General features: G+C 62.1%; 46 protein-coding genes and 1 riboswitch (1 of these 47 running past the window's edge). Of the genes, 14 read left to right on the top strand and 32 right to left on the bottom strand.

The features are described from left to right. Nucleotides 1-392: 392 nt before the first annotated feature. The 9 genes from AO268_RS05455 to AO268_RS05415 all read right to left on the bottom strand — a co-directional run bounded on the left by AO268_RS05455 (nt 393) and on the right by AO268_RS05415 (nt 11,904). Nucleotides 393-1,322, bottom strand: coding sequence for a ketoacyl-ACP synthase III (locus AO268_RS05455; protein WP_099168102.1), 930 nt, complete (start codon nt 1,320-1,322; stop codon nt 393-395). Between the two features lie 268 nt (nt 1,323-1,590). After that, nucleotides 1,591-3,210, bottom strand: coding sequence for a flagellar hook-associated protein 3 (locus AO268_RS05450; RefSeq protein ID WP_099168101.1), 1,620 nt, complete (start codon nt 3,208-3,210; stop codon nt 1,591-1,593). Nucleotides 3,211-3,224: 14 nt separating this feature from the next. Then, entirely contained in the window at nt 3,225-5,249 is a 2,025-nt protein-coding gene (gene flgK, locus AO268_RS05445; protein WP_099168100.1) for a flagellar hook-associated protein FlgK, read from the bottom strand. Nucleotides 5,250-5,259: 10 nt separating this feature from the next. Beyond that, a complete protein-coding gene (gene flgJ, locus AO268_RS05440) occupies nt 5,260-6,522 on the bottom strand; it encodes a flagellar assembly peptidoglycan hydrolase FlgJ (protein WP_099168099.1) in 1,263 nt (420 codons plus the stop codon). 4 nt (nt 6,523-6,526) lie between these two features. After that, nucleotides 6,527-7,615: a flagellar basal body P-ring protein FlgI gene (locus AO268_RS05435; RefSeq protein WP_176561341.1), complete on the bottom strand. Its 1,089-nt coding sequence runs from the start codon at nt 7,613-7,615 to the stop codon at nt 6,527-6,529. 27 nt (nt 7,616-7,642) lie between these two features. Then, the gene (gene flgH / locus AO268_RS05430; protein WP_032859002.1) at nt 7,643-8,338 is read right to left on the bottom strand and encodes a flagellar basal body L-ring protein FlgH; all 696 of its coding nucleotides are present in this window, start codon (nt 8,336-8,338) and stop codon (nt 7,643-7,645) included. A gap of 52 nt (nt 8,339-8,390) precedes the next feature. Further along, nucleotides 8,391-9,176, bottom strand: a complete 786-nt coding sequence (gene flgG, locus AO268_RS05425; protein ID WP_099168097.1) for a flagellar basal-body rod protein FlgG — start codon at nt 9,174-9,176, stop codon at nt 8,391-8,393. 67 nt (nt 9,177-9,243) lie between these two features. After that, complete coding sequence (locus AO268_RS05420) at nt 9,244-9,984, bottom strand: flagellar basal body rod protein FlgF (RefSeq protein ID WP_099168105.1); 741 nt, start codon at nt 9,982-9,984, stop codon at nt 9,244-9,246. Nucleotides 9,985-10,341: 357 nt separating this feature from the next. Further along, complete coding sequence (locus AO268_RS05415; RefSeq protein ID WP_099168096.1) at nt 10,342-11,904, bottom strand: sigma-54-dependent transcriptional regulator; 1,563 nt, start codon at nt 11,902-11,904, stop codon at nt 10,342-10,344. Nucleotides 11,905-12,181: 277 nt separating this feature from the next. Between AO268_RS05415 and phhA the strand changes: the two genes are divergently transcribed. The 3 genes from phhA to AO268_RS05400 all read left to right on the top strand — a co-directional run bounded on the left by phhA (nt 12,182) and on the right by AO268_RS05400 (nt 14,631). Then, nucleotides 12,182-12,973, top strand: coding sequence for a phenylalanine 4-monooxygenase (gene phhA / locus AO268_RS05410; RefSeq protein ID WP_099168095.1), 792 nt, complete (start codon nt 12,182-12,184; stop codon nt 12,971-12,973). A 105-nt stretch (nt 12,974-13,078) separates the two neighbouring features. Next, a complete protein-coding gene (locus AO268_RS05405) occupies nt 13,079-13,435 on the top strand; it encodes a 4a-hydroxytetrahydrobiopterin dehydratase (protein WP_099168094.1) in 357 nt (118 codons plus the stop codon). Next, nucleotides 13,432-14,631 (top strand): amino acid aminotransferase, encoded by a 1,200-nt coding sequence (locus AO268_RS05400; protein WP_169901370.1) that lies wholly within the window; start codon nt 13,432-13,434, stop codon nt 14,629-14,631. Before AO268_RS05405 ends, AO268_RS05400 begins: the two co-directional genes overlap by 4 nt. 65 nt (nt 14,632-14,696) lie before the next feature. On the opposite strand, the gene AO268_RS05395 is transcribed toward AO268_RS05400, so the two are convergent. Next, on the bottom strand, nt 14,697-15,506 hold the full coding sequence (locus tag AO268_RS05395) for a UDP-2,3-diacylglucosamine diphosphatase (RefSeq protein ID WP_099168092.1): 810 nt from the start codon (nt 15,504-15,506) through the stop codon (nt 14,697-14,699). A gap of 133 nt (nt 15,507-15,639) precedes the next feature. Here AO268_RS05395 and AO268_RS05390 point away from each other — a divergent pair, with 133 nt between their 5' ends. The 3 genes from AO268_RS05390 (at nt 15,640) to AO268_RS05380 (ending at nt 17,783) form a co-directional block, all read left to right on the top strand. Next, nucleotides 15,640-16,398, top strand: coding sequence for a helix-turn-helix transcriptional regulator (locus tag AO268_RS05390; RefSeq protein ID WP_099168091.1), 759 nt, complete (start codon nt 15,640-15,642; stop codon nt 16,396-16,398). A gap of 93 nt (nt 16,399-16,491) precedes the next feature. Next, a complete protein-coding gene (locus AO268_RS05385) occupies nt 16,492-17,373 on the top strand; it encodes a DMT family transporter (RefSeq protein ID WP_099168090.1) in 882 nt (293 codons plus the stop codon). Between the two features lie 128 nt (nt 17,374-17,501). After that, nucleotides 17,502-17,783 (top strand): hypothetical protein, encoded by a 282-nt coding sequence (locus AO268_RS05380; protein ID WP_099168089.1) that lies wholly within the window; start codon nt 17,502-17,504, stop codon nt 17,781-17,783. Between the two features lie 38 nt (nt 17,784-17,821). Here the strand turns inward: AO268_RS05380 and AO268_RS05375 are convergent, their stop codons facing one another. After that, nucleotides 17,822-18,109 (bottom strand): SelT/SelW/SelH family protein, encoded by a 288-nt coding sequence (locus tag AO268_RS05375; RefSeq protein ID WP_099168088.1) that lies wholly within the window; start codon nt 18,107-18,109, stop codon nt 17,822-17,824. An 83-nt stretch (nt 18,110-18,192) separates the two neighbouring features. Between AO268_RS05375 and AO268_RS05370 the strand changes: the two genes are divergently transcribed. After that, a complete protein-coding gene (locus AO268_RS05370; RefSeq protein ID WP_099168087.1) occupies nt 18,193-20,382 on the top strand; it encodes a patatin-like phospholipase family protein in 2,190 nt (729 codons plus the stop codon). 145 nt (nt 20,383-20,527) lie between these two features. Here AO268_RS05370 and AO268_RS05365 read toward each other — a convergent pair whose 3' ends face one another. Both AO268_RS05365 and recQ read right to left on the bottom strand, forming a co-directional pair. Further along, the gene (locus AO268_RS05365; RefSeq protein WP_099168086.1) at nt 20,528-20,962 is read right to left on the bottom strand and encodes a MarR family transcriptional regulator; all 435 of its coding nucleotides are present in this window, start codon (nt 20,960-20,962) and stop codon (nt 20,528-20,530) included. A 121-nt stretch (nt 20,963-21,083) separates the two neighbouring features. Next, the gene (recQ, locus tag AO268_RS05360; protein WP_099168085.1) at nt 21,084-23,213 is read right to left on the bottom strand and encodes a DNA helicase RecQ; all 2,130 of its coding nucleotides are present in this window, start codon (nt 23,211-23,213) and stop codon (nt 21,084-21,086) included. A gap of 274 nt (nt 23,214-23,487) precedes the next feature. Between recQ and AO268_RS05355 the strand changes: the two genes are divergently transcribed. From AO268_RS05355 to AO268_RS05345, 3 genes are all read left to right on the top strand, one after another. Further along, entirely contained in the window at nt 23,488-24,075 is a 588-nt protein-coding gene (locus tag AO268_RS05355; RefSeq protein ID WP_076963034.1) for a UPF0149 family protein, read from the top strand. Nucleotides 24,076-24,095: 20 nt separating this feature from the next. After that, on the top strand, nt 24,096-24,482 hold the full coding sequence (locus tag AO268_RS05350) for a YbaN family protein (protein ID WP_099168084.1): 387 nt from the start codon (nt 24,096-24,098) through the stop codon (nt 24,480-24,482). Between the two features lie 106 nt (nt 24,483-24,588). Then, the gene (locus AO268_RS05345) at nt 24,589-28,059 is read left to right on the top strand and encodes a hybrid sensor histidine kinase/response regulator (RefSeq protein WP_099168083.1); all 3,471 of its coding nucleotides are present in this window, start codon (nt 24,589-24,591) and stop codon (nt 28,057-28,059) included. A gap of 344 nt (nt 28,060-28,403) precedes the next feature. Here the strand turns inward: AO268_RS05345 and rmuC are convergent, their stop codons facing one another. Beyond that, nucleotides 28,404-29,768 carry a DNA recombination protein RmuC gene (rmuC, locus tag AO268_RS05335; RefSeq protein WP_176561340.1) on the bottom strand — a complete coding sequence of 455 codons (1,365 nt, stop codon included), beginning with the start codon at nt 29,766-29,768 and terminating at the stop codon, nt 28,404-28,406. A gap of 175 nt (nt 29,769-29,943) precedes the next feature. Further along, the gene (locus tag AO268_RS05330; RefSeq protein WP_076963030.1) at nt 29,944-30,267 is read right to left on the bottom strand and encodes a sel1 repeat family protein; all 324 of its coding nucleotides are present in this window, start codon (nt 30,265-30,267) and stop codon (nt 29,944-29,946) included. Between the two features lie 878 nt (nt 30,268-31,145). Here AO268_RS05330 and AO268_RS05320 point away from each other — a divergent pair. From AO268_RS05320 to AO268_RS05310, 3 genes are all read left to right on the top strand, one after another. Beyond that, nucleotides 31,146-31,370 (top strand): hypothetical protein, encoded by a 225-nt coding sequence (locus AO268_RS05320; RefSeq protein WP_007898912.1) that lies wholly within the window; start codon nt 31,146-31,148, stop codon nt 31,368-31,370. A 279-nt stretch (nt 31,371-31,649) separates the two neighbouring features. Beyond that, a complete protein-coding gene (locus AO268_RS05315) occupies nt 31,650-32,132 on the top strand; it encodes a hypothetical protein (protein ID WP_076963029.1) in 483 nt (160 codons plus the stop codon). Between the two features lie 146 nt (nt 32,133-32,278). After that, nucleotides 32,279-33,553 (top strand): OmpP1/FadL family transporter, encoded by a 1,275-nt coding sequence (locus AO268_RS05310; RefSeq protein WP_099168081.1) that lies wholly within the window; start codon nt 32,279-32,281, stop codon nt 33,551-33,553. A 65-nt stretch (nt 33,554-33,618) separates the two neighbouring features. Here AO268_RS05310 and AO268_RS05305 read toward each other — a convergent pair whose 3' ends face one another. The 13 genes from AO268_RS05305 to cobO all read right to left on the bottom strand — a co-directional run bounded on the left by AO268_RS05305 (nt 33,619) and on the right by cobO (nt 44,869). Then, nucleotides 33,619-34,170, bottom strand: coding sequence for a glutathione peroxidase (locus tag AO268_RS05305; protein ID WP_076963027.1), 552 nt, complete (start codon nt 34,168-34,170; stop codon nt 33,619-33,621). Between the two features lie 150 nt (nt 34,171-34,320). Beyond that, nucleotides 34,321-35,520, bottom strand: coding sequence for an MFS transporter (locus AO268_RS05300; protein WP_176561339.1), 1,200 nt, complete (start codon nt 35,518-35,520; stop codon nt 34,321-34,323). A 62-nt stretch (nt 35,521-35,582) separates the two neighbouring features. Beyond that, nucleotides 35,583-35,987, bottom strand: coding sequence for a MarR family winged helix-turn-helix transcriptional regulator (locus AO268_RS05295; RefSeq protein WP_099168079.1), 405 nt, complete (start codon nt 35,985-35,987; stop codon nt 35,583-35,585). Nucleotides 35,988-36,029: 42 nt separating this feature from the next. Further along, nucleotides 36,030-36,758: an adenosylcobinamide-GDP ribazoletransferase gene (locus AO268_RS05290; protein WP_099168078.1), complete on the bottom strand. Its 729-nt coding sequence runs from the start codon at nt 36,756-36,758 to the stop codon at nt 36,030-36,032. Beyond that, complete coding sequence (cobC, locus tag AO268_RS05285) at nt 36,759-37,334, bottom strand: alpha-ribazole phosphatase family protein (protein ID WP_076963023.1); 576 nt, start codon at nt 37,332-37,334, stop codon at nt 36,759-36,761. Next, nucleotides 37,331-38,386 carry a nicotinate-nucleotide--dimethylbenzimidazole phosphoribosyltransferase gene (gene cobT / locus AO268_RS05280; protein WP_099168077.1) on the bottom strand — a complete coding sequence of 352 codons (1,056 nt, stop codon included), beginning with the start codon at nt 38,384-38,386 and terminating at the stop codon, nt 37,331-37,333. The genes cobC and cobT overlap by 4 nt, the downstream gene beginning before the upstream one ends. Continuing rightward, nucleotides 38,383-38,904, bottom strand: coding sequence for a bifunctional adenosylcobinamide kinase/adenosylcobinamide-phosphate guanylyltransferase (cobU, locus tag AO268_RS05275; protein ID WP_099168076.1), 522 nt, complete (start codon nt 38,902-38,904; stop codon nt 38,383-38,385). The genes cobT and cobU overlap by 4 nt, the downstream gene beginning before the upstream one ends. A gap of 10 nt (nt 38,905-38,914) precedes the next feature. Continuing rightward, on the bottom strand, nt 38,915-40,366 hold the full coding sequence (locus AO268_RS05270; protein WP_099168075.1) for a cobyric acid synthase: 1,452 nt from the start codon (nt 40,364-40,366) through the stop codon (nt 38,915-38,917). Further along, on the bottom strand, nt 40,363-41,352 hold the full coding sequence (gene cobD, locus AO268_RS05265; protein ID WP_099168074.1) for a threonine-phosphate decarboxylase CobD: 990 nt from the start codon (nt 41,350-41,352) through the stop codon (nt 40,363-40,365). The genes AO268_RS05270 and cobD overlap by 4 nt, the downstream gene beginning before the upstream one ends. Continuing rightward, entirely contained in the window at nt 41,345-42,253 is a 909-nt protein-coding gene (gene cbiB, locus AO268_RS05260; RefSeq protein WP_099168073.1) for an adenosylcobinamide-phosphate synthase CbiB, read from the bottom strand. The genes cobD and cbiB overlap by 8 nt, the downstream gene beginning before the upstream one ends. Continuing rightward, nucleotides 42,250-42,900, bottom strand: a complete 651-nt coding sequence (bluB, locus tag AO268_RS05255; protein ID WP_099168072.1) for a 5,6-dimethylbenzimidazole synthase — start codon at nt 42,898-42,900, stop codon at nt 42,250-42,252. The genes cbiB and bluB overlap by 4 nt, the downstream gene beginning before the upstream one ends. After that, the gene (locus AO268_RS05250; protein ID WP_099168071.1) at nt 42,897-44,261 is read right to left on the bottom strand and encodes a cobyrinate a,c-diamide synthase; all 1,365 of its coding nucleotides are present in this window, start codon (nt 44,259-44,261) and stop codon (nt 42,897-42,899) included. Before AO268_RS05250 ends, bluB begins: the two co-directional genes overlap by 4 nt. Next, nucleotides 44,258-44,869, bottom strand: coding sequence for a cob(I)yrinic acid a,c-diamide adenosyltransferase (gene cobO / locus AO268_RS05245; protein WP_076963015.1), 612 nt, complete (start codon nt 44,867-44,869; stop codon nt 44,258-44,260). Before cobO ends, AO268_RS05250 begins: the two co-directional genes overlap by 4 nt. Nucleotides 44,870-44,948: 79 nt before the next feature. After that, a riboswitch (cobalamin riboswitch) is annotated at nt 44,949-45,196 on the bottom strand. Nucleotides 45,197-45,295: 99 nt separating this feature from the next. Between cobO and AO268_RS05240 the strand changes: the two genes are divergently transcribed. Beyond that, the gene (locus tag AO268_RS05240; RefSeq protein ID WP_099168070.1) at nt 45,296-46,609 is read left to right on the top strand and encodes a PQQ-dependent sugar dehydrogenase; all 1,314 of its coding nucleotides are present in this window, start codon (nt 45,296-45,298) and stop codon (nt 46,607-46,609) included. Nucleotides 46,610-46,745: 136 nt separating this feature from the next. On the opposite strand, the gene AO268_RS05235 is transcribed toward AO268_RS05240, so the two are convergent. The 4 genes from AO268_RS05235 to AO268_RS05220 form a co-directional block, all read right to left on the bottom strand. Continuing rightward, the gene (locus AO268_RS05235) at nt 46,746-47,285 is read right to left on the bottom strand and encodes a C40 family peptidase (protein WP_099168069.1); all 540 of its coding nucleotides are present in this window, start codon (nt 47,283-47,285) and stop codon (nt 46,746-46,748) included. A gap of 144 nt (nt 47,286-47,429) precedes the next feature. After that, nucleotides 47,430-48,059, bottom strand: a complete 630-nt coding sequence (locus AO268_RS05230) for a C40 family peptidase (RefSeq protein ID WP_099168068.1) — start codon at nt 48,057-48,059, stop codon at nt 47,430-47,432. Between the two features lie 213 nt (nt 48,060-48,272). Then, entirely contained in the window at nt 48,273-48,977 is a 705-nt protein-coding gene (hda, locus tag AO268_RS05225; protein ID WP_029292403.1) for a DnaA regulatory inactivator Hda, read from the bottom strand. 215 nt (nt 48,978-49,192) lie between these two features. Further along, nucleotides 49,193-49,944: the 3' portion of an AI-2E family transporter gene (locus AO268_RS05220; protein ID WP_076963012.1), read on the bottom strand. Its footprint extends 322 nt past the window's final position; 752 of the gene's 1,074 nt are visible here — the last part of the coding sequence; its start codon lies off the right edge, out of view — the gene reads right to left on this strand; the stop codon is at nt 49,193-49,195.

The raw sequence follows: 49,944 nt of genomic DNA, 5'->3' as shown, positions 1-49,944 counted from the left end.
CTCGTCGAATTGATTGTTTTTTGATCATTTGGCGAGTTTAAAAGTTGCGCTAGGTGGTATGCCGGGGAAATACATGGCTACTTCAGACCATCCCTAAGAATATTATAAAATACAAAAAACACCATTTAATCCAAATACAAATAATTAGAAATATTGTCGTGCAATACTAACCATCAAATATCGCACGACATTTACGCTAAACATTACTCTACGGTTCAAGGGCAAAGTATGTCGATGACGCCCGGAAAATCGTCGTAGCACATTAGGCAATCAACATCATCGTTCACGACTACGCTGATAAGCCGACTCCTACAAATATATGTAAGTGCCCATAAACAAAAACGCCCGGGATCTTTCGATCCCGGGTGTTTTTTATGCAACCTATCAGCACATCACGGCCGATAGATAATCGCCGAACCCCACGACAGACCAACCCCGAAGCCACTAATGGCCACGCGCTTCCACTCGGCATCCATCACGTGCTTTTCCAGCAGCAGCGGAATGCTCGACGACACGGTGTTGCCGGTCTCGACCATGTCCTTGATGAACTTCTCCACCGGCGCATCTTCAAAGCGCCGCGCCACGGCATCGACAATCGCCGCGCTGCCCTGGTGGATGCAGAACGCATCGATATCGTCGGCCACAAGGTCCGACTCTTTGAGCAGCTCATGCAAATGCGCCGGCACCTTGAGCAATGCAAAGTTGAAGACCTGGCGGCCGTTCATAAAGAACACGCCATCGCTGACCTTCAAGTGCGGCGCGCCGGAGCCGTCGGTGCCGAACTTGGCCTTGCCCAGCTGCCAGGGGGCGTCTTCGCCCATCCAGGTGGCGGTGGCGGCGTCGCCGAACAGCATGGTGGTGTTGCGATCTTCCGGGTCGACGATCTTCGAGTACGGATCGGCGGTCACCAGCAGGCCGTTTTTCAGGCCGGCGGCTTCCATAAAGCCCTTCATGGCGTAGATGCCGTAGACATAGCCGGAGCAGCCCAGGGAAATATCGAAGGCCGCGACGTGGGTCGGCAGGCCTAGCTTGTCCTGGACGATGGCGGCGGTGTGCGGCAGCCCTTCTTCGTCGCCGTTCTGGGTCACGACGATCAGCGCGTCAATCGACTCGCGCTTGAGCCCAGGGTTATTGGCAAACAAGGCGTTGACCGCCTCGACGCACAGATCAGAGGTTTCCTGGCCAGCCTCCTTGCGTGGCAGGAATGCCGAACCGATCTTGCCAATGATGAACTCTTCATCCTTGGCGAATTTGGCACCCTGGGCGTAGTTGTCCAGCCCTTCTGCCGGCACGTAGCTGGCGATGCTTTTTATGCCAATCATTGTGGCTTCCCAATACAAAATAGCTGGAGAACACCCCTGAAAACCCTTCAGGAGCGCTGACAATAAAGGGGATAACCCCGCAAAAAACCACCGAAGTCGCCTTGACCCGGGCCCAAAAGACGGCCTGGCCTTTTCACACGATACAGTGAAGATGCGCTTTATGACTCATAGGTCACTCATTTTTGTGCGCTTTGTTTAAAAGCCTGCGCCAGAAACGACAACGGCCCACCCTGTTTCCAGGGTGAGCCGCCGGGTCTTGCCGGGCCGATTACATCCGGCTGAACAGGCTCAACTGGGAGATTTTCACAAAAGCCAGCTGCGAGGCCTCCAGCATTGCCTTCTGGAACGCCAGGTCAATCGAGGCCGTGGCCACATCGGTATCGCCAATGGCGGCGGTGGTCGACTTGTTGGCCAGCACCATGCTGGTGTTCTCGGTTTCCTGGATCGACAGTGTGTTCAACCGCGCCCCGATGGAGCCCCGTACGCCGTCAACCTGGGCCTGGGAGGCCTTGAGGTTGGTAATCGCCGAGTTGACCACGTCGGTCAGCTTGGCCTGGGCAATCGGGTCGCCGTCGGACGGGGTTTCCAGGGCCTGGCGCAACTGGCTGAGGGTATCCAGCGCATTTTGCGTCTTGTGGGTATTGGAACCTACCGCAAACTGATCGCCACTGCCGGGGGCGCCGGTAATGTTGAACGTCACGCCCGCCGCCGTGATGGTATCCGGCGTGGCCGGCACAGGTGGCGGCCCTGGCTGGGCGGGCGTACCCGGGACCACATTGCCGTTGGACACCGGCGTGCTGTCGGCGGTGATCGGCTGGGCATACACCTCGTACGCCGTGGCCGAGGTGAACTTGATCACCGCGCCCTTGTTCGGGAAGGTGCTGCTGTAATCCGCCTGGCTGGTGACAGCCCCGGCCGACAGTTGCGCCGAGGAGGCGTTGCTGGGCGTGCGCGAGACACTGAAGCTGTCCGGCTTGCCTTCCAGGGTGAACACCCGGTCCTTGTACACCGCATCCGCCTCTGCGCCGGGCTTGGCGTCGCCAAGGTTCTGGTCGATATCAAAGGTCACGCCGCGCACGGTGACCGAAGCGCTGCCCTCCTTGGTCGCATCGAACTTGCCGTTGCCGGGGGTTTGCGCGGTGATGTCATTGCCCGTCGCATCCGTCACGGTGTATTCGGTGCTGCTGAGGAAGGTCAGCTTGTACGGCTGGCCGTCGGTGAAGCTGCTGTCATAGGTCGACGGCGACGTAACGATCCCGCCCGAAACCAGGACCTTGCCATCGTTGACCGAACCGGTCGCCTGGGTACGCCCCGCGTTGACCGTGCCTTCCAGGATCGATTTGCCAGTGTCGTTGACCACCATCGACAAGGTGTCGGAAACCTTCAGGCTCAGGGGGGTTTCATCCCCCTGATAGCTGTAGGTGCCGTCGCTGTTGCGGGCGTACGGCGGGGTGTCGCTCTTGCCGCCGGCAAACAGGTAATGGCCGGACGAATCCTTGCTGTTGAGCAGGCTCAACACCTGCTTCTCGATCTCACCGATCTCGGCCGCTACGGCCTTGCGGTCGTCGTCACTGATGCCGCCGCCGCCCTTGCCGGCGACCTTGAGGGACAGTTCACCGGCCCGTTGCAGGGCGGTGTTGATGCCGTCGAGCACGCTTTCCTCGCTGTTGAGCGAGTTTTTCATGCTGCTGATATTGCCCGCGTACTGCCCCAACATATCCTGCTGCTGTTGCAGCAACAGCAAACGCGCCGCGCCCACCGGATCATCTGCCGCCGTCTGGATGCGTACGCCGGAATCGATCTGCTGCTGGGTCTTGGTGACGTTGGAGAAGTTATTGGTATAACGCGCAGTCGTGGTGTTGAAATACTGTTCGGTCGAGATACGCATCGTCTCAAACTCCCTTAAAGGCTGTTGATCAGCGTGCTGAAGGTTTCTTGCGCAGCTTTAATGATCTGCGACGACGCGGTGTAGTACTGCTGGAAACGGATCATATCGCCGGCTTCCTCATCCAGGTTGACCTGGGACACCGAGCTGCGATTGGACGTGGCCGCCGCGAGCATGGCGCCGGTGGCGTTGTTATCGACGTTGGCCTGGCTGGCCTTGCCGCCCACGGACGACACCAACTGGCTGTACGCGGTGCTCATGCTCACGCCGGCATTGCCATCGGTGGCGCCCACAGTCTTGCGGGTTTGCAGGTCGAGCAATTGCAGGGCATTGCGGTTGTCCAGTTTGCCGCCACTGTTGAACGATACGGTGAAGCTGTCGTCCGCCTTCGGTTCGCCGCGGATCACCGTGTCGACCCCGAACGTCTGCGGGTCGCCATTGGCATCGACGTACGGCACCTTGATCGTCAGTTTGTTGTCCTGGCCCGGCACGATGGTGCCGGTGCCAATGGGCTGGCCCTGGGCGTTATTGATCACATAGCTCTGGGTGCCATCGGCGGCAGGCTTGCCAAAGGTCATCTTGACCGGCATCGAGCCCTTGATCGCCGCTTCCAGCTGCGCGGTGCCGGCGCCGCCATGGATATCCAGGGGCAAACTCAGGGTCGGCGCACCGAACACGCCGGTGCCACTGTTGTTCTTATTGCCCTCGGCCAGCAGCGGCGCAGAAAACGCCAACTTGTTGGGGTCAGTCATCACCACCTTGAGGTCCATCGCGCCACCGGCGGTCGGGCTGACCTTGAACGTATCGCCTGCGGCCACCGGCCCCTTGCCATCTAGGGCCAGGGTGAAACCGTCGATTTGCGGTGGTGTCTGGGTAATGTCGTAGGTGCCCATGGACTTACCGTCCGAACGCAGCACGGTGTACATCTTGTCGTCGCTGAACGTCACCTTGTAGTCAAAGGTGCTCAGTTTGCTGGTGTCGGTGATCGTGACATTGAGGTTGCCGGAGCCCGCACTGTTGTTCGGGCCGCCGACACTGCGCTGGCCGATGGCAAACGCACTGTTGATATCATTGAACAGCGCGCCGCCAAACTGCCCGTTGGCATCCAGGCCCTGGCCCAGCTGGGTATTGATCGCTTCGCCGACGACCATGGCGGTACGCCCCAGGTCGTTGATGGCCGGCATCAGCACATCCTGGCGATAACGCAGCAAGCCACCGATGGAGCCACCGCTGATCACCGAACTGACGTCCATCTGCTGCCCGGCACTGGCCAACATGATCGAGTACTGGCTCTTGTCATCGCGGCTCGGCACGGCCGACAGCTTGTTGGAGACACCGTCCGCCACCAGGGTCTGGCCGGTGCCCAGGGACACATTGAAGTGACCTTCCGACTCGGTGACCTTGACCCCCACCAACTCATTGAGCGAGCGCACGGCTTCGTTGCGCGCATCCAGCAGGTTCGCCGGCTCGCCATTGCCCTGGCCCTTGGCCTGGGAGATCTGCTGGTTGAGGGAGGCAATCGACGACGTCAGTTGATTGACCTGGCCGGTGATGGTCTCCAACTGGCTGTTGATGCCTTCTTTCTGTTTGTTCAGTTCGCTGGCAATCGAGTTGAAGCGGTTGCCCAGGGTTTGGGCAATGGTCAGGACCAACTGGCGCGCGGAGTTGTCGCTGGGGTTTGCCGAAGACGTCTGCAACGCGGCGAAAAAACTGTTCAAGGCCGCACCGACCCCGGTGGACTTGTCGGACAGCAGCTTGTCCACCGAACCGATCTGGTCCAGGTAAGCCTTGGCGTCGAAATTCAACGATGTGGTGGTCTGCAACTGGGTATCGAGGAACTGGTTATACACCCGGCGCACATCCGACAGCGTCGTGCCGGTGCCCACGAACACACCGCCGCTCCCGGTCAAGCCGTTGGCCGTCTGCGTGGTCTGTTGACGTGAGTAGCCAGGGGTCTTGGCGTTGGCAATGTTGTTACTCAAGGTCGCAAGCGATCCCTGAGCCGCATTGAGTCCTGACATCCCGATATTGAGCAAACCCATGGTTCAAACCTTATAAATGAGTGGATGCGCCAGCGGCAGCGTAGTTCTGGTAACTGTTCATGGTTTTGGCGATCTGCGAAATCTTGCTGGCGTAGTCTGGATCCGTTGCATAACCGGCCTTTTGCAACTCGCGTACAAACTGTTCGGGGTTATCGGCCGACTTCAGCACTTCTTTATATCTTTCATTGCTTTGCAGCAGGGTCACGAGGTCGTGGAAGCTGTCCTGGTAAGAGTCGTAGGAACGGAATTGCGCCGTCTCCTTGACCATCTCGCCATTGCGAAACTCGCTGGTAATCGCCCGCGCCTGGGCACCCTGCCAGCTTTGGCCGGCCTTGATACCAAACAGGTTGTGGCTGCTGCTGCCGTCTTGCTGGCGCATCACCGATTTGCCCCAGCCGGTTTCCAGGGCGGCCTGGGCCACCAGGTAGCGCGGGTCGATGCCAATGCGCTCGGCCGCCTGCTTGGCCATGGGCAGCATGGTGGCGACAAACTCGTCTTGGGAGCTGAAGGCTTTTTTCGCCGGGGCCAGCGGTGGCTGGGCCATGGCGCGGCCGTAGATCTGCATGCGCGAATCGCGGGCGGCAAAGGTGCGCGCCGCGCCGTTGATCACGCCATCTTCGGCGGCGCTGTTGCGCAGTGGCGCAGCCTTGGCGGTGCCCGGCGCTTCGACGCCCGGCACAATCCCGGCCAGCAGGCGATCGGTGAGCTTGCTCGGCAAGGCGATGCGCCGCTGGTTCATCAGCGCCATATCATTGTGCACGGTGCCGTCATCGGCCCGCGGCGCCACCTCGACCCGCGCCGCCCACAGCGCCCGCTGACCATTGGCGCGGCCCAGCGGACCATCGGCCAGGGTGCCGGCGGCAATCGGCGTCGGTACGTCGACTTTCTTCTCGACCGCCTCTGGGCCCTGCAAGGTCGAGGCCTGCCCTGCCACTGGCTGGTTCTTTTGCATCTGGCGCAACAGCACGTCCGCCAGGCCGATACCACCGCCCTCGCGGGACAGCGAGACGGCCAGTTGCTGGTCGTACATTTCCTGATACTGCTTGGCCGCCGGCGTGTTCAGCGGGTTGTCCTTGCCCAGGGCATCGGTGGCCGAGCGCATGGACTTGAGCATCTCGTTGAGAAACAGCGACTCGAATTCCTGCGCCACCTTGCGCATGTTGCCGTCGCTGTTCTTGTCGCCGAACTTGAGCTGGTTAAGCCGGTTCAGGTCGGAGTAGGAACCCGAGTCTGCCGTGCTGGCGATACCGCTCTTGCGCATGTCCATGGCCATGGCCTCAAATCACGATCAGGTCGGCTTGCAAGGCGCCGGCCTGTTTCAGGGCTTCAAGGATCGCCATCAAGTCGCCGGGCGCCGCGCCCACCTGGTTCACCGCACGCACGATTTCATCCAGGGTGGTGCCGGGGCCGAACTTGAACATCGGCTTGGCTTCTTGCTGGGCATTGACCCGCGAACGCGGGACCACGGCAGTCTGGCCACCGGACAACGGCCCGGGCTGGCTGACAATCGGGTCTTCGGTAATGGTCACGGTCAGGCTGCCGTGGGTCACGGCCGCCGGCGACACCTTGACGTTCTGCCCGATCACGATGGTGCCGGTACGCGAGTTGATGATGACTTTGGCCACCGCCTGGCCCGGGTCGACCTCAAGGTTTTCCAGGATCGACAGGTAGTCCACACGCTGGCTGGGGTCCAGCGGCGCGGTCACGCGGATCGAGCCGCCATCGATGGCCTGGGCCACGCCCGGGCCGAGCATGTCGTTGATCTTGTCCACCACGCGCTTGGCGGTGGTGAAGTCCGAACGGTTGAGGTTCAGGGTCAGGCTGTTGCCCTGGTTGAACCCGCTGGGCACGGTGCGCTCCACGGTGGCGCCACCCGGGATCCGCCCGGCCGATGGCACGTTGACGGTGATCTTCGAGCCGTCGCGCCCTTCGGCATCAAACCCGCCCACCACCAGGTTGCCCTGGGCGATGGCGTAGACATTGCCGTCGATACCTTTAAGGGGGGTCATCAGCAAAGTGCCGCCGCGCAGGCTTTTCGAGTTACCGATGGACGAGACGGTGATGTCCACCACCTGCCCCGGCTTGGAGAACGCCGGCAGGTCGGCACTGATCGACACCGCCGCGACGTTTTTCAGCTGTACGTTGCCCGAGCCTGGCGGCACCTTGATCCCGAACTGTGAAAGCATGTTGTTGAAGGTCTGCAGGGTGAATGGGGTCTGGGTGGTCTGGTCGCCCGTGCCGTTGAGGCCCACCACCAGGCCGTAGCCGATCAACTGGTTGGTGCGCACCCCGGAAATACTGGCGATGTCCTTCAGGCGTTCGGCCTGGGCAGCGGCACTCAGGGAGAGCAACAACACCGCCGCCATCAGCTGTTTAAGGTTCAAAGTGATCACCTAGAAAGGGAACAGCGGGCTAAGGAAGAAACGGTCGAACCAACCCGGCTGACTGGCGTCGGCAAACGAACCCGTACCCGAATAGGTAATGCGTGCATCGGCAATCCGTGTGGACGGCACCGTGTTGTCGGTGGCGATATCGTCCGCGCGCACCATGCCGGCAATGCGCACCAGTTCGTCACCGGTGTTGAGGGTCATCCACTTCTCGCCGCGCACGGCAATGATGCCGTTGGGCAGCACATCGGCGACGGTCACGGTGATCGAACCCACCAGGCTGTTGCCCTGCCCGGCCTTGCTGCTGCCGTTGGTGGCGCGGTCGCCGCTGTAGCCCACGTCCAGGCTCAGGTCACCGCTGCCCAGGGGGTTGTTGGTGTTCAAGCCACCGCCAAACAGCGAGGTCAGGCCGATGCCGGTCTTGCTGTTCTTCGCCACCTGGGAGTTGGCATTCTTGCTCGCCGTGGTGCGCTCGTTGAGGGTGATGGTGATGATATCCCCGACCCGGAACGCCTTGCGGTCGCTGTACAGGTTCTGTTCAAAACCGGCCTGGTAGATCGAGCCATTGTTGGCCGCCGCTGGCAGCGGCGTGCGCGGCAACACCGGCGCGTAGTACGGGTCATTGGGTTTTGGCGTCGGCGCGACACAGCCCGCGAGCACGGCAATCCCACTCAATGCCAGAACAGAAACAAAGCGACTCATGACCTTTACCTCACGGTGTTGCAGGCGCCTTATGGGCGCCCCTTAGACTGGATTACAGATTCTGCGTAACGAACGAAAGCATCTGGTCGGCGGTGGAGATCACCTTGGAGTTCATCTCGTAGGCACGCTGGGTGGTGATCATGTTGACCATCTCTTCCACGGTGCTGACGTTGGAGGTTTCCAGGGTGCTTTGCAGGGTGGTGCCGAACCCATTGAGGCCCGGGGTGCCGACTTGCGGCGCGCCGCTGGAGGCGGTTTCCAGGAACAGGTTGTTACCGGTGGCTTGCAGGCCGGCCGGGTTGATAAAGTCGGCGGTCTGCAGGTTGCCGATCACTTGCGAGGCCGGGTTGCCGGCGATGGTGACCGACACGGTGCCATCGGTGCCGACGGTGAAGGTCTGGGCATCGTTGGGCACGACAATCGCCGGCTCCAGGGCAAAACCGTTGGCGGTTACCACCTGGCCATTGGAATCCAGGTGGAAAGTACCGTCACGGGTGTAGGAAGTAGTGCCGTCCGGCTGCAGGATCTGGAAGAAACCACGACCGTTGATGGCCATGTCCAGCGGCTGGTTGGTCTGTTGCAGGTTGCCGGCGGTGAAGTTCTTCTGGGTGCCGACAATGGACACACCGGTCCCCACTTGCAGGCCCGACGGCAGTTCGCTGTCCTGGGTCGACTGGGCACCCGGCTGGCGCTTGATCTGATAGAGCAGGTCCTGGAACTCGGCGCGATCACGTTTGAAGCCCGTGGTCGAAACGTTCGCCAGGTTGTTGGAAATAACGGTCAGGTTGGTGTCCTGGGCGGACAGACCGGTTTTGGCAACCCATAGAGCCGGAAGCATGCTGTTCTCCTTCGTGCGCCTGTTTGTTGGCGCCGCGTTACGAAATTAGTAATCAGTGACGCTGCAATCAGCTCATCTGCATGACACGGGTCATGGCCTGGTCGTCTTCTTTGGCGCTGTTCATCATTTTCACGTGCAATTCAAACTGCTTGGACAGGGCCAGCACCGCCGTCATTTCTTCGACGGCATTGACGTTGCTCGACTGCAAAAAGCCCGAATTCACCTTGACGCTGGCATCGGCCACCGCCGGCTGGCCGTCCTTGGTGTGGATCGCGCCGTCCAGGCCCTTGGTCATGTTGGCCAGGTCCGGCTTGACCAGCTTGATGCGGTCCACTTCCGCCATCACCCGCGGGCCTTCACCCATGGCGCGGATGCTGATGGTGCCGTCTTCGCCGATTTCGACCTTCTGCTCGGGCGGCACCGAAATCGGCCCGCCATTGCCCATGATCGGCATCCCGTTGCCGGCCCGCAGCACGCCCAGCGCATCGATATTCATGCTCGCGGTGCGCACGTAGGCCTCACCGCCATTGGGGGTTTGCACGGCGATCCAGCCATCGCCGCCGACGGCAACGTCCAGGTCCCGGCCGGTCTCGACCATTGAGCCGGGGGAAAAGTCAGTGCCAGGGCGCTCGGTCAGGGCAAACGCCCGCGCCGGAAAGCTGTCACCAAACACCGGCATCGAGCGGGCCTGTTCCAGGTCACGCTGAAAACCGTTGGTGGAAATGTTCGCCAGGTTGTTGGCATGGGCCTTTTGCGCCAGTGCATTCTGGCTGGCGCCGGTCATTGCCACATAAAGGTACTTGTCCACGCTCATTCCTCTTACTGACGGACGTTTGCCGCCCACCGATGTACTGAGGAGTCTTTAGCAATTTGCGCACCAACTTTTTAAAAGTCGGGGAAAGGCAGGTGGGGCAAGGGGTTGGGGCGTATCAAGGATTATTGGAGGGGCAGGACGAGTCGGAAAAACGGCGGAGTTCTGCCGGTTGCGGCAAACACCGGTCTTGGCATTGACACAGGTCCAATGTGTGCTGGCTTGTGTGGGAGCGGGCTTGCCCGCGATAGCGGTGGGTCAGCCAACAAATCTGGCACTGATACACCGCAATCGCGGCGATGCGGCGACCCGACAAGCCCGCTCCCACATTTTTAATCCCGTTGTGTCAGGGGTTTATTTGTCGGCCTTGAGCACTGCGTAATCACGCAACTTATTGGCGATGGTGGTATGGGACACCCCCAAGCGCTTACCCAACAACCGACTGCTGGGGTGTTCGGCATACAAACTCTCCAGCACCGCCTTTTCAAACCGCCCGACAATCTCTTCCAGGCCACCCTCCAGGGAGAAATCGCCAAGCGGTTGGCGCACGCCGTAATCCGGCAGCCGGATATGCTCGGCCTTGACCAGGCCACCGTCACACAGGGAGACCGCCTGGAACAGCACGTTTTCCAACTGGCGCACATTACCCGGCCAATGATAGTGGCTGAGCCGCTCCATGGCCGCCGGCGCCAGCTTGGGCAGCGGGCAGCCAATCAAGCGGCTGGCCTGATCGATAAAGTGCTCGACCAGCGGCGGTAACCCGTCGAGGCATTCGCGCAACGGCGGGATATGCAGCGACAGCACATTGAGCCGGTGGTAGAGATCCTGGCGAAACTCCCCGCGGGCACACAGCTCCGACAAATCCACCTGGGTCGCACAGATCACCCGCACATCCAGGTAGACCTCTTCATCACTGCCTACACGCCGGAAGCAACCGTCCTGCAGAAAGCGCAGCAACTTCACCTGCAACCGCGCGCTCATTTCGCCCACGCCATCGAGAAACAGCGTACCGCCCGCCGTCAGTTCCAACAGCCCCAACTTGCCCTCCGCCCGCGCCCCTTCAAAGGCGCCAGGGCCATAGCCAAACAGCTCGGTCTCGGCCATCGACTCCGGCAGGCCGGCGCAATTGAGCGCCATCAACGGCGACTGCCCACGCGGGCTGGCCAGGTGACAGGCACGCGCCAGCAACTCCTTGCCGGTGCCGGTTTCGCCTTCTATTAGTAGGGGCGCGTCGAGGGGCGCCATGCGTCGGGCCTCACGTACCACGGCGGCCATGACTCTGGAGCTTTGGAAAATACTGTCGAAGCCGCGCAGCTCCTGCTTGCGCACATTGTAGATACGCTCGCCGACGCGGTCGGCGCGGTGCAAGGTCAGCACGGCGCCGGCCATGGCTTCGCTGTCGTCATGTTCAGAGGACTGCAGCGGCGCGATGTCAGCGAGGAACACATCACCCTTGACCTTGACCCGCAGGCCATTGATCCGCGACTTGCTGGCACGCACCAGTTCCGGCAGGTCGAAGTCCTCGGCGTAGCGCGACAAGGGAATGCCCGGCACCTCATCCACGCGCACCCCGAGCAACTGCGCCGCTGCGCGGTTGGCCGCGACAATCGAACCGCCCATGTCGATGGACAACACCGGGAATTCCAATGCCCCCAGCAATGCATTGAGTTCCATATGCCGACGCTCGCTGGGCATCAGCCCTACCCGCTTGACGCCAAACACCCCGGCAATCGCCTCGAACTGCGGGCGCAGGGCCTGGAACTGCATGTTCACCAGGTTCGGGCAGTACAGGTAGATGGCATTGCCATGTTCGCCGCCGACCTCGCCCTTGGCCACGTTGACCCCGTACTCCACCAACAGGTTGAGGATGTCCCGCAGGATGCCGATGCGGTTCTGGCAATGCACTTTGATACGCATGTAAAGGCCCGGTTTGTTGTAGGAGGGCTGATCGGGTTGCGTCTTTTTGTCGCCGGACGCAGATAGTCGTCAAGATTATGTGACAGCTAGCGGCCTTTTCAAACCAGCAAAGCGCAATGCAGGGTGCACCACAGCGAAATCGTAACGAATACTTTACGATAGCTATCGAATTTTCCTACAGCCTTCCCTTAGAGGCGGGTGGAATCCACGGCCAGGCGGAGTATCAATAAGCCCATAGCAGGACATAACAAGAACGAATGCCTAGCAGGAGAGCCGTATGAAGCAGACGCACTACGTGGCCCGCGAGCCCGATGCGCAAGGTTTTATCCACTACCCGCCCGAAGAACACGCGGTGTGGAACACCCTGATCACCCGTCAACTGAAAGTGATCGAGGGTCGCGCCTGCCAGGAATACCTGGACGGCATCGACAAGCTCGGCCTGCCCCATGACCGTATTCCGCAACTCGCCGAAATCAACAAAGTGCTGGCCGAAACCACCGGCTGGCAAGTGGCGCGGGTGCCGGCGCTGATCCCCTTCCAGACCTTCTTTGAATTGCTCGCCAACAAGCAATTTCCGGTGGCGACCTTTATTCGTACCCGCGAAGAGCTGGATTACCTGCAAGAGCCGGATATTTTCCACGAGATTTTCGGCCACTGCCCACTGCTGACCAACCCCTGGTTCGCCGAATTCACCCACACCTATGGCAAGCTCGGCCTGGCGGCCACCAAAGAGCAACGCGTGTACCTGGCGCGCCTGTACTGGATGACCATCGAGTTCGGCCTGGTGGACACGCCCGAAGGCCGGCGCATCTACGGTGGCGGCATTCTGTCGTCGCCCAAGGAGACGGTGTACTGCCTCTCGGATGAGCCCAAGCACCAAGCCTTCGACCCGCTGGAAGCCATGCGCACCCCATATCGCATCGACATCCTGCAGCCGCTGTATTTCGCCCTGCCCAACCTCAAGCGCCTGTTTGAAGTGGCGCAGGAAGACATCATGGGCATGGTCGAGCGCGGCATGCAGTTGGGGCTGCACGCACCGCTGTTCCCCCCCAAGCCCAAGGCGGCTTGAACTGATGCTTTAAAGGCCAGGTGAGTCTGTTCCCTGGCCGCGTGTTGCTTTAGGGTGACGCGACTGGCAACCGAATTCCACATACTCGATTTCAGGAACACCGTTATGACCCCTTTGACCCAAACCCATTGCGAAGCCTGCCGCGCCGATGCCCCACAAGTCAGCGACGAAGAACTGCCGGTGCTGATCAAGCAGATCCCCGACTGGAACATCGAAGTGCGCGACGGCGTGATGCAGTTGGAAAAAGTATTCCTGTTCAAGAACTTCAAATTTGCCCTGGCCTTTACCAACGCCATGGGCGAAATCTCCGAGGCTGAAGGCCATCACCCTGGCCTGCTGACCGAATGGGGCAAAGTCACCGTGACCTGGTGGAGCCACTCGATCAAGGGCCTGCACCGCAACGACTTCATCATGGCCGCGCGCACCGACGCAGTGGCCAAGGATGCCGAGGGCCGCAAGTGATGCATTTTGCCGCGATTGGCCGGGTGCCCGGGGATCCGATCCTGGGGCTGATGGAGTCCTATGCCAAGGATGCCAACCCGCAAAAATTCGACCTGGGCGTGGGCGTGTATAAGGATGCCCAGGGCCTGACCCCGATCCTGCAAGCGGTAAAACGCGCCGAACAGCGCCTGGTCGAGCAGCAAACCACCAAGACCTACATTGGCGGGCATGGCGACCCGGCTTTCGGCCGCCTGGTCACTGAACTGGTGCTGGGCGCCGGGTCTGCACTGCTCAAGGCACAACGCGCTGGCGCCACACAAACCCCGGGTGGCACCGGCGCTCTGCGCCTGAGCGCCGACTTTATCGCCCACAGCCTGCCAGGCCGTGGCGTGTGGTTGAGCAACCCGACGTGGCCGATCCACGAAACCATCTTCGCCAAGGCCGGGCTCAAGGTCAGCCACTACCCCTATGTGGGCAGTGACAACCGCCTGGACGTGCCGGCCATGCTCGCCACCCTGGCTACCGTGCCCGAGGGCGACGTGGTGCTGCTGCACGCCTGCTGCCACAACCCCACCGGTTTCGACCTGTCCCAGGACGACTGGCGCCAGGTGCTGCAAATCGTGCGCGAGCGCCAACTGCTGCCACTGATCGACTTCGCCTACCAGGGTTTTGGCGATGGCCTGGAGCAGGACGCTTGGGCCGTGCGCCTGTTTGCCGATGAGCTGCCTGAGGTGCTGGTCACCAGTTCCTGCTCGAAGAATTTTGGCTTGTACAGCGACCGCGTCGGCGCGCTGATCGTGTGCGCCAACGATGCCGAGAAGCTGTTGGATGTGCGCAGCCAGCTGGCATTTATTGCGCGCAACCTGTGGTCGACACCGCCGGATCATGGCGCGGCGGTGGTCGCGACCATCCTCGGCGACACTGAGCTCAAACAGCTGTGGAGCAGCGAAGTCGAAGGCATGCGCTCGCGCATCGCGCAATTGCGTTCGGGCCTGGTCGAAGCGCTGGTGCCCCACGGTTTGGCCGAGCGTTTTGCCCATGTCGGCGTGCAGCGCGGGATGTTTTCCTATACCGGCCTGAGCGCCGAACAGGTGAAGCAACTGCGGGAAAAGCACAGCGTGTATATGGTCAGTTCCGGGCGGGCCAACGTGGCGGGGATTGATGAGACGCGCCTGGGCTTGCTTGCCGATGCCATTGCGGACGTATGTAAACCCTAAGACAAAACGCTATCCAAATGTGGGAGCGCGCTTGCCCGCTCCCACATTTTTGACCGAGGCAATCTTTAGCCAACAACCATCTCGGCCTTGACCTGCGCCTCCTTGGCCTGGGCATCCGCCAACCGATACAGCTCGATATGCCCATCCCAGTGCTCGATCAATGCCGTGCACGACTCCACCCAATCCCCGCAATTGAGGTAGTCCACCTCGCCCACCTTGCGAATCTCCGCATGGTGAATATGCCCGCACACCACGCCGTGCAACTCGCGCTTGGTCACTTCATGGGCAATGGCTTCCTCGAAATCGCTGATAAAGCTCACCGCCGTCTTCACCTTATGCTTGAGGTACGCCGACAGCGACCAGTAGCCGTAGCCATAGCGCGCCCGCCAGTGGTTCAGCCAGCGGTTGAGGGTCAGAGTGAATTCGTAGGCCCAATCGCCAAGAAACGCCAGCCAGCGGTGGTAACGGGTAATTACGTCGAACTGGTCGCCATGGATCACCAGCAAATGCCGGCCATCGGCGGTCACATGCACCGCTTCGTCCACCAGTTGGATATTGCCCAGGATCAGCTTTGAATAGCGGCGCAGAAATTCGTCGTGGTTGCCGGTGACGTAGATCACCTCGGTGCCGCGCTTGCTCATGGTCAGCAGGCGGCGGATCACATTGGTGTGGGCCTGGGGCCAATACATGCCGCTGCGCAGTTTCCAGCCGTCGATGATATCGCCCACCAGGTACACCTTGTCGGCGTGGTAGCCCTTGAGGAACTGCGACAGATGTTCGGCCTGACAGTCCCGGGTGCCCAGGTGCACGTCGGAGATCCACAGGGTCCGTACCCGTTGCTTGCGGCTGGGTTTGGCGAGCTCGGCGCTGGTCATGGGCATACCTCACGGGTGTTTTCGCCAGCTTGCTCCCGGGCAATTAATAGCCCATGACAGTCTTGCGTCAGTCAGATGACAGCGCCCGCCGCCCGTCGGCGGTGTAAACTGCCGCCCTGCCCGGGAGATTGCGATGGGACCGACCCTCACGCTGCGCCATTACACCCACGACCTGATTGCCCATAGCCATGACCATGCGCAACTGGTGTTCGGCCTGGCCGGCCGCCTGGATTTCGAGGTAGAAGGCATCGGCGGTGAAGTCCGCCCGCAAGGGGTGATGGTCCTGCCCTTCGCCACCCATCACGCCTGCGGCAGCCCCCAGGGCAGCCAGTGCCTGGTGCTGGATGTGCCCGACGAACAGTGGCTGGTGCAGTCGTTGGGCGAACACGCCGATGCCAGTCGCCGCCTGCTGGACCGCCCGGCACGGGTGAGCCTGGATGCCCGCCAGGGCCAATTGGTCAACTGGCTGGCGAGTGGTGCACTGGATGACCCGTTGATCGCCCAGCAAGGCGCGGTGCTGCTACTGGCCACCCTCAATGGCCAGGCGCCTGCGCTAGCCGGCGCGCGACGCCTGCCTTATGGCGCCTTCAACGCCCATATCGACCAGCATGCGGCCTACCCGCTACAGGTCGCAGATCTGGCGCGGCTGGCGGATATGTCTGTCGCCCGCCTGCACGCCCGCTTTATCAGTGAGTGCGGGCAGACGCCCATGGACTACATCCGCACCCGCCGCCTGCACATGGCCCGGGGCTTGTTGCGCGACAGTCACCTGCCGATTGGCGAGATCGCCGCGCGGGTCGGCTATGGCTCGCAAAGCGCGTTTGCCGCTGCGGTGCTGCGCGAGTTCGGCCGCTCGCCCGGGGCCCTGCGCCGGCTCGACAACGGGCGCTAGTCCTGCGATAAAACCGGCGACTCCCGCAACAGACACCCCGGCGCCAGGCGCTCTAGACTGGATGCCTGCCTGTTCACTGTTTTAAGGACTGCCATGACCCCGCGCACTGCCCTCGGCGCCCTGCACATCGGTGCATTGATGTTTGGCCTCACCGGCGTCTTCGGCAAACTCGCCGCCGCCTCGCCGAGCATTATCGTGTTTGGCCGTGCCGCGTTCGCGGTGCTCGCCCTGGTGTTGTTCGCCCGTTTTGCCAGCAACACACCGTGGCAAAAGCTCTACAGCGCCGACCTGCGACGCCTGCTGCTCAGCGGCTTGCTGCTGGCCGGGCACTGGGTGAGTTTCTTTATCGCGGTAAAAGTGGCCGGGGTGGCGATTGCGACGCTGGGTTTTGCCACATTCCCGGCGTTCACCGTGATCCTTGAAGGGCTGATCTTCCGCGAGCGGATCCGCGCCAATGAAATGGTGCTGGTGGTGCTGGTCAGCATCGGCCTGGTGCTGGTCACCCCGGACTTCGACCTGGCCAGCCAAGCCACCAGTGGCCTGGTCTGGGCCGTGGTCTCGGGCCTGCTGTTCTCGCTGCTGTCATTGAACAACCGGGCCAGCGCCAGTATCCCGCCCGTGCAGGCGGCCCTGTGCCAGAACGTCGTAGTAGCGCTGTGCCTGTTGCCCGTCGCCGCTCCCGACCTTGGCGAGGTACGCGCCCTGGACTGGTTGTGGATCGGCCTGCTGGGGGTGTTCTGTACCGGCCTGGCCCACAGTTTGTTCGTCGCCAGCCTCAAGGTGCTCAAGGCGCGCACCGCTGCGGTGGTGTTCGCCATGGAGCCGGTGTACGGCATCAGCGTGGCCTGGCTGCTGTTCAGCGAAACCCCGACCCTGCGCATGCTGCTGGGCGGCGCGCTGATCATTGCCGCCATTGTCGTCTCAGGGTTGATGAGCCGCCCGGCCAAGGCTAAACAGCCGCCGGCCATGGCCTGATCTATACTTTTTGTATCCGCAACAGTCAGCCGTCGTTCAACGGATACAGACTCCTCGACGACAGCCGTGGTCCTTGAAGTTGCTGCATGCGAGTGGTCACTCCCTTAACGCGATGCAGGAGTTTCACCATGGACATGTTCATCACCCTGATCATTCAGATCATCAGTGGCGCGGTCGGCGGCAATATCGCCGGCCTTAGCAAGCAAGGCCTGGGTTCCGGGCTCAACACCATGGTCGGTGGCGTCGGCGGCCTGGTGCTGGGGCAGATCGTTGCAGCAATCAGCGGCCTGCCGGCGGGCGGCGCGCTGGATGTTGCCGCCGTGGGCAGCAATATTGTCGGCGGCGGCGTCGGTGGCCTGGTGCTGACGTTTGTCGTCGGCTGGATCAAGAATAAAATGGCCGCCAAGTAAACCATTCGCCACTGCCGGCCCTGCGCCGGCAGTGTCGTTTATGAGGCTCGGTCGTTGTGCCCCAGGTCCCGCTCGGGGTCGATCTGGTCGCGCACCCGCTGCTTGAGCACCTTGGCCTCCGGGAAACCACCATCGGCCTTGCGCTCCCAGATCTGCACACCGTCGCAGGTAATGCGAAACGCCCCGCCGCTCGCCGGTTCCAGCGCCACCTTGCCGAGGTCGTCGGCAAAGGTGCTCAACAGCTCCTGGGCCAGCCACGCGGCGCGCAGCAACCACTGGCATTGGGTGCAATAGGTGATGACAATTTCGGGCTTGGGTGCGGACATGAAATGACAGACTCCTGTATGACGGGACAGGTGGATCGGATGGCTATAATACCGGCCTTTATCATCCAGCCCCGAGATTGATGATGCGCCGCCTGTTGTCCTGCCTGTTGCTGTGCCTGCTCCCTGTCCTTGTCCAAGCCGTGGAAGCGCCACGCCCGAAAATCGGCCTGGTGCTCTCTGGCGGTGCGGCCCGGGGCCTGGCCCACATCGGTGTGCTCAAGGCCCTGGAAGAGCAAGGCATCCACATCGACGCGATTGCCGGCACCAGCATGGGCGCGGTGATTGGCGGGCTGTACGCATCGGGCTACAAGATCGACGAGCTGGAAAAACTCGCCCTGGGCATCGACTGGCAATTGGCGCTGTCCGATGCCCCGCCCCGGGAAGACGTGCCGTTCCGGCGCAAGCAGGATGACCGGGACTTTTTGATCAAGCAGAAACTGAGCTTTCGTGACGACGGCAGCCTGGGCCTGCCCCTGGGCGTGATCCAGGGCCAGAACCTGGCGCTGCTGCTGGAGAGCATGTTCGCCCACAGTAGCAACACCCGCGACTTCGACAAGCTGCCGATCCCATTTCGCGCCGTGGCCACCGATATCAGCAGTGGCGAAAAAGTGGTGTTTCGCAAGGGCCACCTGCCCCAGGTAATCCGCGCCAGCATGTCGATCCCGGCGGTGTTCGCCCCGGTGGAGCTAGACGGCCGGCTGCTGGTGGATGGCGGCATGACCGATAACATCCCCCTGGATGTGGCGCGGGAAATGGGGGTTGATATTGCCATTGTGGTGGATATCGGCACGCCATTGCGCAACCGCAAGCAACTGGCGACGGTGGTGGATGTGCTCAACCAGTCCATCACCCTGATGACCCGCCGCAACTCCGAGGAGCAGCTCAAGGCCCTGCACCCCGGCGATGTACTGATCCAGCCACCGCTGGCCGCGTATGGCGTGACCGACTTTGGCCGGGCCAAGGACATGATCGACGCCGGCTACCGCGCCACCCGCGCCCTGGACACCCGCCTGGCACGCTTGCGCCCCACCCAATCGGTGGACGCCGAACTGACCGCCGCCCGCACGCCGGGCCAGCGCAACCCGACGATCACGGCGATCAAGGTGGAAAACGACTCGAAAGTCGGCGACGACGTGATCCGCTACTACATCCGCCAACCCATTGGCGAGCCGCTGAACCTGGCGCGCCTGCAATCGGACATGGGCACCCTATACGGCCTGGATTACTTCGAGCAGGTGCAATACCGCGTGGTGAAAAAAGGCCCGGACAACACCCTGGTCATCAGCGCGCGCGGCAAACGCAGCGGCACCGACTACCTGCGCCTGGGGCTCAACCTGTCCGATGACATGCGCGGCGACAGCGCGTTCAACCTCGGCGCCAGCTACCGCATCAACGGCATCAATCGCCTCGGCGCCGAGTGGCTTACCAGGGTGCAGATCGGTGATCGCCAGGAGCTGTACAGCGAGTTCTATCAGCCGATGGATGCCGGCTCGCGCTATTTCGTCGCCCCCTATATCAGTGCGCAGGCGCAGAATGTGGAACTGATCCTGGATAACGACCCGATCTCCGAATACCGCCTTGAACGCTATGGTTTTGGCCTGAACGTCGGCCGGCAGATCGGCAATAGCGGCGAAATCCGCTTTGGCGTCGGCGAGGCCTGGGGCAAGGCCGATGTGCGCATTGGCGACCGCGACTTGCCAAGCGTGAGCTTCAGCGAGGGGTTCTACGAGCTCAAGTACTCATTCGACTCCCTGGATAACGTGTACTTCCCCCACTCCGGCGAAGATATCGGCCTGGCCTACCGCGAATTCGAGCCGGGCCTGGGCTCGGACCAGCGCTACCGGCAATGGGAGCTCAAGCTGGACAAGGCCATGAGCCACGGCCCGGACACCCTGGTACTGGGCGGCCGCTACGGGCGCACCCTGGATGATTCCGACGTGGTGATTTCCAGCTTCCTGCTGGGCGGTGCACGGCAGTTGTCGGGGTTCCGCCAGGATGCGATTTCCGGGCAGAACATCAGCCTGATGCGCGCGGTCTACTACCGCCGCCTGACCCCACGCTCGTACTTGCCACTGGACTTCCCACTGTACCTGGGCGCCTCCCTGGAACGCGGGCGGGCATGGAACAACGACAATGAGTTCGACAGTGGCTATATCAATGCCGCGAGTATTTTCCTCGGGTTTGATACGCCACTGGGGCCGTTGAATTTCAGCTATGGGTTTAATGATGACAATCAGAAGGCGGTGTATCTGAACCTTGGGCAGACGTTCTAACAACAACACTTAGCCGAGGTAGAGCAGGCTTGTGTGGGAGCGGGCTTGCCCGCGATGACGGAGTGTCAGCCAAATATCCAGTCACTGACCCGACGCCATCGCGGGCAAGCCCGCTCCCACCTTTAGATCATGGGTATCGCAGACATCAGGTCTTTTCCAGGTTCGCCAGGATATGCCCATGTACCCGCATGCACACCCGCATATCCTCCTCATCGACCCCTACAAACAACTCCTGACGCAAAGCCGTGGCAATGGTCTCGATCTGCTCGATCAGCGGCCGTGCGGTATCACACAACACAATGCGCTTGGCACGCCGATCTTCCAGCACGGCCTGGCGTTGCACCAGGCCCTGGCTTTCCAGACTGTCGAGCAGGCGCGCCAATGTGGGCCCCTCTACCCCGACACTCTGGGCCAGCTCACGCTGGGTCGGTGCTTCTTCAAAGCGTGCCAGATGCAGCAGCACCAGCCAGCGTGCCTGGGACAACCCCAGCCCCGCCAGACGGCGATCCAGCTCGGCGCGCCAGCCACGGGACATTTGCGCCAACTGCATGCCAAAACGGTGTTGATCGGTTAACGGCATAAAAAACTCATGGGTTAGACTGAAAATAAAGTGTGGCTAATTATTAGTCAGCTAAGCATGACCCATGACAGTAGGCAAGGCTTGCAATGTACTGATTCGTTACATTGTCGTAATTGACGCATCAAATCTCGAATTCCGACTGCAAAGCGGCCCGTACACAGTACAAAACGCCCTCGGGCACCCGCCCGGTAAACAGCGGCGCTATATCGGAAACAGGTGGCAATTCACCTTCGCCGTCGAGAAACGCATCCTGGATTTCACCCAGCAAGTCTTCCGGCAGGTCGAGGGCCTGTTCCAGGGACAATTGCTGTTTGCCAATGGACTCGGCCAGCAAGGTGTAGACGTTCTTTTCCGAGCACTGCAACTGCCCGGCGATCTGGATCGGGGTCATGCCGGCGCGGGCCAGGCTGATCAGTTCGTGGCGGATATCGGCGATTTCCTTGGGCGCTTCGGCCTGGCCGCCAAGGACTTCCAGGAAGGCCTGGCCATAACGCTCCAGCTTGCGTGCGCCGACGCCGCTGACCCTGGCCATTTCGGCCAGGGTGGTCGGTTGTTCGCGCAGCATCTCCAGCAAGGTGGAGTCGGGGAAAATGACGTAGGGCGGCACGCTGTGCTCTTGCGCCAGCTTGCGGCGCAAGGCACGCAGGGCTTCCCATTGTTCGCGTTCTTCGCCACGCACCAGTTGGCTGGCCTGGCTGGTGCTGCTGGATTTGGCAGTGGTCTGCGGCTTGAGGTCGCGGCGCAGCTCCAGGCTGACCTCGCCCTTGAGCAGGGGCCGGCAACTGTCGTTCAGGCGCAGGCCGCCATAGCCTTCCAGGTCGATATCCACCAGGCCACGGGCGACCATCTGGCGGAACAGCGAACGCCACTCACCTTCAGCCCGCGCCTTGCCCACGCCGTACACCGACAGGTGCTGATGGCCAAAGCTGCGGATTTTTTCGTTGTCCTTGCCCAGCAGCACATCCACCAGATGGCCGACGCCATAACGCTGGCCGGTGCGGAAGATCGCCGACAGGCCCTGACGTGCTGGCTCAGTGGCATCCCAGGTCTGCACACCATCTACACAGTTGTCGCAATGCCCGCAGGGCTGGGGCATGTCTTCGTCGAAATAGGCGAGCAAGGTCTGGCGGCGGCAGCGGGTTTCTTCACACAGCGACAGCATGGCATCGAGCTTGTGCTGCTCCAGGCGCTTGTGACGCTCATCGCCCTCGGAGTTCTGCAGCATCTGCTTGAGCATCACCACATCCTGCAGGCCATAGACCATCCAGGCATCCGCCGGCAGGCCATCGCGGCCGGCACGTCCGGTTTCCTGGTAGTACGCCTCCAGGGACTTGGGCAGGTCCATATGGGCCACGAAGCGCACGTTGGACTTGTCGATGCCCATGCCAAACGCAATGGTCGCCACCATGATCAGGCCTTCCTCGTTGAGGAAGCGCTTCTGGTGATAAGCCCGCAACTCGTTGGGCAGGCCGGCGTGGTAAGGCAGTGCGGGGTAACCCTGCTCGCACAGGAACGCCGCCACTTCATCGACCTTCTTGCGTGACAGGCAGTAGACAATCCCGGCATCGCTGCGCCGCTCGGAGAGGAATGCGAGCAACTGCTTGCGCGGCTGTTCCTTGGGCACGATGCGATAAAAGATATTGGGGCGGTCGAAACTGGAAAGAAAACGCTCGGCGTTCTGCAGGTGCAGGCGCTCGACGATTTCTTCGCGGGTGCGCTTGTCGGCCGTGGCCGTCAGGGCAATGCGCGGCACATTGGGGAACAGCTCGGCCAGTTGCCCCAATTGCAGGTATTCACGCCGGAAATCGTGGCCCCACTGGGAGACGCAGTGGGCCTCGTCGATGGCAAACAGGGAGATATCCAGGCTTTGCAGGAACGCCAGCATCCGCGGCTGGACCAAACGCTCGGGCGCCAGGTAGAGCATCTTCACTTCGCCACGGCGGATCCGCGCCGCCAGGTCGCGTTGCTGTTCGGCGCTCAGGGTGGAGTTCAAGGCGGCGGCGGCAACGCCCAACTCTTCCAGGGTAGCCACTTGATCGTCCATCAGCGCGATCAGCGGCGAGACCACCACCGCCAGCCCTTCACGCAGCAGTGCCGGCACCTGGAAGCACAATGACTTGCCGCCGCCTGTAGGCATCAGGACCAGCGCATCACCGCCGCTGGCCACGCGCTCAATGATCGCACCCTGGCGGCCACGAAAGCTGTCGTAGCCGAAGATGTCCTTGAGGACGCGTTGAGCCTGTTCAAGCATGAAAAACTCCAAATTCCACCGAAATCCCTCTGTACAGGCTGGCTGAAAAAGCGCGCCTGCCCGGAAAATAATCCGTAAGCGAACTTTTCCCGCAACCGCCTCCGGCCTGTAGGGGCATCACAAAACGCGGCAGTATACCCGAGCACTCCTCGGCAAAGGGTGCCACTGACGAATAGCGGCCCATCTGAAAACCTTGCAAATATGCCGTGCGGCTGGCCTGTGCGCTCAAGAAGGCCTAGAATTCAGCATCGTTTATTCCCAAGGTAGTCTTTCAATGTCCTTCGCTGAGCAACTAAACCGCCTGCAAGCCTTCCTCGATGCCGATGAGCTGCATGACGAGGCGCTGGACTACGTGGCCGCCCACGGCTACCTGACCGCCCTGTCGATCTGCTCTGAACCGGTGCCTGATCGCGAATGGATCGACGCCCTGTTCGCCGAAGAGCCGCACTACAAGGACGAGGCCCAGCGCACCGAAATCGAAGAAACCCTGCTCCAGCTCAAGGCCCACATCTCCCGCCAACTGGCGTCCGATGAAGAGTTCGAGCTGCCTTGCGAGCTCGACCTGGGCGAAGAGCCGGATGACTCCGACCTGCGCGGCTGGTGCATTGGCTTTATGGAAGGGGTGTTCCTGCGTGAAGCGGCCTGGTTTGAAACCGCCGAGGAAGAAGTCAGCGAAATGCTGCTGCCGATCATGGTCGGTTCCGGCCTGTTCGACGACCAGCCTGAGTTCGCCGATATCGCCAGCGACGCCAACCTGATGGACGACATGATCGTACAGATCCCGGAAGCCCTGACCGCCCTGTACCTGCTGTGCAACGCCCCCGACGAAAAACCGGCGATCCTCAAGCCTCGCCATCACTAAGTCCCCCGCCCGTGGCGCCCATGGGCAACCGCTCCCCGATTGTGCGCTACGTTCTATTGGCCATTGGCTGGTTGAGCGTGGTGCTCGGGGTGATCGGGATTTTCCTGCCAGTCTTGCCGACCACCCCTTTCCTGCTCTTGGCTGCCGGCTGCTTTGCCCGTAGCTCACCGCGTTTCTACCACTGGCTGGTGAATCACCCGCGCCTTGGCCCGTGGATCCGTGATTACCTGGATGGCAACGGTATCCCATTAAAAGGCAAGGTGTACGCCATCGGCCTGATGTGGTTGAGCATCGGCCTGTCCTGCTACCTGGTGCCACTGCCCTGGGCACGTGGCTTCATGTTGACCAGTGCGGTGCTGGTGACGATCTACCTCCTGCGCCAGAAAACCCTGCCTCCGCGCTCGTAGGAACCGCCCCTACACGACCTTCGTCGACACTGACTAACCCCGGCCAGCATGCGAGACTGTCGTCCCGGGCCTGGAATGCCTGGGTGTTCTTATGCCTGGAGTACTCATGACGTTGTCCAGCGGGCTGATCGCCGCCGTTGCCCTGGCCTATATGGCCATTATGTTTGCCATCGCCTTCTACGGTGACCGTCGCCACGCGCCGCTGCCGCCACGGGTGCGTGCCTGGGTGTATAGCCTGTCGCTGGCGGTGTATTGCACCAGTTGGACCTTCTTCGGCGCTGTAGGCCAGGCTGCCGAACAGTTGTGGGCATTTTTACCGATCTACCTGGGACCGGTCCTGCTTCTAGTACTGGCGCCCTGGGTCCTGCAAAAAATGGTGCTGATCAGCAAGCAGGAAAACATCACCTCCATCGCCGACTTTATCGCTGCACGCTATGGCAAGTCCCAGTCCCTGGCCGTGGTGGTGGCGCTGATCTGCCTGGTGGGCGTGCTGCCTTATATTGCCCTGCAACTCAAAGGCATCGTGCTGGGGGTCAACCTGCTGATTGGCGCCGGCGCCGATGCCACCGGCACCCGGGCCCAGGACACCGCCTTGATCGTGTCCCTGGTGCTGGCGCTGTTCACCATCGTGTTCGGCACGCGCAACCTCGACGCCACGGAGCACCACCGTGGCATGGTGCTGGCGATTGCCTTCGAGTCCCTGGTCAAGCTGTTCGCCTTTCTTGCCGTGGGTGCGTTTGTGACCTACGGCCTGTACGACGGTTTCAACGATCTGTTCAGCCAGGCAATGCTTGCGCCGAGGCTGGAGGAATACTGGAAAGAGACCGTCAACTGGCCCTCGATGGTGGTGCAGACCGGCGTGGCGATGATGGCGATCATCTGCCTGCCCCGTCAGTTCCACGTCACCGTGGTCGAGAACATCGAGCCTCAGGACCTGCGCTTGGCCAAGTGGGTGTTCCCGGCGTACCTGGTGCTGGCGGCGCTGTTTGTGGTGCCGATTGCCCTGGGCGGCAAGATGCTGCTGCCCAGCTCGGTACTGCCGGACTCCTACGTGATCAGCCTGCCCCTGGCCGAAGCCCATCCGGCCCTGGCGTTGCTGGCGTTTATCGGCGGCGCTTCGGCGGCGACCGGCATGGTCATCGTCGCGAGCGTGGCGTTGTCGACCATGGTTTCCAACGATATGTTGCTGCCGTGGCTGCTGCGCCGCACCAACGCCGAGCGCCCGTTTGAAGTCTTCCGCCACTGGATGCTCTCGGTACGCCGGGTGAGCATCGTGATTATTCTGCTGCTGGCCTATGTCAGTTATCGCCTGCTCGGCTCCACCGCCAGCCTGGCAACCATCGGCCAGATCGCCTTTGCCGCGGTGACCCAACTGGCACCGGCGATGCTCGGCGCGCTGTACTGGAAGCAGGCCAACCGGCGCGGCGTGTTTGCCGGCCTGGCGGCGGGCACCTTCCTGTGGTTCTACACCCTGGTGTTGCCGATTGCCGCCCACAGCCTGGGCTGGTCGCTGAATATCTTCCCCGGCCTGGCCTGGCTGCATGGCAACCCGCTGGGGCTGCCGATCACCCCGCTGACCCAGGGTGTGGTGCTGTCTTTGGCCGGTAACTTCACCCTGTTTGCCTGGGTCTCGGTGCTGTCGCGTACACGGGTGTCGGAGCATTGGCAGGCCGGGCGGTTTATCGGCCAGGAAACCAGCCAGCGCGCCAGCGCCCGCTCCATGCTGTCGGTGCAGATCAATGACCTGTTGAGCCTGGCAGCGCGCTTTGTCGGCGAAGAACGCGCGCAACAGAGCTTCATCCGCTTCGCCTACCGCCAGGGCAAGGGCTTTAACCCCAACCAGAATGCCGACAACGACTGGATCGCCCACACCGAGCGGCTGCTGGCTGGCGTGCTGGGGGCATCCTCGACGCGGGCGGTGGTGAAAGCGGCGATTGAAGGCCGGGAAATGCAACTGGAGGACGTCGTCCGTATCGCTGACGAAGCCTCCGAAGTGCTGCAATTCAACCGCGCGCTGTTGCAGGGCGCGATCGAGAACATCACCCAGGGCATCAGCGTGGTGGACCAGTCCCTCAAGCTGGTGGCCTGGAACCGCCGCTACCTGGAGCTGTTCAACTACCCTGACGGCCTGATCAGCGTCGGCCGGCCGATTGCCGACATTATTCGCTACAACGCCGAGCGAGGGCTGTGTGGCCCAGGCGAGGCCGAAGTCCATGTGGCGCGGCGCCTGCACTGGATGCGCCAGGGCCGGGCGCATACGTCGGAGCGGCTGTTCCCCAACGGTCGGGTGATCGAGCTGATCGGCAACCCGATGCCCGGTGGCGGGTTTGTCATGAGTTTCACCGACATCACCGCGTTCCGCGAGGCCGAACAGGCCCTGACCGAGGCCAATGAGGGCCTGGAACAGCGAGTCACCGAGCGGACCCATGAACTGTCGCAACTGAACGTGGCCCTGACCGATGCCAAAGGCGTGGCCGAATCGGCCAACCAGTCGAAAACCCGCTTCCTCGCCGCGGTCAGCCATGACCTGATGCAGCCGCTGAACGCGGCGCGACTGTTCTCCGCCGCCCTCTCCCACCAGAGCGAAGGCTTGTCCGGCGAGGCCCGGCAACTGGTGCAGCACCTGGACAGTTCGCTGCGCTCGGCCGAAGACCTGATCAGCGACTTGCTGGATATCTCCCGCCTGGAAAACGGCAAGATCAACCCCCAGCGCCAGCCGTTCGCCTTAAATGAACTGTTCGATGCCCTGGGCGCGGAGTTCAAGGTGCTGGCCCAGGAACAAGGCTTGCGTTTCCGCCTGCGCGGCAGCCGCTTGCGCGTCGACAGTGATATCAAGCTGCTGCGGCGCATCCTGCAGAACTTCCTGACCAACGCCTTCCGCTATGCCCACGGCCCGGTACTGCTGGGTGTGCGACGGCGGCGTGGCGAACTGCGCCTGGAGGTGTGGGACCGTGGCCCGGGCATACCGCTGGATAAACAGAAAGTCATCTTTGAAGAATTCAAGCGCCTGGACAGCCACCAGACCCGTGCCGAGAAGGGCCTGGGGCTGGGCCTGGCCATCGCCGACGGCCTGTGCCGGGTGCTCGGGCACCGCTTGCGGGTGCGTTCGTGGCCGGGCCAGGGCAGCGTCTTCAGTGTCAGCGTGCCGCTGGCCAAGGCGCAAACCAGCGTGCAGGTGCCGGCCACCCCAGAAAAAGGCCTGCCACTGAGCGGTGCCCAGGTGCTGTGTGTGGACAACGAAGACAGCATCCTGATTGGCATGCGCAGCCTGTTGAGCCGTTGGGGCTGCCAGGTCTGGACCGCCCGCGACCAGGCGCAATGCGCGGCGTTGCTGGCCGAGGGCATGCGCCCGCAACTGGCCCTGGTGGATTACCACCTGGACCATGGCGAGACAGGCACCGAGTTGATGGGCTGGCTGCGCGCGCAACTGGCGGAGCCGATTCCCGGGGTGGTAATCAGCGCCGATGGCCGGCCGGAAATGGTGGCCCAGGTGCATGCGGCGGGGTTGGATTACCTGGCCAAGCCGGTCAAGCCGGCGGCATTGCGGGCACTGTTGAACCGGCATCTGCCTTTGTAATGTGTGGGAGCTGGCGTTCAGTTAAGCGAACGCAATGCTCAACGCAGCGAAGATCAAATGTGGGAGCGGGCTTGCCCTAATGCCAGTCAGTTAAGCCTTTTTGTAGGAGCGAGCTTGCTCGCGAAGAACTTGAGAGCGCCGCGGTTACCTAGCAAACACGCGTTATCGTTGACGTCCTTCGCGAGCAAGCTCGCTCCTACAGAAAGCAGAATCCGCTTAACTGACTGGCATTAGGGCTTGCCCGCGAAAGCAGTGGGTCAGTCAACATCAATGCTTGCTGGGCCGACGTCTTCGCGGGCAAGCCCGCTCCCACAGGGGCCCACTCCCACATTTGGGTTCTGTGTTTAGTCAGGGAGTTGGGCGACGCCATCTTCATCGGTCATCGCTTTTTCCAACAGATCGGCAGGCAAGCCTTTGCTGGCCCGTGCGCCCAGCAGCTTCAACTGCTCGACCCGGCTGACCAGATTGCCGCGACCATCTGTAAGCTTATTGCGCGCCGCACTGTAGGCCTTATCCAGCTGCTGTAGGCGATTACCCACTTCATCCAGATCTTGGATAAACAATACGAACTTGTCGTACAGCCAGCCGGCGCGCTCAGCGATTTCCCGGGCGTTCTGGCTTTGCCGCTCCTGCTTCCACAGGCTGTCGATCACCCGCAGGGTCGCCAGCAACGTCGTAGGGCTGACGATCACGATATGGCGGTCGAAGGCTTCCTGGAACAGGTTCGGCTCAGTCTGCAAGGCCGCCGCAAACGCGGCTTCGATGGGCACGAACAGCAACACGAAATCCAGGCTGTGCAGGCCTTCCAGACGCTTGTAGTCCTTGCCGGCCAAGCCTTTGACATGATTGCGCAACGACAGCACATGCTGCTTGAGGGCGGCCTGGCCGATCACCTCGTCATCGGCCGCCACGTATTGCTGATAGGCGGTCAGGCTGACCTTGGAGTCCACCACCACCTGCTTGTCGCCCGGCAACATGATCAGCACGTCCGGCTGGAAACGCTCGCCATCCGGGCCCTTGAGGCTGACCTGGGTCTGGTACTCACGACCTTTCTCCAGGCCGGCATGTTCCAGCACCCGCTCCAGGATCAACTCGCCCCAGTTGCCCTGGGTCTTCTGCCCCTTGAGGGCACGGGTGAGGTTGGTGGCTTCGTCCGACAGGCGCAGGTTCAATTGCTGTAGGCGCTCCAGCTCCTTGGCCAGGGAAAAGCGCTCACGTGCCTCATTCTGATAACTTTCTTCCACGCGTTTTTCAAACGACTGGATACGTTCCTTCAATGGGTCGAGCAATTGCCCCAGGCGCTGCTGGCTGGTTTCGGCAAACCGCTGCTCGCGCTCGTCGAAGATTTTCCCGGCCAGCTCGGCGAACTGCGCACGCAGCTCATCCCGCGAGCCTTGCAGGTCGTTGAGGCGTTGTTGATGGCTGTCCTGCTGCTCGCGCAGTTCGGCGCGCAGGGCGGCCGACAAGGCATCCAGGCGGCGCAGTTCGCCTTCCTTGGCAGAGCGTTCGATATTCCAGGCGTGGGCCGCATCACGGGCGTTATCACGGTCGATTTGCAGCAGTTCGACTTCCCGGCGTACCGCCGCCAGATCCGCCTGTTTGGCGGCATTGGCCTGGCTCAGGTCGCTGATCTCGTCGCGGCTGGCGTCCAGTTGCGCGGCCAGCCCTTCCTGGGCCAATTGCGCGGTGGCCAGGCGTTCTTCCAGCAGTTCCCAACCGGCGCTGCGGGCGTTCAGGCGGCGCTGGATCTGCCAGCACAGGACCAACAGAGGCAACGCCGCAGCGGCGAGACCCAATGCCACACTGGTCCAGTCAAAAGCCATAGCCATTCCTGCCATTACGGTAAAAGAGGAAGGTTAACCAAGCGAGCGCTTTGTGGACAGCTCAGTCTTTGATCTGGCCCAGTGCACGCTGGGCGCCAGGGTCGCCGGCACGGGCGGCCTGGCGCAGGAGGTCGTGGCCGATGCGGCGGTCCCGGGCATTGCCGCACTCGCGACACATCAACAGGCCCAGGCGGCTCTGTGCCGCAACCACGCCTTCACGGGCCGGCTGCTTGAGCAAACGCCCGGCGAAATGCTTGATATTGGGGTTATCGCCAATGCGCGGGTTATCCAGCAGCCACAGGGCGACTTTCAAGGAGAAGCGCTTGGGTGGGGTAACACTCGGAGGATTGTCGGTAACAGAGGGTGATACTGAGCGAAACTTCATAAAGCACTGTAGGGCAGAACGGAAGGCGCGCCACTCTACTCCTTTTTTCGTACGGGTAAAGCTGAAAAAACCCTGCACGCCCGTTCTAGAGCAAGCGCTTGGGACAATCCACAGAAGCTGTGGATAACTCAGTGGACAACCGTGCTTTAACTCGCGCAAAGGCCCATGGAATGGGGGCCGCGCTTAAACTGACGATTTTTTCACCAATAAAAAAAAGCCAGATTTTTCATTGACTTAAATTTTTGATGCAGGCATTCGTGGGCTCATCCGGCAGCGCGTCGATCCGGTGACACACGGCGCAACCAATGTGCACAACTACCTGCCGGGTGGTTATATCCCCATCGCTTTGCGGCCCAAAACGTTACAGCCCAGACACAAACGCGGGCGGGGCCAGAGGGGGCAGGTAAAGTATTTTGGCTAACACACTTGCTTTACCGGTTTCAAGCCATTACTATCTGCGGCGTTAGTACCAAGCTGAAAGTCAATTCTGGTCGAACAAATCCCCGCGACGTAGCTTCCCTAAAGAGAAGTTCTGTCAATCTTGATGGGATCGACCACCTCGATGGTTTCCAGGTATCACTTGCGACGACACGGCCTTTGAACAATGCAAAGGGTGTCGCGAAGTTTCCATACTCTGACCGAACCAACCTGCAAATTGATCAGGATCTTCACCCTGGGCCCAGAACCTTTGCCCCTGTTGTGTTGCCTGCCCTCCTAAGTACCTACCTGCCAGCCCAAGCGCGCCAAACTATTCAGCGCTTCAAACTGGCTGCTTTGTTCCAGTCGGGTTCTTCGCATGATCAATGGTGATCAGCGTCACTGGAACGTTTTAACGTTGCACGGTTCTTATCCGTGTCATTTGTAGGAACACCCATAATATGTCCACTCAAATCCATACTCAGGATGCCATTCGCACCCTCACCAATGCTTTTGCTCCAATGAACTGCCTGATCATGGCCGCTCGCAAAGGCTGCTTCAGCTTCACCCTGGTCAACGAACACGGCATCGCTCGTCACAGCGAACGCCTGTACCCCGATCAATACTCCAGCGCAGAGCCGCTGCAGGCCGTGATCGAGCGTACCCGTCAGGCCCTGGTTGCCTGATTGACCCGACGCTGAACATCGAAAACCCTGCCCGCAAGGCAGGGTTTTTTATTGCCCGCGATTTGGTTTTTTGTCGGTTTGCTTTAGGTCAAACAGATATAACGCTTATAACCACAAGCTAGAAATATTTTAAAAACAGGCCTTTACGTCGCAAATCTGACACTACACTTCAAGTCAGGCGGCTGGTTCCGCCTCCGACGAGCCTGAGATCCGATCCACCGCTGCCAAGCCCCCACCGTCTCAGGCCTCGTCGACCACTTTCAAGGTTTCGAGGGTTTTATGGGCATTGCCGCCAGCGAATTGTGTCGTTATGTGATCCGACCCACGCTGATTTACCTGGGTTGCCACAGCCACACTGCCGAATCCCTGCTGCTGGGGGTTGCCGCCAGCCAATCAGGACTGGGCTCGGCCTTGCACGACCGGCGTGGCCATGGCCTGTATCGCATTACCGAGCCGCGCCACCGGGCCCTGTGGGACGACTACCTGGCCCTCGACCCGGAACGTGCCAGCCTGGTGCGCGGCCTCGCCAGCCAGCATGCCTTCCTCAGCGGGCCGCAGTTGGAGCTGGCGGTCAATTTGCGCTACGCCACTGCCATCGCCTGGTTGCTGGTGGAACAACAACGCCCCGAACTGCCTCGCCCCGACGACCTGCTGGGCATGGCGCGTATCTGGAAAGAAATATTTCATCCCCAGGGCCGGCTGCGCGATTACACCCAGGCCTGGCAAACCTGTGTATCCCCCATGAAACAGGTCGCCTGCTGATCGGGCACTTTGCAAGATTCGGCTAAAAGCAGCAATTTTGGTCGGATTGTCCTACAAAACCGCTCTATCTCCTACATTACAGCCTATAGCGCTAAGTGAATTTTATTGTTACTTTCCGCAGCGGTGATCACCACGGAGTTCTAATAATGAAAAAAGTAATGCTCAAGACCACACTTAGCCTCGCCGTTGCCATGGCCTCTTCCCAACTGTTCGCAAGCGGCTTTGCCCTCAACGAACAAAGCGTCAGCGGGATGGGTACCGGTTTCGCGGGCCGTTCCTCTTCTGCCGATGATGCAAGCACTGTTTTTGGCAACCCTGCCGGTATGGCTCGCCTTGAAGGCCAGCAAGTCACTGGCGGTGTTGCAGTGATTGATGCCTCCACCGATATCAAAGATGTCAGCGGTCGCTCCCGCGGCACCAACAAAGGCGACATGGTCCCCTTCACGGCGGTACCGTTCGGCTTCTACACCAACAAACTCAATGACCAGTGGGCTGTCGGCTTCGGTGTGTATGCACCGTTCGGCCTGATTACCGACTACGAGAGCAAATATCAGGGCCGCGGCTTCGGCAGCAAAAGCGAAGTGCAGGTCATCACGTTCCAGCCAACGGTCAGCTACGCCTTCAACGACCGGGTTTCCATCGGTTTTGGTCCAACCTTCAACCGCATTGCCGGCACCCTGGAATCAGAGCTGACACTGAACCCTGCCGCGCCTGACACCCGGATCAAGATCAAGGGCGACGATACCGCCATTGGCTTCAACGCCGGCGTGCTGGTCCAGGCAACCGACACCACCCGTGTGGGCCTGACCTACCACTCGAAGGTCAAGTACAAGCTGGAAGGCCACACCGAAGTCAACGCGCCTAGGGCGACCTCCGGCGCCCTGGCTACCGGCCGCTATGATGCATCGCTGAAAATCGACACGCCTGAATCCTGGGACCTGTCGGTAACCCAGGACATGAACGACGCCTGGAAGCTGTATGCCGGTGCAACCTGGACGCGCTGGAGCCGTCTGAAAGACATCACCGTCGACAACAAAGGCGTGACAAGCGCCGGTGGCGGCCTGGCACCCGGCTTGGTGGGCACCATCAAGGAAGAGCAGAACTGGCACGATACCTGGGCCTATGCCGTGGGCACCTCGTACCAGCTGACCAAGCAGGTTGTGCTGCGTACCGGCTTGACCTTCGACCAGTCGCCCACCAACAACACGGATCGTTCGCCGCGTATTCCTACCGGCGACCGGACCATCTTCAGTGTTGGCCTGGGCTACGCCGTCATGGATAACATGACCATCGACCTGGCCTACTCCTACCTCAAGGAAGAAGAAGTCAGCGTCAACCGCTCCAACGCTCTGGCAAGCTACAACGCCAAGTACAAAAACAGCGCCAACGGTTTTGGCCTGGGCATGACGTACAAGTTCTGATCCAACGCCGTATAAAAAAGCCCCGCTCTCCTGCACAGGAAGCGGGGCTTTTTAGTGGCCGCCAATCAGGGCTTGGAAGCCAGCGCCTGCTCCACAGCCTTGATCAGCTCCGGGCTGTCGGGCTTGGTCAGGCTGGAGAAGCTGGCGATCACCCGGCCCTGGCGATCCACCACGTACTTGTAGAAATTCCACTTCGGCGCATTGCTTTGCTCGGCCAGGACCTTGAACAGGTGCACGGCATCCGCGCCCCTGACCTTCTGTGGCTCGGTCATGGTGAAGGTCACGCCGTAATTCACATAGCAGACCTTGGCCGTCTCCTCGCCCGTCTTGGCCTCCTGCTTGAAGTCGTCGGAGGGCACGCCAATCACTTCCAGGCCGTCGCCCTTGTAACGCTGATACAGCGCCTCCAGGCCCTTGAACTGCGGGGCGAACCCACAAAAACTGGCGGTGTTGACGATCACCAGGGGCTTGCCGGCAAACCGCTGGCACAGCGCGATGGATTCCTTGGCGCGCAACTTCGGCAATTGGCCTTCGAGCAACGGCGGGCAATCGGCGGCCATGGCCACACCGCCAAAAGCCACCGCCAGGGCGGGTACTGCGAGCCAGCGCATCAACATGTCGGATGTCCTTGGGCAAAGTCAGGCAAGCAACTTAACAGATCGCCATACCCAGTTGCATCAACGCCAGCCCGCTGCGCTGCCAGCCCCACCAGGCCAGCAGCAACAGCGCCAGCAGGCCGACTGCGCCAACCCAGTACCCGATTGAGTTCATGCGACCCCCATCTGCGCCTGCAACCTGGCCACCGGCCGCTCACGCACGGGCCAGTTAAGGGCGGCTGCGACCAGGCTCAAGACAATCGCCACCTGCCAGATCAAATCGTAGTTACCGGTTCGATCATAGACCACACCCCCCAGCCAACCGCCGAGGAACGAGCCCAACTGATGGAACAGGAACACGATCCCACCCAGCATCGACAGGTTTCTCACGCCAAACAAGGTCGCCACAGTACCGTTGGTCAGGGGCACGGTCGACAGCCACAAAAAGCCCATGGCCATGCCAAACAGATAGGCGCTCATCTGCGTCACCGGCGCCCACAGGAACAACACGATCACCACCGCCCGCAACAGGTACAACGCGGTGAGCAAGCGTGGCTTGGACATCCACCCGCCGAGCCAGCCGGCGGTGTAGGTGCCGAAGATATTGAACAGGCCGATCAGCGCCAGCACCGTGGTGCCGACGGTCGCCGGCAGATGCTGATCCACCAGGTACGCCGGCAGGTGCACACCGATAAACACCACCTGGAACCCGCAGACAAAAAAACCGAAGGCCAGCAACCAGAAACCGGAATGGGAACAGGCTTCCTGCAAAGCTTCGCGCAGGGTTTGCTGGCCGGCCATGACCGGCAGCGGGCGATCCTTGATCATCGTCACCAGCGGCACAATCAGCGCCACCAGCAGGCCCAGTACCAGCAAGGCGGCGGACCAGCCCAGCCAGCCAATCAGGCCCAGGGTGCCCGGCAACATGGCGAACTGGCCGAAAGAGCCGGCGGCACTGGCAATGCCCATGGCCATGCTGCGTTTTTCCGGGGCCACGGCACGCCCGACCACGCCGAGGATCACCGAAAACGAGGTGCCCGACAGGCCGATACCGATCAGCAAACCAGCACTCAGGGACAACGACCACGCCGAATCCGACAAGCCCATGAACACCAGGCCCAAGGCATACAGCACGCCGCCGATCATCACCACTTTGGCCGCACCAAAGCGGTCGGCCAGGGCCCCGGTAAACGGCTGCGCCAGGCCCCAGATCAGGTTTTGCAGGGCGATGGCAAAGGCGAAGGTTTCACGCCCCCAGCCGAACTCGGTGCTCATCGGCGCCAGGAACAGGCCAAAGCCATGCCGCACACCCAGGGACAGGGCCAGGATCAGCGCACTTCCGACAAGAATCCAGCCACTGGTACGCCACATCAAGGTCATTATTATTCTCCGCTTGCGGGTATATACCCGCTTGTAGTCGAACAAGCCCGCGTTTAAGCGAGTTCGTCCAGCAAGGCCAACAGGGTTTCGCGTTTTTGCACGCCCAACTTATCGATCAGTTTCTGCTGCGCCGCTTCCCAGGCCGGCAACGCAGCCGCCAGGCGCTGTTTGCCTTCTTCCGTGAGCACCACCAGGCGATTGCGCAGGTCGTCGCCCTCGACCCAGCGCACCAGGCCTTCGCCCTCCAGCACCCGCAGGTTACGCCCCAGGGTGCTGCGGTCCAGGCCCATGGCATCGGCCAGGCTGGAAATGCTCGGTTGATTCAGACGCTGCAGGTTACACAGCAAGGAATACTGGGCGACGTTGATCCCGAAGCCATCGAGGGCGCCGTCATAGTGCCTGCTGACGCCACGGGCGGCACGACGCAGGTTGATACATAAACATTGGGAGGCAAGCATGGAGCGTGTATATACCCGCGATTAAGGAAATGCAAGAAAGTGTTACAGAACCAGGCCAATCAACACCGCCACTTCCAGCAGCTCCAGCAAGGCGCCGGCCGTGTCGCCGGTGGTGCCGCCCAGCCGGTTGATCATCAGTTGCCGCAAGCCCACAAAGCAGATGGCCGCCAGCAACACCGCAATCCCGCCGCTGAATCCACCGATCAACACACACGCCAGGCCGCTGAGGATCAGCACCTGCTGCCCGACAAGCCGTGGCAAGTGGTCAGCCAGCGCCTGGCCCAGGCCCCCGGCGCGCACGTAACGGGTGGTGAGAAACAGTGCCAGCAGCGAGCTGCGACCGATCAAGGGGGCGAGGATCAATGCGGCGCCATTGTGTTGCTCAATCAGGGCCACCAGGGCGCTGAATTTGAGCAGCAGCACCAAGCCCAGGGTGACCACGGCAATCGGGCCGCTGCGCGGGTCCTTCATGATGCTCAGGGTGCGTTCGCGGTCGCCAAAGCCACCCAGCCAGGCGTCGGCGCTGTCCGCCAGGCCATCCAGGTGCAGGCCACCGCTGAGCAACACCCAGGCCGTCAGCAGCAGGGCCGCGTGCAACAGCAACGGTGCGCCCATCAACAGCGTGTTCAAGCCCCATAGCAGCAGGCCGAACAACAACCCCACCAGCGGATAAAACAGCAGCGAGCGCCCCAGTTCCTGGGGTTGCGGCATGCCTGGCAGGCGGATCGGCAGGCTGCTGAGAAACTGCAAGGCAATCCAGAACGGCAGCATTCAGGCGCCCTCGCTCAACACACCATCGGCCTCGACCCGCAGGCTGAACAAGCCGCCGTGGCCCACCTCGACATTCAGCAACTGTTCACGGGGCAAGCCACGGGCCTCGGCCAGCAGTAAACGCATGACGCCACCATGGCTGATCAACAGCACCCGTTGGCCGGCATACAGTTGATGCAGACGTAGGACTGCGCCGCGTACGCGCTGGGAAAACGCCGCGACAGGCTCGCCATCCGGCGGCGTAAAGCGATAGGGATCGGCCCAGAACAGGCCCAATGCCTCGGCATCGGTTTCCATCAACTGCGCCGCACTCTGCCCTTCCCAGGCGCCGAAATGCAGCTCCTGTAGAGCCTGTTCCAGGCTCACCGGCAGGTTCAGGCGTGCGCCCAACTCTTCAGCGAAACGTGCGCAGCGTTGCAGCGGTGAGCTGACCAGACGATCCCACGGCCCGTGCTCCCGCACGGCCTCGCGCATCTGCGCCCAACCCTTGGCCGTCAGCGCATCATCCAGGCTGCCGCGCAAGCCGCCGCCCAGTTCGGTTTCGCCATGGCGCAGCAGGTCCAGGTGCAAGGTCATGCCGGGCGATCCGCCACGGCGGCTTCTGCGAACGTCGCCATCTGCCCGTGCAACGCACAGGCCAGGCGCAACAGGGGCACCGCCAGCGCCGCGCCACTGCCCTCGCCCAGGCGCAGGCCCAGTTCCAGCAGCGGCTGGGCTTCAAGGCTTTGCAACACATGGCGATGGCCCGGCTCGGCGCCCCGGTGGCCAAACAACAGCCAGGGCCGGCACGACGGGTTGAGGCGCGTGGCAACCAGGGCCGCGACGGTGCAGATAAACCCGTCGACCAGCACCACCACCCCCGCCTGGGCGCAGGCCAGATACGCCCCCACCAACCCGGCGATCTCCAGGCCACCAAGATTGAACAGGGTCTGCAACGGGTCGCCGCGCTGCCCGGCATGCACTGCCAGGGCGCGCTCGATCACCGCCACTTTATGGCTCACGCCCTGGGCATTCAGGCCGGTGCCGGGGCCGGTCAGGTCGCTGACCGGGCAATCGAGCAAGGCACAGGCCAGCGCACTGGCGGCGGTGGTATTGCCGATGCCCATCTCGCCGCCAATAAACAACTGCGCACCGGCGTTGAGTGCGCGCTGCACACTGGCACGTCCCGCCGCCAGGGCCAGCCGGCCCTGGGCCTCGGTCATGGCCGCGCCCAGCACGAAATTGGCCGTGCCCGGGGCGATATTCAGGTGGCGCACGCCCGGCAGGTCGAGCGCTGGGGTCACGGTGCCCAGGTCCACCACTTCCAGTTGTGCATCCAGTTGCCGGGCCAGCACGCTGATCGCCGCACCGCCGCTGACAAAGTTGTGCAGCATCTGCGCGGTGACTTCCTGGGGATAGGCCGAGACGCCTTCGGCGACCACGCCGTGATCGCCGGCAAAGATGGCGATCCACACCTGCTCGACCGTCGGCTTGAGCCGGCCCTGCAAGCCGGCCAGTTGTACCGCCAGCGCCTCCAGTTGCCCCAGGGATCCGGCGGGCTTGGTCAGTTGCTGCTGGCGGGCCAGGGCTTGTTCATAGGCCGCGGCGTCCAGCGCCTTGCACGGGTCCAGCCACCAGGATGGGCTCATAACGCAGTACCTTTCAAAGTCAGGGGCAGGCCCGCAACGGTCAGCACAACACGCTGACAACGCTCGGCCAGGGCTTGATGCAGCCAACCAGCTTCATCCACATAGCGGCGAGTCAATTCGCCCAGCGGTACGACACCCAGTCCGGTCTCGTTGCTGACAAAAATGATTTCCCCCGGCAGCGATGCCAGGCAGTCCAGCAAGTGTTCGCGCTCGACCCCCAGGCGCTGTGGGTCGTCCAGCATCAGCAGGTTGGTAAGCCACAGGGTCAGGCAATCGACCAGCAGGCAATGCCCAGGGGCGGCGTTTTCACGCAGAACCCGCGCCAGTTCCAGCGGCTCCTCGACCAGCCCCCACTCACGTGGGCGACGCTGGCGATGCAGGGCCACGCGCGCGTTCATCTCACCGTCCAGGGCCTGGCTGGTGGCGATATAGGTGACGGGCATGGCGCTGTCGCTGGCGAGTTTTTCCGCCAGGCGGCTTTTACCGGAGCGGGCGCCGCCGAGGATCAATTGCAACATGGTCAAGCCCTCAAATGCCACATAACTGGCGCAGCAACCGGGTGTCCAGATGCTGCTCCACCAAATCCGCCAGGCGCTCGATATCGCGCTCGCGCAGGCCGTGGTAATCGACGTCCTGCACCTCCTGCAAACCGGCCCAGCGCAACAAGGCGCTGCAAGCGGCGGGCGTCTCGAACAGGCCATGCAGATAAGTGCCGAGGATTTGCCCGTCATCGCTACAAGCACCGTCGCTGCGGCCATCATCCAGGCGTACCGCTGGCTGCTCCAGGGCCGCACCTCGGGTCACGCCCGCATGAATCTCATAACCGCTGACTGGTGCCTCTTCCAACGCCAAGCGGCCCCGCACATTGCGCAATTGTTTCTCGGCCTCCAGGGTGGTGCTCAAGGCCAGCAGGCCCAGGCCAGCACTGGAACCCGCCACGCCTTCCAGGCCCAGCGGGTCGTGGACCTGCTCGCCCAGCATCTGCAGGCCGCCGCAGATGCCCAGCACCTTGCCGCCGTAACGCAGGTGCCGGGCAATGGCAGTGTCCCAGCCATTGGTGCGCAGGTAAGCCAGGTCGCTGCGCACGCTTTTTGAACCGGGCAGGATGATCAGGTCGGCGGCGGGGATTGCCTGGCCCGGGCCGACAAACTGCAAATCCACCTGAGGATGCAGGCGCAGCGGGTCGAAGTCGGTGTGGTTGCTGATGCGTGGCAACACCGGCACCACCACTTTGAGCACCTGCGCCGCCTTGTCGATCTGGCGCTGGTCAATGCCATCCTCGGCTTCCAGGTGCAGGTCCATCACGTAAGGCAACACGCCCACCACCGGTTTGCCGGTGCGCGCTTCAAGCCAATCGAGGCCCGGTTGCAGCAGGGCGATATCGCCACGGAAGCGGTTGATGATAAAGCCCTTGACCCGCGCTTGTTCTGACGGCGACAGCAACTCCAGCGTGCCCACCAGATGGGCGAACACCCCGCCGCGATTGATATCGGCGATCAGCAGCACCGGGCAATCCACCGCTTCGGCAAACCCCATGTTGGCGATGTCATTGGCCCGCAGGTTGATCTCGGCCGGCGAACCTGCGCCTTCGACCATCACCACCGGGTAGGCCGCGCTCAAGCGCCCGTGGGAGGCCAGTACCGCCTGCATGGCGATGGCCTTGTAGTCGTGATAGGCCACGGCATTCATGCTGGTCACGGCGTGGCCATGGATGATGACCTGGGAGCCGGTGTCACTGTTGGGCTTGAGCAGCACCGGGTTCATATCGGTGTGCGGCGCCAGGTTGGCGGCCTGGGCCTGCACGGCCTGGGCGCGGCCGATCTCGCCGCCTTCGGCCGTGACTGCGCTGTTGAGCGCCATGTTCTGCGGCTTGAACGGCACCACCGGCACGCCCTGGCGCACGACCCAACGGCATAGCGCGGTCACCAGGGTACTTTTGCCCGCGTCGGAGGTGGTGCCTTGCACCATCAGGGTGGTCATGAGGCTTGCTTCCAGGCAATCAGGGCTTGTTCAAGGCGCGCCCAATCGGCGTCCGTCCCGGGCAGGCCAAAGCGCAGGCTGCTGTCGTGGGCAAACAGGCGCAACAGGATGCCGCGCTGGGCCATGAACTCATGCAGCTGCTCAGCGCGCTCGGTGATCAGCCACTGGAACAGCGCGCAACCGCCTTGCGGGCGCAGGCCGTAGTGCTCCAGCAGCCCGAACAGGCGCTGGCTGGCCTGGTCACAGCGCCGGCGTTGCTGTGTATGGCCAGCAGGGTCTTTCAGGCAGGCCTGCCCCAGCACCCGCGTCGGCCCACTGACCGCCCATGGCCCGACCTGTTCAGCCAGCAGCTTGAGCAGTTTGCGTTCGGCCAGCACAAAACCCAGGCGAACCCCGGCCAAGCCAAAAAACTTGCCGAACGAACGCAACACAATCAACCCCACCTGATGAGTCTGGCTCGCCAGGCTCAACTGTGGGGTGTTGTCCATAAAGGCTTCATCCACCACCAGCCAGCCACCGCGCTGGGCCAGCCGCGCATGCCAATCCAGCAGGCGCTGGGGCGCAAGGCTCAGGCCGGTGGGGTTGTTGGGGTTGACCACCACCAGCACGTCGAGGCTGTCGAGGAAGAAGTCGACTTCCTGCTCCAGCACTTCACGCACGATATAACCGGCGCGGCGCCAGGCTTCGGCATGCTCGGCATAGCATGGCGACAACACGCCGACCTTGCCCGTGCGGCGCAGGCGCGGCAGCAACTGGATGGCCGCCTGGGATCCCGGCACCGGCAATACCTGGGCTGCGCCGTAGTAGTGGCAGGCCGCCTGCTCCAGGCCGTCATCGGTCTCGGGCAGGCGTGCCCAGGCCCGTAGCGGGATGGGCGGGATGGGCCAGGGCCAGGGCGCGAGGCCACTGGACAGGTCCAGCCAGTCTTCCTGGGCGATGCCGTACCGCATCGCCGCCTTGCGCAGCCGTCCACCGTGTTCAAGCATAAAATTGCGCCCCCGCACACAGGATCAATACCCACAACCACACGCCGCGCTGCACCAGTTGCCAGCCACGCTCGATGGAATCGGCATCGGCCACTGGCCCTTCGCCGAGGGGTGGACGCTGGTGCAACTCACCGTGATAAATCGCCGCCCCGCCCAGCTCGACACCCAGGGCGCCCGCGCCTGCGGCCATCACCGGCCCGGCATTCGGGCTGTCCCAGGTCGGGCCCTGGCGGCGCCAGCAGGTGAGTGCCAGGCGTGTCTTGCCCAGCACAGCGTAGGTCAAGGCGACCAGGCGGGCGGGGATGTAATTGAGTACGTCGTCAATCTTCGCCGCCGCCCAGCCAAAGCGTTCAAAGCGTTCGTTGCGATAGCCCCACATGGCATCCAGGGTATTGCTCAGGCGGTACAGCACCACGCCCGGCACGCCGGCCACGACAAACCAGAACAGCGCGGCGAACACCGCGTCGCTGCCGTTTTCCAGCACCGATTCGGTGGCGGCCCGCGCCACTTCAGTGCTGTCCAGTTCACGGGTTTCGCGGCTGACCAGGTAACTGACGCGCGTGCGCGCCTCGTCCAGGTCACCACTGCGCAGGGCCTGGGCCACCGGCAACACATGCTCACCCAGGCTGCGCATACCCAGGGCCAGGTACAACGCGAGGATCTCGATCACCCAGCCGAAATAAGGCGCCCAGGACAAGGCCGTGGCCAGCAAGGTCAGGGGTATCACGCAGATAAACCACGCGGTCACGCCATGGCTGCGCCAGCCGCGCCCTGCGGAGTTGAAACGTTGCTCGATGCGCCCGGCAAAATTGCCGAACGCCACCAGCGGATGCCAGCGCCTGGGCTCGCCCAGCAGCGCATCCAGCGCCACTGCAGCGACACTCAGCAAGGCCACACTCATTGACTCACTCCCCAATAATTTTCATACAGCATGTCACTCAGCGGACGCGGTTCGGTCCAGCCTTCGAGTTGCAACATCGGTGCCGGGTAGAACTCGGTCACCGGGCCCAGGCACAGCACGGCCAGGGGCTTGGCGCCGGGCGGCAGGCCCAGCAGGTCGGCCAGGTCCCGGGGCTCGAACAACGACACCCAGCCCAGGCCCAGGCCTTCGGCGCGGGACGCCAGCCATAGATTCTGGATCGCGCAGGACAGCGAGGCCAGGTCCATTTCCGGCAAGGTCCGGCGCCCGAAAATATGCCGCTCGCGGTCATCCATCAACGCCGCCACCAGCACCTCGGCGCAGTCGTGGATGCCTTCGACCTTGAGCCTCATGAAATCGTCCGAGCGCTCGCCCAGGGCTTGCGCGGTGCGGATGCGTTCGGCTTCCACCAACTGCTGGATCTGCCCGCGCAGGTTGCGGTCGCTGATGCGGATAAAGCGCCAGGGCTGCATCAGGCCGACGCTGGGGGCCTGGTGCGCGGCGTGCAGCAGGCGATGCAACAGTTCGGGGGCGACGCTACCGCCGCTGAAGTGGCGCATGTCGCGGCGTTCGGCGATGGCGCGGTAGATCGCGTCGCGCTCGGCCTGGGGGTAGGCGTGGTCGGTCATGGCCCTATCGCGGGCAAGCCCGCTCCCACATTTGCAGCGTGGTGGTCTGCGATAACGGCTTGCCGGTCTGGCGCAAACAACGCGGCCACCGCAGCCGGGTTCGACGGGAAATAAAAGTGCACATAGGAGGCCGTCATCCGCCCCTGGCGATACACCGCCTCGGCGCCGCGCCCGCCATTGGGGCTCAGGCCACGGGCAATCGGCTGCCACTGCGTGCTGGTCAGGGAATGATGATAGGTATGGCCGCGCAGCACGCCTTCTGGCAGCTCGACCGTTTGCAGGGCCAGGGCCGCCAGGCGTTTCTGCATGACCGCATCGCCTTGCAGCAGGCCCAGCAGTTCGGCGCGGGAGCCCTCGACATCGGTCAAGGAGTCGAGCAGGTAGAGCATGCCACCGCATTCGGCCAGCAACGGTTTGCCAGCGGCGTGATGGGCGCGGATCGCCTGCAGCATCGCGGTGTTTTGCGACAGCGCCTGGTGATGCAGCTCCGGGTAACCCCCGGGCAGATAAAGGCTGTGGGCATCGGGCAACACGCGGTCATGGATCGGCGAGAAGAAGTGCAACTGCGCGCCCATCGCCCGCAGCAAGTCGAGGCTGGCGCCGTAGGTGAAGGCAAAGGCTTCGTCACGGGCTACGGCAATCCGCACCCCGGCCAGTAAGGGCTGGGCCTCGATCACCTCGGGCGCGGCGAATGCCACCGACGGTGGCAGCGCTACCTCGCAACTGCTGGCCAGGGCGGCGGCCGCCGCATCCAGGCGCAGGTCCAGGTCATTCAACTCGCTGGCCTGCACCAGGCCCAAGTGGCGGCTGGGTAACTCAATGCCGGTTTCCCGGGACAGCGCGCCGTACCAGCGCAGGCCTTCGGTCAGGCTGCCTTCGAGCAACTGCGCATGGCGCACGGTGCCGACGCGGTTGGCCAGGACCCCGGCGAACGGCAGGTCCGCCTGGTAACGCGCCAGCCCCAGCGCCAGGGCGCCGAAGGTCTGGGCCATGGCGGTGCCGTCGATCACTGCCAGCACGGGCACGCCAAAATGGCGGGCCAGGTCGGCGCTGGAGGGGGTGCCGTCGAACAGGCCCATCACGCCCTCGATCAGGATCAGGTCCGCCTCCCCCGCAGCTTCCCACAGCAGGCGGCGACTTTCCTGCTCGCCGACCATCCACATGTCCAATTGATAGACCGGCGCACCGCTGGCGCGCTCATGGATCATCGGGTCGAGAAAGTCCGGGCCGCACTTGAACACCCGGACCTTGCGCCCCAGGTTGCGGTGCAAGCGGGCCAGGGCGGCGGTGACGGTGGTCTTGCCCTGGCCTGACGCCGGTGCGGCGATCAGCACGGCAGGGCAATGGCGCGGCGGGTTCAAAGCTCGATGCCTTTCTGTGCCTTGATACCGGCCTGGAACGCGTGCTTGAGCATGCCCATTTCGGTGACGGTATCGGCCATTTCCATCAGCTCCGGCTTGGCGCCACGCCCGGTGACCAGCACGTGCTGCATCGGTGGGCGGGCTTGCAGGTCGCCAAGCACCTGGTCCAGGTCAAGATAGCCGTGCTTGAGCGCGATGTTCAACTCATCGAGCACCACCAGGCCGATGGACGGGTCCTGCAACATTTCCCGGGAGACTTGCCAGGCCGCTTCGGCGGCGGCGATATCGCGCTGGCGGTCCTGGGTTTCCCAGGTGAAGCCCTCGCCCATCACATGAAAGCGTACCTGCTCGGGGAAGCGCCGGAAGAACAGCTCCTCACCGGTGCTGTTACGGCCCTTGATAAATTGCACGACGCCGCATTGCATACCGTGCCCCATGGCCCGGGCCAGCATGCCAAATGCCGAACTGCTCTTGCCTTTGCCATTGCCGGTCAATACCAGCAGCAAACCGCACTCATTCGGTGAATTGGCAATGCGCTCGTCAATCACCGCTTTTTTGCGCAGCATGCGCGCCAGGTGGCGTTCGTCACGATCAGGGGAATCAGTCATGGCAGCTCTCCGTTGGGGCTGGACAAAAACGGCGGGCAGGAAAAGACAACAACATGAAGCCAAGCATCGCCCACCGTGATGCTGTTGGATGGATCAGGCCGGTCTCCGGGCTCATGAGGGGTGCCCTGTTGACCAGGGCAAACCGACGATGCACCTTCCCATATCGCGGGCGATACAGTGGCAAAAGCAGCGTCTTGACTCATTTACCGTTGCGGGGGCAGCGCCGGGATCGTGGCCGCACTGTAGAAAAGTGCGCGCACTCACCGGCTTCCCTGTTTCACTCGGTCGACGCGTACGTCACCGAGCACCTGAAACAAGCGGCGAAGGTTAGTGGGTTGGGGGTACAGCGTCAATTAAAGCCGGCCATACACTTGAACCATCGCCGCGCGCCAGGCCTCTATGGCTACAGGCTTTGAGGATAAAAACATGCACAAGACCCGACTCGCCCTACTGATCATGGCCGCAGGCGCACTCGCCGCCTGTGGCGAAAGCTCAACCTTGCAGGTATCCGATGGCACCGGGCCGTCGCCCAAGCTGCCGGAACCGAATAAAACCCTGATCCCCACCGTCAACATCGCCCCGGCGATTGGCTGGCCCGATGGCGCCAAGCCGACCGCGGCTGCGGGCACCCAGGTCGGCGCCTTCGCCGAAGGCCTGGATCACCCACGCTGGCTGTATGTATTGCCCAACGGCGACGTGCTGGTGGCCGAGACCAACGCGCCGCCCAAGCCGGATGATTCCAAGGGCATTCGCGGCTGGGTCATGGAAAAGGTCATGGGCCGTGCCGGTGCCGGTGTCCCCAGCCCGAACCGCATCACCCTGCTGCGCGATGCCGACCATGATGGCGTGGCGGAAACCCGCACGGTGTTCCTGGAAAACCTCAACTCACCGTTTGGCATGACCCTGGTGGGCAACGACCTGTATGTGGCCGATTCGGACAAGCTGCTGCGTTTCCCCTATCAACCGGGGGAAACCGCGATCAAGGCGCCCGGCACCAAGGTCATCGACCTGCCGAGTGGCCCACTGAACCACCACTGGACAAAAAACGTGGTGGCCAGCAAGGACGGCGGCACGTTGTATGTGAGCGTGGGTTCCAACAGCAACGTCGGCGAAAACGGCCTGGAAGCCGAACAGGGCCGCGCGGCGATCTGGGAAGTCGACCGGGCCAGCGGCAAGCAGCGGATTTTTGCTTCCGGGCTGCGCAACCCCAATGGCATGGCCTGGGAGCCACAAAGCGGCAAGCTGTGGACGGCGGTCAACGAGCGCGATGAAATCGGCAGCGACCTGGTGCCGGACTACATCACCTCGGTCAGGGACGGTGGCTTTTATGGCTGGCCATTCAGCTACTACGGCCAGCATGTGGATGTGCGGGTCACACCGCAGGACCCGGACCTGGTGGCCAAGGCGATTGCGCCGGACTATGCCGTAGGGCCGCACACCGCATCGCTGGGCCTGACCTTCGCTGAAGGCAACACGCTGCCGGCGCAATTTGCCCAGGGGGCGTTTATTGGCCAGCACGGCTCGTGGAATCGCAAGCCACACAGTGGTTACAAGGTGATCTTTGTGCCGTTCGAGGGCGGCAAGCCGAAGGGGCAACCGGTGGATGTGCTGACCGGGTTTCTCAACAGTGACCAGAAAGCCATGGGCCGGCCGGTGGGCGTGGTGATCGACCAGCAAGGCGGGTTGCTGGTGGCCGATGATGTGGGGAATAAGGTGTGGCGGGTGTCTTCGGCCCAATAACCGGACCCGACAACACCACAAAACCAATGTGGGAGCGGGCTTGCTCGCGATAGCGGTGGGTCAGTTTGCACATCTGATACCTGATACACCGCTATCGCGAGCAAGCCCGCTCCCACATTTTTGATCGGTACAGGTCTTAGGGGTTACGCGCCAGGTGCTCGGCCGGCAACACGCGCTTGGCACTCAGGTAGGCATTCTGCCAATAGGCCTTGGACAAGGTATCCAGCTTCACCGTACCGCCGGTTTGCGGGGCATGGACAAAGCGCCCTTCCCCCACATAAATGCCGGCATGGCTGACCTGCGAACCGCCGCCCGTGGCGAAGAACAACAGGTCGCCGGTCTGCAGCGCATCTTCACGCACGTCCTGGGCCCGCATCACGATCAGCTCGCGGGTGGTGCGCGGCAGGGAGATGCCAGCGGCATCGCGGTAGACAAAACCAATCAGGCCACTGCAATCAAACCCGGAGTCCGGGGTATTGCCGCCCCAGCGGTAAGGCGTGCCGACCAGGCCCAGGGCGCGAAACAGCACGTCTTCGGCAGCAGGCGAAAAATTCTGGGTGGCGTAGTTGAAGACCGGCTTGGGCTTGGCCGCCACAGGCGCGGGTGCAGGACGGCTGGCGCAGGCACTGAGCAGTGCGGCGCAAACAAGAAGCATTAGGCGGGCCGAGGTCGACATGGGCAGAACAATCCTGATCTGGATGCGGCTTTCACTGCCGAACGCTGAAAACTAGACCGCGCAAGCAAGCTTGCGCGGTCAGGTTCGCAGCAATATCTCAGGATTCTAGCGCTTACGCGTCAAACTTCAAGTATCACTTTAACTTTACTTGCGAGCGGTAACGGTAGTCGGGGCCATCGCCAAGGCGCGCTTGGCTTCGATGAAGGTTTTGCTCCAGTAGCTGTCGCCCAGCTTATCGACCCGCACCCCGCCGCTGCGGCGGCTGCTGGAGTGGATGAACTGGTCATCGCCCAGGTAGATACCGGCGTGGCTGACGCGGCCACGGCCATTGGTACTGAAGAAAAGCAGATCGCCGGGCTTGAGGTTGTTTCGTGCGACCAACGGTGCATTCACGTTGATCATTTCGCGGGTGGAGCGCGGCAGGTTCATGCCGGCTTCTTCACGAAACAGGTAACCGATAAAACCACTGCAGTCGAAGCCGGCTTCAGAGGTACCGCCGAAACGGTAGCGGGTCCCGATCAGGGACATGCCGCGCTCAAGAATGCTGTCGGCCAGCAAAGGCAGCTGATAAGGCTTGCTATCGGAGAATTCGGCCAGTTCCTTCTCGGTTGCGAGCTCTTCCTCGTAAACAGAAGAAGACTGCGTTGCAACGAATTTGGCCTGGTGCTGTTGTTGTGGTTTTTGCTGCTCTGCCACTTGTTGAGGGTGGGTGGCGCAACCAAACAACAGGGTAACGAGTGCGAGAGGCACGAGGGGTGCGAAGCGATTTAGCATGGGCACGACCGTGGCTGATAGGTAAAGAAGCCGAGACTATGCCCTCTATCACATCGATTTGCAAATTCAATCGTGATCTATGTGACTTCTTGTTTGACCTATGTCATCTAAGCCCTTAATCCCCATTTAGACCCTTTTGCGTGGCCAGAGCGGCCCAAACGCAGGTTTTCTGGCGCCTGGAATTTGCCAGGAGCCCCGGTTTCAAAGGGCTGGCTACCAGCCGAGGGTTTCTTTGAGGAAGGGGATGGTGAGCTTGCGCTGGGCCTGCAAGGAGGCCTGGTCGAGCTGTTCGAGCAAGTCGAACAACGCACTCATGCTGCGGGTGCCACGGGTGAGGATAAAATGCCCGACTTCATCGGTCAGGTGCAGGCCACGGCGCGAGGCGCGCAGCTGCAAGGCCCGCAATTTGTCTTCATCGGACAAGGGGCGCATCTGGAAGATCAGCGCCAGGGTCAGCCGCGACTTGAGGTCGGCCAGCTTGACCGGCAATTCCCGAGGCGAAGTGGAGGCGGCAATCAACAGGCGCCGGCCACTGTCGCGCAAGCGGTTGAACAGATGGAACAGCGCTTCTTCCCAGTCCGCCCGGCCGGCGACCGCTTGCAGGTCATCCAGGCACACCAGTTCGTATTGCTCAAGGTTGTCGAGGATACCGATGCCGCGGTCCAGCAGCTCGGCCAACGGTAGGTACACCGCCGGCTCGCCCAACTGCTCAAAGCGCAGGCAGGCGGCCTGCAACAGGTGGGTGCGCCCCACGCCGTCCTTGCCCCAGAGGTAGATCAGGCTTTCCGTCCACCCGGCGTCGGCTTCGCAGAGCCGCTCGACATAGCCGAGTGCAGCGGCATTGGCGCCTGGGTAGTAATTGATGAAGGTGGCATCGTCACGCAGACGCACACCTAGGGGCAGCTGAATCGGTTTCATGCTGACTGAACGGTTCCAATCGAACCGTTAGTGGCCTCTGTGAAAAGTTTGCAAAGTTTATACCCGTGACGCCGGGCGCACAATGCAACAGACCACAAGCAAAATCAAAGGTTTGCGTTAACTCATTGGATTTTTTGGAGATTGTTTGACGCGATGGCTAAATGCCAAGCCCCACAGGCAACAAACCCGGCCTTGAGCCGGGTTTGTGATGAGCCTTACGGCTGGGGGTCATCGGCGCCCGTATAGACGTCCGAATCCTTGTACACATCATGCACATGGCGCACCAGCACCATGATCACCGCCGCGACCGGCAGCGCCAGAAGGATCCCGGTAAAGCCGAACAACTCGCCGCCGGCCAGGATCGCAAAGATCACGGCCACCGGATGCAGGCCGATGCGGTCGCCCACCAGCAACGGCGTCAGCACCATGCCTTCCAGGGCCTGACCGACCATGAACACCGCGACAATCCCCAGCATCGGGTACAGGTCGCCGCCAAACTGGAACAGGCCAGCCACCAGCGCCGCGCCAATCCCGATGACAAAGCCCATGTACGGCACAATCGCCGCCAGGCCGGCAATCATGCCGATCAACAGGCCCAGCTCCAGGCCAATCGCCATTAGCCCGCCGGCATAGATAATCCCCAACGCCACCATCACCAGCAATTGCCCGCGAACAAAGGCGCCCAGCACCTCATGGCACTCCTCGGCCAGGGACACAATGCGTTCCTCGCTTTCACGGGGCAGCAGGCTGCGGATCTTGGCCATCATGATGTCCCAGTCACGCAGCAGGTAGAACGCCACCACCGGGATCAACACCAGGTTGGTCAGCCAGCCGATCAGCGCCAGGCTGGAGGCCGTGGCCTGGCTGAGGATCACCCCGACGATATCGGTGGTCTGGCCCATGTGCTCGCTGATCGCGGCCTTGACCTTGTCGAACTTCCAGAAGCCATCGGCCAGGCCGAGCTTGG

Origin of the sequence: Pseudomonas sp. ICMP 8385 (assembly GCF_002699915.1) — a bacterium.
Lineage (GTDB): Bacteria > Pseudomonadota > Gammaproteobacteria > Pseudomonadales > Pseudomonadaceae > Aquipseudomonas > Aquipseudomonas gessardii.
Note: the sequence above shows the minus strand (reverse complement) of the source record. Positions and strands in the feature narration are given on the sequence as shown.

Bases quoted from the DNA above. Each gene is read 5' to 3' on its own strand.
- bluB (WP_099168072.1), bottom strand. From the start codon at position 42,900: ATGACCGACCACGCCTACCCCCAGGCCGAGCGCGACGCGATCTACCGC.
- AO268_RS05330 (WP_076963030.1), bottom strand. From the start codon at position 30,267: ATGAAGTTTCGCTCAGTATCACCCTCTGTTACCGACAATCCTCCGAGT.
- AO268_RS05315 (WP_076963029.1), top strand. From the start codon at position 31,650: ATGGGCATTGCCGCCAGCGAATTGTGTCGTTATGTGATCCGACCCACG.
- AO268_RS05395 (WP_099168092.1), bottom strand. From the start codon at position 15,506: ATGACCAGCGCCGAGCTCGCCAAACCCAGCCGCAAGCAACGGGTACGG.
- AO268_RS05295 (WP_099168079.1), bottom strand. From the start codon at position 35,987: ATGCTTGCCTCCCAATGTTTATGTATCAACCTGCGTCGTGCCGCCCGT.
- AO268_RS05415 (WP_099168096.1), bottom strand. From the start codon at position 11,904: ATGCGTATCAAAGTGCATTGCCAGAACCGCATCGGCATCCTGCGGGAC.
- AO268_RS05365 (WP_099168086.1), bottom strand. From the start codon at position 20,962: ATGCCGTTAACCGATCAACACCGTTTTGGCATGCAGTTGGCGCAAATG.
- AO268_RS05235 (WP_099168069.1), bottom strand. From the start codon at position 47,285: ATGTCGACCTCGGCCCGCCTAATGCTTCTTGTTTGCGCCGCACTGCTC.
- cobC (WP_076963023.1), bottom strand. From the start codon at position 37,334: ATGACCTTGCACCTGGACCTGCTGCGCCATGGCGAAACCGAACTGGGC.
- AO268_RS05320 (WP_007898912.1), top strand. From the start codon at position 31,146: ATGTCCACTCAAATCCATACTCAGGATGCCATTCGCACCCTCACCAAT.
- recQ (WP_099168085.1), bottom strand. From the start codon at position 23,213: ATGCTTGAACAGGCTCAACGCGTCCTCAAGGACATCTTCGGCTACGAC.
- AO268_RS05240 (WP_099168070.1), top strand. From the start codon at position 45,296: ATGCACAAGACCCGACTCGCCCTACTGATCATGGCCGCAGGCGCACTC.
- cobD (WP_099168074.1), bottom strand. From the start codon at position 41,352: ATGCTTGAACACGGTGGACGGCTGCGCAAGGCGGCGATGCGGTACGGC.
- AO268_RS05455 (WP_099168102.1), bottom strand. From the start codon at position 1,322: ATGATTGGCATAAAAAGCATCGCCAGCTACGTGCCGGCAGAAGGGCTG.
- AO268_RS05310 (WP_099168081.1), top strand. From the start codon at position 32,279: ATGAAAAAAGTAATGCTCAAGACCACACTTAGCCTCGCCGTTGCCATG.
- AO268_RS05370 (WP_099168087.1), top strand. From the start codon at position 18,193: ATGCGCCGCCTGTTGTCCTGCCTGTTGCTGTGCCTGCTCCCTGTCCTT.
- AO268_RS05380 (WP_099168089.1), top strand. From the start codon at position 17,502: ATGGACATGTTCATCACCCTGATCATTCAGATCATCAGTGGCGCGGTC.
- AO268_RS05230 (WP_099168068.1), bottom strand. From the start codon at position 48,059: ATGCTAAATCGCTTCGCACCCCTCGTGCCTCTCGCACTCGTTACCCTG.
- AO268_RS05435 (WP_176561341.1), bottom strand. From the start codon at position 7,615: ATGGCGGCGGTGTTGTTGCTCTCCCTGAGTGCCGCTGCCCAGGCCGAA.
- AO268_RS05305 (WP_076963027.1), bottom strand. From the start codon at position 34,170: ATGTTGATGCGCTGGCTCGCAGTACCCGCCCTGGCGGTGGCTTTTGGC.
- AO268_RS05375 (WP_099168088.1), bottom strand. From the start codon at position 18,109: ATGTCCGCACCCAAGCCCGAAATTGTCATCACCTATTGCACCCAATGC.
- AO268_RS05300 (WP_176561339.1), bottom strand. From the start codon at position 35,520: ATGTGGCGTACCAGTGGCTGGATTCTTGTCGGAAGTGCGCTGATCCTG.
- AO268_RS05270 (WP_099168075.1), bottom strand. From the start codon at position 40,366: ATGACCACCCTGATGGTGCAAGGCACCACCTCCGACGCGGGCAAAAGT.
- AO268_RS05385 (WP_099168090.1), top strand. From the start codon at position 16,492: ATGACCCCGCGCACTGCCCTCGGCGCCCTGCACATCGGTGCATTGATG.
- AO268_RS05345 (WP_099168083.1), top strand. From the start codon at position 24,589: ATGACGTTGTCCAGCGGGCTGATCGCCGCCGTTGCCCTGGCCTATATG.
- AO268_RS05290 (WP_099168078.1), bottom strand. From the start codon at position 36,758: ATGCTGCCGTTCTGGATTGCCTTGCAGTTTCTCAGCAGCCTGCCGATC.
- flgJ (WP_099168099.1), bottom strand. From the start codon at position 6,522: ATGGCCATGGACATGCGCAAGAGCGGTATCGCCAGCACGGCAGACTCG.
- AO268_RS05405 (WP_099168094.1), top strand. From the start codon at position 13,079: ATGACCCCTTTGACCCAAACCCATTGCGAAGCCTGCCGCGCCGATGCC.
- AO268_RS05350 (WP_099168084.1), top strand. From the start codon at position 24,096: ATGGGCAACCGCTCCCCGATTGTGCGCTACGTTCTATTGGCCATTGGC.
- cobU (WP_099168076.1), bottom strand. From the start codon at position 38,904: ATGTTGCAATTGATCCTCGGCGGCGCCCGCTCCGGTAAAAGCCGCCTG.
- hda (WP_029292403.1), bottom strand. From the start codon at position 48,977: ATGAAACCGATTCAGCTGCCCCTAGGTGTGCGTCTGCGTGACGATGCC.
- flgK (WP_099168100.1), bottom strand. From the start codon at position 5,249: ATGGGTTTGCTCAATATCGGGATGTCAGGACTCAATGCGGCTCAGGGA.
- cobT (WP_099168077.1), bottom strand. From the start codon at position 38,386: ATGAGCCCATCCTGGTGGCTGGACCCGTGCAAGGCGCTGGACGCCGCG.
- flgG (WP_099168097.1), bottom strand. From the start codon at position 9,176: ATGCTTCCGGCTCTATGGGTTGCCAAAACCGGTCTGTCCGCCCAGGAC.
- cobO (WP_076963015.1), bottom strand. From the start codon at position 44,869: ATGACTGATTCCCCTGATCGTGACGAACGCCACCTGGCGCGCATGCTG.
- AO268_RS05355 (WP_076963034.1), top strand. From the start codon at position 23,488: ATGTCCTTCGCTGAGCAACTAAACCGCCTGCAAGCCTTCCTCGATGCC.
- flgH (WP_032859002.1), bottom strand. From the start codon at position 8,338: ATGAGTCGCTTTGTTTCTGTTCTGGCATTGAGTGGGATTGCCGTGCTC.
- AO268_RS05390 (WP_099168091.1), top strand. From the start codon at position 15,640: ATGGGACCGACCCTCACGCTGCGCCATTACACCCACGACCTGATTGCC.
- phhA (WP_099168095.1), top strand. From the start codon at position 12,182: ATGAAGCAGACGCACTACGTGGCCCGCGAGCCCGATGCGCAAGGTTTT.
- cbiB (WP_099168073.1), bottom strand. From the start codon at position 42,253: ATGAGTGTGGCCTTGCTGAGTGTCGCTGCAGTGGCGCTGGATGCGCTG.
- AO268_RS05450 (WP_099168101.1), bottom strand. From the start codon at position 3,210: ATGCGTATCTCGACCGAACAGTATTTCAACACCACGACTGCGCGTTAT.